The following is a 47,010-nucleotide window of genomic DNA, read 5'->3' as shown; positions in this document are numbered from 1 at the left end:
CGCCGGTGCGGTGCACCTGGTCTTTCCAGCGGTCGAAGCCGGGGGACCCGGCCACCCGGAGGACATCCTCGAGGGTGGCCGGGTCCAGGCCCGCCGCGGTGGCGGTGTGGGTCACGCGCGCTCCTCGTCGAGGTCCGGCAGGGTGTCGAGTTCGCGGGCGGCCTGGTCGGCGGCGGCGGAGATGGCGCGCAGGATGTCGGCGGTGCCGGCGGGGGCGATGAGCGCGACGTCGACGGTCCCGCCGCCGATGCGGAGGCTGACGAAGTCGTGGTCCGCGAAGACGACGACGCGCGTGCGGGTGTCGGTGGTCAGATGCGCGGTGACGGTGATGTCGTTCATGCTCGGCCTCCGACCAGCTGGGCGGTGCGGACGGGGCGGGTGCCGGTGCCGTGGCAGGCCGGGCAGTGGACGGTGATGGTGCGCAGGTTGCCGTGCCGGTCGCGGCCGCCGAGGGTGACGCGGACGGTGGGGAAGCCGTCGCAGTTCGAGCAGACCCGCACGGTGGTGGTGGGCTGGGCCATGATGGGTGTTCCTTCCTGTCCTTCGGGATGGGTTGGGATGCGGCTCCGGGGCGGCGGTGACTTGGCCGTTGACGACCGCCCCGGGGCCGGTCAGAAGCGCTTGCGCGGGTTGTTGAGCAGTGAGCGGACGACGAGCGCGCAGACCGCGACCGAAGCCGCGGTGACGGCGACCGCCAGGAGCATCGAGACCAGGACCGCGCCGACGACGAGCACGACTCCGGCACCACCGGCGACCAGGGCGAGGAGGGTGCCCGGAGTCATCTGGACGGCGGGCCGAGCCGGGGCGGGCGCAGGCACGTGAGCAGCGGGCGGGGTGTGCCGGCAGGTGCAGGCCGGAGCGGAATGCTGCTGCTCGATGCGGGTCGGCTGGACGGCGAGCGGTGTGAGGATGCCGGTCGGGGTCGGCATGGTGGGGATGCGCGGGCGGAGCATGACGGTCTCCCTTCGCTTACTTCTGGGTTTCGTTGACGACGTCGACGCCCGTGCGGGTGCCGGACTCGATGGCGGGTGCCAGGAAGGTGTCGGCGAGGAGGAAGCCGCCGAGGAGGAGCACGACGATCAGCCAGGTCGGCGGGCGGAAGAGCCGGATGCCGAAGTAGCCGAAGACGGCGATGACGAGGATCAGCGGGAGTTCGACGTTCATCGGTTGGTCTCCTGTCAGGCGATGCGGCAGCGGTGGGTGCGCGCGGCGAGAGTGGCGGCCGAGCGGCTGGTGTAGTCCGAGGACCAGCCGCAGCGGTCGGCAGTGCAGACGGCGGCGTGCTTGGTACGGCCGCGCCGGTCGCGGTGGGTGCCGACCTGAACCGGGCCGATCCGCATCACGGAGTGGAAGAAGTCGCGGGCAGACATGGCGGGTTGTCCCTTCTGATCAGGCGAGTTGGGCGGCGATGGCGTCGGCCATCGGGGCCGGGACGCCGAGGCGGGTGCGCAAGGTCTCGGTGTCGATCGGTGTGCCGGTACGGGCGTGGTGGTCGTCGGCGACCTTGCGGGCGTGGTCGACCAGCGCGGCCGGGACCGGCGGAGCCGGAGCGGCAGCAGGCTCAGCGGCGGTCAGGGCCGGAGCAGGCTCCGAAGGTTCGACCGGTTCGGGCTCAGAGGTGGGGGCGGGTTCGGCCGGCCCAACCTCGACCGGCTCGGGCGCGGGCTCCGATTCGGGGTCGTTGTTGGTCGCGGCGGGTGAGTGGGCGAGGAGGGTGCCGCCGAGGAAGGCGAGGGCGGGCCATCCGGCGATGCCGAAGCGCAGCCAGGCGGGCGGGTGCTGGAGGTCGAGGAATCCGGCGGTGGCGACGTTCGCGCCGAGCGAGGCGACCAGGGCGATGAGGAACCAGCACCAGGCGAGCCGGGATGGGCCGTCGTTGCGCAGCCGTCGCCAGGCGGCGACCAGGAGCAGGTCGACGGAGACCGGGTAGGCCCATGCCTTCCATCCGGTCTGTCCGGCGGCGGCGGCGAGGTCGTGCAGGTGGGCGAAGGACAGGGCCCCGGCGATCACGGCTTGCACCAGGACGGCATCGATGCGCAGTGAGCGGGTCATGTCTTCACCTCCTTTGCAGGGCGTTTTGGGCATGGCGGGGGTAGGGAGCTGGCGCGAGACGGTCGCGCCGACCGGCGTACGGGGCGAGTCAGACGGAGGCGGGCGCCTCGGTCGGGGCCGGGATCTTCACCAGCGAGACCGTGGGGGGCAGCGGCCGGAACGGAGTCAGCTCCGGCAGGTCCGGCGTGCGGTGGGCGTTGGCGTTGCAGACGTTCACGGCCTGGCGCAGCGAGGTGAATGGGGTGCGGATGCGGACCCAGCCGCCGGTCGAGTCACCGGCGACGGCGGTGCCGGGGCGGTTCGCGGGAATCTGGGTGGCGGCAACCACGGCGTCCGGGGAGATGTCACCGAACGCCATCTTGGCGGAGGCTTCATCGTTGACCCGGTGTGCCGTACGGCCGGTGAGCTGGGCGCGGAGCATGGTGATTCCGTCGCCGAGTTCGGAGCCGAAGCGCTGCCCGCAGATTTCGACGTAGATGCCGGCAGCCCGGCCGAGCTGGACGAGCCGGACCAGTGCGGTGACGATCCGTTCGCGCCGCTTCTTCTCTGCCGCGTTGGCGAACAGCGACAGTTCGGCCACCTCGTCGACCAGGAGCACGATCGGAGTCGGGCGCAGGTGATCCGGCAGGCCCCAGATGTCGGCGGTGATCTCTGCGTCCGGGACGTCCGAGCTGATGCGCTGCTCGCGACGGACGATCCGGTACGTCGTGGCCATTCTGTCCACGAGAACGTCAAGCAGGTCGGCAGCGTCGTCGGCGTTGTCGGCGAGCGCGGAGAAGCGTCGGGCGAGCGGGTAGAGCTCTACTCCTTCCTTGCAGTCGATGCCGACCAGGGCGACGTCGAGTGCGGCGAGTTCCTTGACCAACTGCCGCTGATAGACGGACTTTCCTGACTCGGTGGCACCGAGGTTGAGGGCGTGTGGGACCTGGCGGTAGTCGCGGTAGTGGACCTCCCCGTCCTCCCGCAGGGCGACGGGGATGCGTAGGCCTTCACGGATGACCCTCGCGGGCATCTGCACCCGCTTGAGCACGTCGTATCCGGTCATCCGCAGCTCGACGACACCCGACTTGATCTCGCGGGAGGTGACGCCCTGCATGGTGAACGAGTGTCGCAGCCGGTCGGTGGAGGCGGCGAAGTCGAAGGCGTCCTGACCGGGCCGGAGTCCCAGCCGCAGCACCAGTCCGGTGCGGGTCGGGCGCAGGCTCAGGATGCGCGGCGGCCGGGGGGCAGGGATGGGCCGGTGGGCGATGCGGGCCCAGGCCAACCGCAGCCGGGACGGCGGGACCGTGAGCCCGCAGGCGTCCATGACCAAGGAGTACCGGATCAGGACCCGAACGGCAGCGAGGGCGATGCCGAAGGCGAGCCAGTACCAGGCGGGGCGGCGCCACTTGAGCAGCAGCGCCAGCCCGACGACGACCAGCAGGCCGATCGCTGTCCCGGTCACGATCAGGCCGCCTTCGGCTTGCCGGCGTCCGCGGCCAGGGAGGTGACGGCGATCGCGCGGAAGCTGATGCCGTGGCGCTTCTGGCCGTTGAACTCGTTCTCCCATGGCCGGGCCACCACGCCAGTGAGGCCGACCGGGGTGCCGGTGATGAGTTCGCCGGTGAACCCGGTCTCCGGAACGGTCAGGCTCAGGATCTCGGCGTTGCCGTTCATGACGAACATGACGTCGACCGTCATCAGCGGTGCACCGGTGTCCCGGTCAGTGGCGACCTCTCCGGTCTGACGGTTGGCAATCTTCGGCTGCGGGGGCTGGGCCACCATCACGACGGCGCCGGTGGTGTCGACGGGAATCTGACGCATCGTCTTGTCTCCTGTAGTTGAGGGTGATTCGGGCCGCCGTATCGGGCGGTGAAATCAGGAGACCGCAGCAAGTGATGGACACATCACGGCCCGTATGGACGTTTGGGGACGTCTGAGCTATCGTCAAAACGTCCCTAGCGTCCCCCAGGTGAGGGCGATACCGAGATGGCGAACGAGCGTCTGCGCGCGACGATTTCGGCGAAGGGCGAGACCGTTCAGTCGGTCGCGCAGCACGTCGGAGTGGACCCCAAGAGCGTCGAGCGTTGGATCACGACGGACCGCACGCCACACCGAGGTCACCGGTGGAAGGCGTCCAGCTTCCTCGGCGTGGACGAGGTATACCTTTGGCCCGCGGTGACGAAGCAGGCGGAGACGGCCAGCACTTCGGAACTGGTGACGTACTACCCGCATCGCGGGGCAGTGCCGGCCGCCCTCTGGTCGTCGCTGATCGAGCAGGCGTCCAGCCAGGTCGAGATCCTCGTGTACGCGGGCCTGTTCCTCTTCGACAGCCACCCCGATCTGCCGGACCAGCTCGCCGACAAGGCCAAGGCAGGGGCCCAGGTCCGGGTACTCCTCGGTGACCCCGAATCGGACATGGTTCGGCAGCGTGGCGAGGAAGAGGGCATCGGGAGCGACCTTGCCGCCCGAGCACGGATCACCCGCCGCTACCTCGAACCAGCAACCAGGACACCGGGCGTCGAGGTCCGGCTCCACGACACGATCCTCTACAACTCCATCTACCGGTTCGACGACGACGTCCTGGTGAACCCACACGTTCTCGGTGCACCGGCCGGACAGAACCCGGTCCTGCACTTCCGGTACATCCCCGGGGCCCGGACGTTCCGCCACTACATGAAGAGCTTCGACTACGCCTGGGAGCAGGGCACCCCGTCGTAACCGCAGTCGGTGACGGGCATGCGACGCTGGAGTCATGGCCCGCATCGACTACTTCAACGATCCGAACGCTCCGAAGGCGAACAGCATCGTCCCGTCCGTCACCGCCGTTGCCCTCAATGAGGCCGGCGAAGTGCTACTGATCCACAAGACCGACAACGATCTGTGGGCCCTGCCCGGCGGCGGCGTCGATGTTGGCGAGTCTGCCGCAGACGCCGCGGTACGTGAGACGAAGGAAGAGACCGGGTTCGAGGTCGAGGTGACCGGTCTGGTCGGCCTGTACACCAACCCGGCGCACGTCATGGCGTACGACGACGGCGAGGTACGGCAACAGTTCTCGATCTGCTTCACCGCGAAGATCATCGGCGGAGAATTGCGCACCAGCAGCGAGAGCAAGGAAGTCGCCTTCGTCCGGCCGGACCGGCTCGACGAGCTGAACATCCATCCGTCGATGCGGATGCGGATCGATCGCGGACTCTCCGGCGAAACGACGCCCTACATCGGCTGAGCGCCGAGCCGTGCGAGAGTCCGCTCGACAGCGGCCCCGAGGTACGGCCGGGCTTTGCTGATCGCGTTGTGCACTTCGCTGCCGGGCTCGTAGCGAACCAGGATCTCGTCAATGCGCCTATCGAAGTCGAAGCGCTGCCCGGCGGGACCAGTGGTCATGTCGGCGAAGATCAGCGCGTCCAGGACCGGGGAGTCTTCCCGCTCGTACACGGCCAGCTCAGCCGAGAGCCCGCGTTGCTCTGCTTCGTACACCGCGCCGGAGTGATGGGCGACGAGCCGCACCAGACGATCAGGCGCATCGAGCGAGGCCAGATGCCGGGCACCGTCGAGCGGGTGGAATCCGGTGTCACGCAGCTTGGGTGCATACCCGATGTCATGGAGCCAGGCCGCGGCGACGAGGAGGTCCCGTTCGTTCTCGGGCAGAGCCTCCGAGGCTTCGACAGCCCGAGCTGCGACCGCCTGAGTATGCAGCCAACGGTTCCCGAGCGGTGGCAACAACGACTCGGCCAGCTCGGCCGCTCCCTGGGGCGTATCCAGCGCAGAAGGCATGACCAGCACCGTAACGCAGCAGACGGACAGGCCGACAGACCGACGGCAGGCCATGGGAGCAGCGCGGTAAGAGTTTCTCTACTCGATCAAGGCGGCTCGCTCCGCTCGCCGCGCGCGGCCCCGGCTCCAGCGCCGGGCCCCGACGCTCCTGTCTCCGCCCCGCTCCGGGCCCCGGCTCCGCCGGCCGCGCGGCTAGAGCGAGACGTCTTGCCCGAGGTGAGAACGAGGCCGGGACGGGGCTGGGGCGGTCGGCTCCACGGCTTTAGGCAGCCACCATGGGGCGAGCCTCGAAGATCGGGGCCCACATCGGGCTTTAGCGGGCAGGTCCATAGACTGCCCGAGTCGCGGCAAGCTTACGGGCCCCGATCTCTCACCCCATGGCAGCTCCCGCCCAAAGCCGCTCCACCGACCTATGACTTCGTCATAGGTGTGGCGGACAACCCGTGCAAGATGGCAAGTTCGCGAATCTTCTGCTGCATGGCCAGTGACCATTTGCTATCGAACTTCATCGTAGCTGCAACATGCTTGACCAACGATGCGGCTAGGTGCTTCGAGTCAATTTTATTGGGGGAGTTTGCGAGCACTTGAGACGAGAGGATGTGGGCGTACCACTTTCCCTTGAAAACACGATCCCAATGTCCCGACAAGTATTCCGCATCGACGAAGGCGCGAGTCTCGTTCCATTGCCTTTCCGAGATTCCGGCCTGCAGGGCGTCGGACTTCAACTTAGCCGAAAATGCTGCCACTTGCGCAGAGTCTGCCGAGAGGTGAGGCGTCGGATTCACCGCAGAGTACCTCCCGTAATTCGCTGCACCAGTTATCTTGAGTGACTTGGCTGCGAAACACAGCCGCACCCACTCCAACCACAATTGAGCCGCAGCCTGCTGCCAAGAGCCACGACCTGAGAACTCCCGTCGGCACCAGTTGGGAGCTAGGCTGCAACTCGAACTAACCGCCTCTGCAACATCCCCCTCGTGGAATACATGATTTTCTACATCGTAGAACCAAGTATATAGAACGTGTGGCGAGTTTATGAGCAGTCCTACTTGATCGTCGATATCCTTGTCCATAAAGAAAAGGACAATGGTGACCTTGCCTTTGAAATTCGTGGCAAGGGAACCGTTCTCCGCGAGATGCGAGTAGTAGGACCTCAGTCGGGTTTTTCCACCACCGGTACCCGGCAGCTCATCGGCCGGCGAGAGCTTGTAGTCGACGTCTAGAGGGGTCAGGGCCCGGTCGCAGTTAGTTCCATGGACGTATCCGTCAACGTTCATCCCCTCCACAAAGGCAAAGAACGGTATCTTTGACATTTGCATTTGCCTGAGCTTCCCGCCCAGCGAGTGCTGAAGTCTCAAAGTCGAAAGATCTTTTCGTCAGCGATGTCGGCCATGATCTCAGGGGAGTGCGTTGCGGTGATGACCTGCGCGTTCTCATCGATTGTTTGGACTGACTCGATAAGGACTTGCTGCCAATCAATATGCATGGAGAGTTCCGGCTCATCGATGATGAGGGGGCGGCCGCCCGCAGAGAGTGCCTCTACGAGGATTCGGATCAGCTGACGCTCTCCAGATGAAAGCTTCTCCAGGGAGATCTCCTTCTTGTCCGACGCGACGGCCCGGATTTGTGTGTCGAGGAAGTCGATCTGCTTAGGCCCAGAGATTAGGCGGGAAACGAGCTTTTGAAGCTTCGTGCGCGGTTCTAGTGCATTTTCGATTCGCTCTTCGACTTCGTTGATGTCTAGAACTACTCGCTTAAATGCCAGGTCTGTATCGAACCGGTTAAGAAACCCTTGTCTGTCGAGCACCTGGTGATGAGCTCCACGCCTCTTCAGAAAGTTCGTTACGCGAGCGAAAGCCTTGTCGTAATCCAATTCCCATTCGTCGACTGTAGATTGTTCGGCGGAGATGACTCCCGTCAGGATTCGCCCCAAACCGTCCTCTTGGGCTTGGCGCACCGCTGCCAGAACCTCGGTGGAGTAACTGGACCACAGTCGCTGAATTGAGTCGGCGAAATAGTCGTCCAGATTCCTGTCCCCCATTTCGTTTGAAATGTCTCGCGCGTCAAAGATGCGAGAGGTCGGCAGGTAGCGGTGCGGAAAATCACCCAGCAAGGCAAAATTCTCGGTGTCGCTTGGCTCACTTCCCATGTACACGAGGCTGGTGTCCCATGAGAACATCTCTTGCACGTATCGCTCGACACGGGGATTCAGGCGGGCCGCAGGACGGTTGCGCATGCTCGGAGGAAGAGCTCTTTTTACAGCATTCTCGATATCTATGTCACCTGGCATTACGAAACTGCGGACGGCGATCATTTCGCGCTCAGGTAGCGCTATCTCCACCGTGGCGCTACGAAAAGGTGCGCCAATCAAAGGAACCACTTCCTCGTTCAGCGCGCAGTGAATGATGCGCAGTAGCGTGGTCTTCCCGCTACCGTTCAGGCCGAAGAAGATGTTAACGTCAGTGTTTAGCTCCTGCTCGTACGTCTCTTTTCGCCCGGCTAGGCCCTCTACGCGAACACTCTTCACGTACCAGGGTGGCGATGAATCGGCCACAGGGACGCCCCTTCATGGATGGTGCAGTCATGATGACAGGCTCACCTGGAGCGCAGGGCCTCTTTCCGTAAGCAAGCGCACGGTTTGCAGCCTTAAGGCCCCCACCGCTCGGAGCCCAACGACACCCACTCTGGGCCGCCTGACCACGTTACATATGCAGCAGCGTGCCATCGCGGCTGGTGGGAGGCGCATTGCCCAAAGGGGACTCACCCGCCTGATCGCGTCGGGATTTAGCGGTCATACGCGACAATGTATGTCTGTTCTCCACATGGCGGATGCTTATGGCGATGACGGTGCTTGGCCGTACGCTTCTGACATGCGTAGAGGCGCGATCACACGTGAGTCCGTGCTCAAGGCAGTTGCGGAGCATGATGAGTTGGGGCGCGATGCCTTTCTAGCGAACTACGGCTTCGGGGAGGCACGGTCGTACGTTCTGGTGCACGAAGGGAAGGAGTACGACTCCAAGGCGGTCGCCGGGGTGGCGCACAAGTGGGCCCAGGGGCGGGCCCTCGCGCCGGACGAGTTCAGCGGGGGCAAGGACCACGCCGCGGCATGGCTCAAGCGAGCGGGCTTCCAAGTCAAGGCCATCAAGAACCCGGATTGGGCGCGCGACGAGATCATCCTCGCCTGCCAGCTGGTGATGGAGAACGGCTGGAAGGGGTTGGACGCCCAGGACAGTCGAGTGGTGGAGCTGTCTGCCCTGCTCCAGCTGCTTCCGATCCATGCTGAAGCGGAGCGCAACGAGAAGTTCCGCAACCCCAACGGTGTCGCTCGCAAGACGTTCGACATCGCTACCCGGCATCCGGAGTACCAGGGGAAGCCCACCAACGGCGGCGCGCTTGATGTCGCGGTGCTGCACGAGTTCCTTGCCCGGCCGGAGGAGATGACCGAGGCCGCGCGACTCATCCGCCAGGGCATCGCGACGGGCGAACTGCAGTCCCTCGCGCCGACTGAGGACGAGGAGTTCGACGACTACAGCGCGCCCGAAGGGCGGTTGCTCATGCGCCGGCACAGGGCGCGTGAACGGAACAAGGGCCTGCGCAAAAAGAAGATCACTTCTGTTCTTCAGCGCGGCGGACGGCTCGCTTGCGAGGCGTGCGGTTTCGACTTCGAGGCGGTCTACGGGGACCGTGGCGCCGGGTACATCGAGTGCCATCACGTCCTTCCGCTCCATGTAGCGGGGGAGGGGCGGACCATGCTCAGCGATCTCGCCCTCATATGTGCCAACTGCCATCGAATGATCCACCGGCGTGCACCATGGCCGACCCCTGCGGAGCTGCGGGCCTCCATCGAGCGAAAGCATGCGGCTGACAGGCGTGCCGCGGAAGCCATCGCACGACCACGCAGGGCGGCTGACGAGCAGATGCCGGACCCGTGATCTGACATCCATTGCTGACATCAACGTCGGCGCACAGAGGCAGTCTCGGAGGGCTATAGGCGGCAGCCGTCGCCGAGGCCGCCAGGGTGCTCAGCCGCCTTCAGGCGAACTTACAAAGCAGATGTCGGCGGTTCGAAACCGTCCGCGCCCACCAGCAGGAAGCACGACGAAGGCCCAGGTCACCGGTACTGAACCGGAAGCCTGGGCCTTGTTCGTTTCTCAGCCGTGGAGGCGGGGGAGAGGCGTCGTACCAGTTACGTGCCAGATGCCTCGTCGGACTCTGCCGGCCGGACCTTCCTGATCTGCTCGTCGACGTGTGCGGCGATGGCGTGGTCACGGCCGTTCACCAGGTGCTGATAGATCAGCGCGGCCCGCACAGAGGAGTGGCCCATCCGCTGCATCAGCTCACGCGTCGTGGCGCCGCTGGTCGCGGCGAGGGTGTTCCCGGTGTGGCGCAGATCGTGGAAGTGCACGTCTCCGAGGCCGGTCGTCTCCAGGGCCCGCAGCCACAGTCGGCGGAAGTTGTTCCGACGAAGCCGCCCGCCCCGCGCCCCTGTGAACACCAGCCCGGTGCGGCCCGGCTCGGCGTACAGGTCGAGATGAGCCGCCAGGTCCTCCGTCAGCGAAGCCGGGAAGGCAACGGTGCGCAGACCGGCCGCGCTCTTGGGCGTCTTCAACAGGATGCCGTCCGTCCGCGTCTCTGCCAGGACACGCCGCACGGCGACGGTTCGCCGTTCGAGGTTGATGTCATGATGCTGGAGCGCGGCCAGTTCCCCGAAGCAGAGCCCGGTGAAGGCGGCGAGGAGGATGAACACCCGGAAGCGGGACGGCACGGCGTCGGCGAGCTGGAAGACCTCGGAGACGTCGAGGAACGGCCGTTCCGCAGTCCTTGCCGCACCCGCGCCCTTGATCCGGCAGGGGTTGCGCTGGATCAACTCGTCATCGACCGCGGTGTTCATGACGGCCCGGAGGATGCCTTGGCGACCGTCGGCTCCCCGACACCGGACTCCAGAAGGCCGGCACGCCAGCGGCGGATCTGGGGCGTCGTGATCTCACTCAGGACTACGTTCGCCGAGGTCGGCAGGATGTGGAGGCGCAGCGCACTGCCGTTGCGTTCGCGGGTGGTCGCCGCGTAGTCGCGCTCCTTGAACCAGGCGTCGGCGTATACCCCGAAGAGGACCTTGTCGCCCGTCGTCGCTTCGCTCCTCCGGGCGGGCGCGGGCGTCCGTCGGCGCCCGCGCTCATGTCTCCGCCCCGCTCGGCACCGCCGGCCGCCCGCTCCCGCCCAAGAGGCAGGCACACAGAGCATGAGGTCAGAACACGTCGTGGCTGGGGCGGTCGGCTCCACGACTTTGGTCAGCCACTTTGGCGCGAGCCTCGAAGATCATGGCCCCAAGGTCGTGCTTTAACGGGCAGGTCCACAGACTGCCCGACGCGCCGGAAGCTTACGGGGGGCCAGGATCACTCGCGCCAAAGCAGCTCAAGACCAAAGTCGCTACCCCGACCGCTCGTGCGCCTGTCACGCAGCGTCAAACCAGGGCTTGTTGGCGGCCCAGTGCTTAACCCACCCAGCGAATCCCGGCTCAGCCGTGGTGTACCCGAACTCGGCTCCGAACGGAGTGGCACCTTCCCCGGTGATCACCCAGACGTGTCCACGATGCGGGCCGGTGACGATGAGGTGCCAGTACATGCCGCATCCGTCCGTTCCGAGGACGATTGACCCGTGATCGGATACTCGGTTCAGGATCAGATCGGTTTCCTCCGACGGCTCTGAGTCGTCCTCTTCCCACAGCCACTGCGAGGTGAGGGGGAAGGGCTGGCTCAGGTCACGTTCCGGCCGGTCGACCCCCCAGTCATTGGGCAGCTCTGCCAGGCCCACCAACCCGTAGTCCGGCGGACCGGAGTACGACCCGTCGGTGATCTCCGCAACGCAGGTCCGATATGGCTCCGGTAGAACTATGCCGTGCTCTGCTTCGAAGGCGCGCACTGCTTCCCAGCTCAGCGCGGACTGACCGCCGTCGTCGACAGTGAAGGCCGCACGGAGCGCCGCGAGGTCATTAGGATCTGCCTGCTCAGGATTCATGCGGCCCATTGATACCAGTCAGTGGTGACAGCGGTTGAGCCCACCGACGTAGTCAGCAGACGCAATCGCTCCGGAGCTGTGCCCGCTGCGTGCCCGGTCCTGCGGGACTCAGAGGGGACTCACGGGGAACGACGGCGCCGAGCGCGCTCCAGCGCCAGGTCAAGAACTTCGCAGGTCAACAGCCATCCGCATCCGGCGTCTTCCGAACTCGTGCTCCAGAGCAGGCCGGCCGCGCTTGACTCGACCATTGAGACTCCACCGACCGCGTGCCCGTGCACCGGCTCTAGATCATCCGCGTAGCCGACGGTACCTTTGTCACCATGACTTACAACCGAAGGGGCAACGCCGCGTAGGCGCCCATCCGCCGTGCGGAAGGACCTCCCCGTCCGCCTTCGCAGGCACTACCTCCGCCATCCGTATCCGCCGATCAACAGGCTCTCCGGGGCGTGTCAAGCTCACATCCGCAAGCTCGAACGCACTCGCTCCTGGCCAGGCGACACGGCTGAAGCCTTCTGGCACTGGGCAGCTTTGGCTCACGGCCCACTGAAGAGGATCACCGACCCCCTCGCTCCGGCCGGGTGATGGGATCCCTGGGTGCTGTGACCATCCGAGCTACTTTCGCGATCACCTCGAAAAGATCATGCATGCCCTCCCCAAGAAGTCGGCAAGAGAGCTGCGCGAGCTTGTGCGGTCTCTCGATTCCAAGATTCTCCGACGAGCCAAGGTCATCCGCTCTGATTCTCTCGACGACCCATGGTGGCGAGATCAGTTCTAGAAGCACCTCGGGCCGTCTCGGGGCCGTCGAAGGGTGCTCAACGACGACCAACGCTGACAACCACCGACAGCTAAGTCGTAGGTTGCAGCGTTGATCGAAACTACACGGCCGCAGGTCAGGGACCCGGCCCTTCACTTCTTCGGCTTCTGGCGTGAACTCCGGTCCTCATAGCTTTCCCCAGACGCGCACTACTCGGTGTCCGTCGAGCACTTGGGCGAAGTCAGCCAGAAACTGAGGGGCGAACTCGGGCCAGTTCCAGAACTCGAAGCCAAGGTAGGCGAACGCGAAGTAGTCGTCAGCCCACGTCCAGGCGCGGAGGTCAGAGGCCGACCCGCAGTGCTGGCACGTGACGGTCGCCTCTCCGGTCTTGCGCCAGGCGTTGAAGGCACCATCGAACGCTTCGCTGGCCCCCTCTATGCTGTCCCAGGTTTCGGTGTAGAAGTAGGTCCGGCTGGCGCACCGCGGGCAGGTCGCGTACTGCGCATCGCCCTGTCCACCATGGAAAACCGCGCGTCCAGTCTCAATCTTGAGGCCGTCCGTCGGCTCCCAGTCCGGCTCGCTGACTGCCTTCGCCCAGTGCTCGCCGGGTGGGTTTCCCAACCGTGCTCCAAGCACGCAGTCAGTCCGTTTGGCGAGCACGATCCCCTCTCGAACGAGCCAATCGAGGGCGCGGACTGCGAGCGCCGAAGCCTCGGCAGGCGTGGCATCGAGGTCAACGATGGTCTGGAAGTGATCACCCATGGCGCCGACGATAGGGCTTGCCAGTGACAGGCCATCTTGCACGGAACCTCTGACGGCAGTGGATCGACTGGCCAGAGAGCGGCCGACGGTGTCCACCGTCCCGACTGGCGACCCAGGCATAAGGCGTACAGCAGCGAAGTACAGCAACCGTGCCGCTCCCGGATGATCCTGGTCGACCGCACTAGGCTGCGTAACCACACCGGAAAGACCTCAGCGGCCGAACTGCCGATAGTTCGCATCGAGGCGGTCAGCGGCAACGCCCCATCGGTGGCCGATCCTCACGAGTAGAAACCGACCCCGTACTCGTCACGACTGCACACGAAGTCATCAGGACGCTCGACGCGCAGCACCTCGTATCGGGCAGCAAAGACGTCCAGCGCCTCATGGAGCGAACAGTCGCGAACCGGCCGTTCGAGCAGGGTCAGCGCCTACGACGAGCCCTCGATGTCCGCAGCTTCCCAAGCTCAGAGCGCGGCGCCGGCCTTGACGCCCTCGCTTCGGCCTGATCGCCTGGATCGGGCGGTGACGTCCCCACCGCAGGTTCACCACGGGCGCCGCGATGCCTACGAGGACCATGACGACGCCGGCGACCCAGTACCTCTGCCCATGCCCCAGCGTCAGCACCGAAACCACGCCCACCGCGGTTCCGAAGCTCAGACTCAGCGACGGCCACCACTCCTTGCGGCGCAGCAGTCCAGGAACGGAGTACATCGTCACGATCCCACCAGCCACGCACGCGAGCTCGTACCACCCTCCTCCCTCGGGAAGGCTCCAAGAGTCCGTCCGCCGCCCATTGAGGTGGCGCACGAAACCCAGATGTACGGCCCCAGCCACCCCCCAGCACAACGCACTGGCAGCCGCCACGCCTATCAGCACTCTCCAACTCAGGCTGTTCACGCCCGAGAGCGTAGTGCCGTGCCACACAGTCACGGCAGGCCAGCGCCACGCGGATCCGGCAGGATCTGGAAGAAACGGCTGGGTGATCTGTCGCGGGATGCCTCGCCGGAGCGGCAAGAACACCGGGGCACCGCAGGTGTACAGCAGCGCCGTACAGCTACGACGAGGCCCGTTGCTTCCCAATACCGGTTGCAAGTCCGATCATGACGTTCATGGTGTCAAGCATCGTCGTTCAGTACACCGACCTCCTGCGGACCAGCGACTACGACCTGTGGAGCCGGTTGCGGGAGCTTCTGAAAGGCCAGGGGCTGGATCCAGACCGGACGATTGTCGTCGACCTCTTGCAGGAGGGCCCCGATCACGAGGATGGCCAAGTCATCTCCGATGACGGCAAGGTCTACAGGTTCAGCCTCTTCTACGATCAAGCAGCCGAGCACGGCGCGCGCAGCGCCTACCTCCACGGCTGGACCGAGATCACTGACTCTTGGCGGACCGGATCGCTGGCTACCCGAACAGCGGACGCCTTCGCTTGGAAAGCCCAGCCCCCCAAGCGGAGTTGACCGTCAAGGCCAGGGCGGTGAACGGTTGCCCTCGCTGAGCTTCCAACTGCGTGACAACGCCGATGCACACCCGCGAACAAGCGTGGACGGCTGCGGACCACCCCCCCCACGTGAGAGGCACACCATCCCAAGGCAGAGCCCTCATCCGAGTTGCTTCGGGACGAACCGGTCTCCATCAGGGTGCGCCGCTTGACCAACGACGCCCCGGCCTGCCCGAGTGCAATCAGCCCATGAAGGCCGGTGGCTTCGTGCTCGCACGAACGGCCCCCTGCTCCCCGAAGGGAGAGCAGGGTTGAGCAGTGCAGGACCTCTGCCGACCTGTCCTGCTAGCTGTCGGCCATGTCCCGCGTCTGGGCGTAGACGGTGCTGTCCGTGGTGACAGCGTTGTGGCCCAGGCATGCGGTCCTGGTGTTGGTCGCTCCGGACAGGGACACACTGCTGTCAGGGTTGATGACCGTGTCGCACGGGGACCACCAGGTGGCGTAGCGGGCTGTGCCGGGCGTCTCGTCCGCCGAGTTGAGGTCGGCCAGGAAAGTGGAACCGATGCGCATCTCGTAACAGGACGCGTCGTTGCACGAGTTGGCCCAGTCGGTGCCGTGGTTGGGGCCCGCGAGGGACACCCAGGCGTCGATCTTCGAGCTGCCGCCGAGGTTCTTGGCGTAGTAGCGGGAGGAAAGCCCACCCATGGAGTGCGTGATGACGTCCACCTGGGATGCGCCGGTGGCGGCGAGAAGGCTGTCGATCTCGGCGGCGAGCTGGTGCGCCGTGGTGGCGTTGGACTGCCGCCAGTCGTAGCTCCACTGCTTCAGGTGACTGGCGGGCCACCCGTCGTTCCGGAATCGGCCGGCCATGGTGTTCCAGATGGAGCCGCTGGAGTTGTAGCCGTGGACGAAGATGATCGGATTGCTCGTCGGGCGGTAGCCGGCCGGAGCGGCCGCGTCGGCCGGCGCCTGGCCGAGCACCAGGAGCAGAGCGGCGGCCGGCACGGCGACGCACAGGTTCTTGTTCATGGGACCTCACGGCGGGTGGGGACGAACGAATGGGGGTGTCTGCCGCAGGGGACGGCATGACTGAAAAGGGAGAGAGGTCCGTCGACGAACGGGAATCGGACTCCCGGATCACGGGAGCGACTGTGCAGCGTACGAGCGTGTGCCGCTGGCTGAAGGGCACCGGTGCCCTGTGGGTGACCGCATGTTACTGGCGGGTTTTGGTCAGCCGTCAAGAGGTCTGCATGGCCGGATCTGAGCGGTCGTCCCGACACTGGACGCCCCGGCGGTTCCGGGCGAGGCCCAGCCGTGCCGATCGAAGGTTTGCCGCGTTCGTCGGCCGACAGCCGGAAGAGGTGACACGGAGTGAACGAGGAAGGGGTACGGAGATCCGGGCGCCCCGTACGGCCGCGGAGCTGACCGTCGGCAATCACAGGGCGCCCCGATCGGTCGAGGCAGTCGGCAACCGTCCGGCCTGCCGGTTCACTTGAGTCATGAGATTCCACCAACCTGGATCTTCCCCTGGATGACAAGAAGGGCCTGTACAGGGACCTCTTGATCACTCTGTACGGCTGGCACGACTCTCTTGCCTTCGTCTTGAAGGGCGAGGATGACGGCAAGCTGTTCGACAATCGGTCGGCCGCCTACAAGTGGATCGTCGAGGCGTCCCTGATAGCCGGCGACGAGGTTCGCTCCGCTGTGAGTGATGTGCACCGTGCCCTCCTGAGTGTTCAGCCCGTGATCTTCGAGGGCACCTCAGCGACGGACGAATGGCCGCTCAAGGGAGTGGAGGACGGCCTTTCGGTGCTGGAGGACGCGCTGCGGGCCGAACTGGCCATGCCGGGGCGCGTGGGTGCGCGCCCCAGGCTGGGTCGCGGTTGACGAACGAGGCCGTGCCACGACCGCGCCCGCCCGGGCGGGTGAGCGTTGCACAGCCGCGCCGGGCGCCGTGCGGATGACGCGCAGACCGGCCGAGTCGGCGACACGGGTGAATGAGCGGCAGAGCTTCCGCGGCTCGACCGGCCGACCGCTGCCCGTCGCGTGTTCCTTGCGCACACTGGTGGGCCTCTGAAGCAGGCGGGAGAGACCGGTGGACGACGTCAGCCCCCAGGGAGCTCGGAAAACCGTCGGTAAGGGCGGCAACAGTGCACCCCCACAGCCGGGGGTCATCGGCATCGCGTTCGCCGCCGTTCTGACGGCCGCACTCGCACAGGGTTCCTGGCAGTGGTTCGCCACGTACATCGGAGTGACGCTTCTTGCGTTGATCTTCTGCTTCTATCGTCTTCCGGCGCTGATGCCAGGCTTCCGCTCCGCCTACCTTCTGAACCTGCTGGCATATTCGGTGGTTGTGGGCCTGTGCATCGCGATCACGCTGGCTCCGATGCTGCAGCGCTGGGCGTGGTTGTTTCCGATGCCAGGCACCCGCAGCGAGTGTCGCGAGCTGGGCAAGTACGAGAGCGTACGTGTGGAGGCCGCGCTGGCAGATCTGGCCGGTCGCGACCGTACCGCCTTGGCATACGCCCAGGAACTCCAGAGCCACGACGCCGTTTCCGAATGCCTGGCTGCCACCACGACCATGTGGCTGCCTGTGTATGGATTCGGGGCGGCCGTGCTGGTCGGTCTCGGCACGTGGCTCGTCAACCGGGCTCGGGTGCGGAGGGAAGCCGGGCCCGACTGAACAAAGCAGTGCGCCGCTGACCCCGTCCCCACTCTCCGCCGGCTGCGACACCCGAGCTGCCACGTGGTCGAGGCGCCGGCTGAGACGCGGATGATCGCGGCCCGGTAATTTGCGGCGATGGTTGACGACTGGCGGGCGGACCGGATAGGCAGCGCTCGCAGGGGTGAGAACCCGACCGTACTGCGCCGTTTGGACGCCGGGTTCGCGGTGATCGGTGACGTGCAGTTCCTTCCGGGCTATTCCGTGCTGCTGGTGGATGATCCGGACGTGGAGAGGCTGTCGGACCTCCCGAGGACCAAGCGGCTGGCGTTCCTGTCCGACATGGAGCAACTCGCGGAGGCGGTAGAGCGTGCCTGCCGAAAGCGGGACGCGGCCTTCCGGCGGGTCAATCTCGAGATCCTCGGCAATGCCGACGGCTTCCTGCATGCGCATGTATGGCCGCGATACGCATGGGAGCCCGCCGACCTTGTGCGCGTGCCGGTGTGGCTCTATCCGCGCGACAGATGGAGCGACAAGCAGTTCGTCCTCGGTCCGCGGCACGACCCGCTGCGCGAGGCGATCAGCGGCGAGCTGGATCAGTTGCGCGCTGTGAACTGAGGGCATTCGCCGTCGCGGTCTCGGCCGCCGCCTGCAGGAGTGCCCCGCACCGGATCGCGCAGCGGCTCTCGCCGCTGACCAGCGCCGTGGTGCTGCCCCGTGCGACGCGGTTGACGCGACTGCTGCGCCTGCCTCGGTGGGCCGGGGGTGGGCAGCCCGGAGGCAGCGATCAGTCGACGGACGGTTCTCCGGAGTCTTCACGGTCCTGCCGGTCACGCGCGGCTCCGGGGTCTTGGGTGATGTGACATGCGCCATGCCGCCTGCCGCTACAACGATGCCTGTTAGCAGCAGGCCCCGAGGGCGTATCGGCACAAAGAGGTCATAACGGACATGCCTTGTGTGTGGCCGACGCGGCATTCGGCCCGCTCGGCGTTTCCGCCGCCCCGCAAGCGACGAGGATGCTCCGGCGGTGACACGGGTTCCTTCCGGGAACTTCTGGGGCCGGACAGCATGCCTGCGAGCCCGGAGCAAGGTCCCTTTCCTCTACGAAGTCACCTAGTAGCGATCTTTTGTTGCCCTGTGCGCGCAGCCCTCCTAAGAATGACGGGGCCGCGGGGCGACCGGGGGTGACTCAGGCACAGTCCGGTCCCGGAAGCCTGGTCGGCAATGCGGCAACGCACGGCAATGCGGCAATGCACGGCAATGCGGCAATGCGGTAAATCGGCAAGTCGGTGAGGAAGGGCGAGGATGAAGCGAAAACTGGCGACCATATTGGCGATGGCGGCGGTTACCCTGTCGCTCATGGCCGTGCCGTCCGAGGGTGTCGTCACCTCGTCCCGCCTGGGTGTCTATGTCGGCCCCGGGAAAACCGCTGAGCTGAACAACTTCCAGACCTGGCTCAGCCGGTCGCCGGTTCACGCGACCGACTATGCCGACCCGTCCGAGAACACCAAATGGAATCAGTACGCGTTCAAGTACTGGGGTGACTGGAAGAAGGCCGCGGCCGATCGGCAGTTCGTGCTCGGTCTGCACATGTTGCCCAAGGGCGGCAACTTCGCGGACGGGCTCGCCGGTAAGTACGACAGCCAGTTCCAAGGCCTCGCCGACCTGATGGTCAAGAACGGCTTGGGCAACTCGGTCGTACGCCTTGGGTACGAGGGCAATAACAAGATCATCGGACCGTGGCAGGGTACTGACGACCCGGCGGCCTACCGGGCGATGTTCCGACGCGTGGTCACTCTCATGCGTGCTCGTACCGGAGCGGCTTTCCAGTTCGACTACAACATGGCCGTCGGTCCCTCGGGCAAGGTCACGTCATTCGAGACGCTGTACCCCGGCGACTCCTACGTCGACATCGTTGGATTGAACATCTACGACGTGTGGTGGCAGCACCCGGGCGCTACGCCGGCTCAGCGGTGGAACCACACTCTCACCACCACCATGGGGGTGAACGAGTTCAAGGCATTTGCCGCCGCCCACAACAAGCCCAAGTCCTACCCGGAATGGGGCCTGTACCTGAAGGGTGACGACTATGCGGGGGGCGGCGACTCGCCCTACTTCATCGACCGGATGGCCGAGCTGGTCCAGGACTCGAAGTATCAGGCGTATTTCAACCACGACTGGGGCGGCGGGACGATGGACGACTTCCCGAAGGGCAAGGCGCAGTACAAGCTCCGCTTCGGAGGCTAGCCCCGATCGCTCATGAGGGCCCGTCAGTTTGCTGACGGGCCCTTCGTGGTCGCAGGTGGCGGAAGTTGTCGGCGTCCGGGCAGGCCGGTGGCCCGGCTGTCGCGTCGAGTGGGCGGCGGGTTCCACGGCTCCGGCAGGCCGCGTTGCAGGGCCGCGGCAGCGCTGTCGCCCGCCTTCTTCTGCATGTTTCCGGCTGCCTGTGTCCGGCCCGGGCGCCCCGCCCCGCCTGGTCGGCGGGACGGGACGCCCGGATCACCCGGTGGTGCGGCGTTCGGTCGCACCGTGCCGATCAGAGCAGGTCGGGGTACTGATTCCAGCCGCCGGTGCCGATCTGTACCCGCGCCTTGAACGGCGCCGATGCCTTGCCGGTGCCGGCGTAGAAGAACAGCTGGCCCGCCGAGTTGGACGTCAGCAGGTCGGCGATGCCGTCACCGTTGATGTCGCCCGGCGCCGCGAGGTTGGTGTACTGGCTCCAGCCCGCGCCCCCTACCTGGATCCGTGCACCGAACGGGCTGCCCGCCTTTCCGGTGCCGGGGTAGAAGAAGAGGCCGGCGGAGCTGCGGGCGATCAGGTCGGCTCGCCCGTCGAGGTTGTAGTCACCGGCGCCCACCAGTTTGTTGTACTGGCTCCAGCCGCTGCCCCCGACCTGGAGGCGGCCCCTCATGGAGAGCCCGTCGCCGTTGCCCGCGTAGAAGTACAGCGCGGTCGAGCTGCGGGCGATCAGGTCGCCCTTGCCGTCGCCGTTCAGGTCGCCGGGTCCGACGATCAGGTTGTACAGCTTCGAGCCACCAGCGAGGAAATCGTCGGACGAGGCATAGTTCGCGGTGTTGTACAGGCGACCGTCGTACGTGCTGTGTGCGATCAGATCCGACAGACCGTCGGCCCGGAGCGACGCCGCGTGGGTGAGCCGGACCTCGGAGCGGGTCCAACCGGTGCCGATCAGGTACTTCGCCGTCAGCCGGCCGGTGCCGGTGCCGTCGTAGTAGTACAGGGTGCCGTCGCTCGTGCGGGCGAAGACGCCCTGCTTGCCGAAGGCGGGCCGGTTGCCCGCGCCTGCCATCTGGGTCACCACGCCCCAGCCCGTGCCGACGGCTGCCCGGTCCTGGAAGGTGCCGGTGCCCTTGCCGTCGTAGAAGTACAGCGTGCCGTCGTAAGAGCGGGCAGCGAGGTCCGCCGTGCCGTTGCCGTTGTAGTCGGTGCCGCCGACGAGGTGGTTGTACTGCAGCCAGCCCGCGCCGCCGATCTGGATCCGCTCCTTGAACGGATAGCCGGTGCTGCTTCCGTTCCCGGGGTAGACGTACAGACCGGAGGAGTTGCGGGTCACCAGATCGGCGAGGCCGTCTCCGGTGAGATCGTCCGCGCCGACCAGCTGGTCGAACTGGCTCCAGCCCGCCCCGCCGATCTTGAGGCCCTGGCCGAAGCCGGTGCCGGTGCCGGGGAAGAGGAAGAGACCCGTGGTGCTGCGCGCGAGCAGGTCGGGCTTGCCGTCACCGGACAGGTCCCCGGGAACGACGAGCTTGTCGTAGGCCTGCCAGCCGCTGCTGAGCGTGGTGTACCCGGTGAGGCCGCCCTCGTATGTGGCGAATTCACCGTTGTGCAGCCGGAGCGAGCCGGTGGCCGTCAGAGTCAGCAGATCGGCCCTGCCGTCCCCGGTGAGGTCGCCCGGCAGCATCAGGTCCTTGACCTGGGAGTCGGCCCTCGCGATGGCGGCCGCTCCGTCGGGTCCCCAGTTGGTCCACACCTCGCCGGAGATCATGCGGTACGCGAGATCGCCCACTCCGTCGTTGTCGAAGTCGGCCCGCTGAGCGGGCGTTACGGCGGCGGCCAGGGCCGGGCCCCGGTCCTCCTTGTTCGCGCTCGTCGAGCGGCCGGGTATGGAGAAGACAGGCTGCTCCACGGTGGTCGCACGGGGCGCGATCGTCCCCGGAGTGCCGCCGTCTGTCCCGGCGGCGTGTGCGGTGATCGTCATCGAGCTGCTGACCAGCAGCCCGGCGCATCCGAGCACCGCCGATACGGCAATCCGTCGGCGCCACCGGGGCTCGGGTCTCGCAGGGTTGGGCATGCTGCCTCCACTAGGAAGAAAAGAGAGACCTCGAGGAGAGCGGTGCATGCCGCGCGGAACCACGGACATGTGGCGTCGGCGACGTGCATGCGGCGATATGCCCGCAGGGCGCGGCACGACTGAACCGGAAACCCCCAGATGGTGGCGCCCCTCCCCAGGGTCGTGAAGTAGATCTATCTCCAGGAGGGCGCCCTCGGCAAGTACCTTTGGCCCGGTTCCCGTTGGGACGCGGCCGGCAGCGCGGTGAGCGACCACGGTTGTGACCTCGGGGCTGTTCACGGGACTGTGCACGACCGGGCCGTCCGAGGCCGGTGGGGCGCCGTCGCGCTTCGAGCGGCGGTCGTCCGCGGCTGCCCCGCGTCCCAGGGCCCGGAGACGAAACCACGGGTCCGCGGACCCTTGCCCGTCGTGCGCGAGAATGCTGCCGTGGAGCAAACCGACCGTGTCATCGTGGCGTTGGACTTCGACAGCCGGCGAGCCGCCGAGGAACTGGTCGAACGGCTCGGCGACGAATGTCGCTTCTACAAGGTCGGGCTGGAGCTGCTCACCGCCGCAGGGCCCGCTCTCGTCGAGAAGCTCGTCGGCGACGGCAAGGATGTGTTCCTGGACCTGAAGCTGTTCGAGATCCCCAACTCCGTTGCGGCAGCGGTCCGTGCCGCGGGCCGGCTCGGAGTGTCCATGGTGACCGTGCACGGCATGGGCGGTACGGACATCATGGCGGCCGCCGTCCAGGCGGCTGCCCGGGACTTCCCACGGCTGCGGGTCCTGGCTCTGACCGTGGTCACCAGCATGACCGGCTCCGACCTCGCCGACATCGGCATCGGCGCGGCGCCCGAGGAGCAGGTGCTGCGGTTGGCGCGGCTCGCGGAGCGGGCCGGCTGTCACGGGGTGATCGCGTCCCCGCAGGAGGCCGCGCCGCTGCGGCGACTGCTGGGGCCCGGCAGCCTCGTCGTCACGCCGGGCGTCACGCTGCCCGGCGAATCACCGGTCGAGCACGCCCGGCCCGGTACGCCGCAGGCCGCCCTCGCCGCAGGCGCGTCGCATGTCGTCGTCGGCGTCCCCGGACCTCCGCGGCGCGGGCGCACGAGGTCAACGAGGCGGAGATCCGCGCCACGCTCGCCATGATGGGATCGCTGGGAACCGACGCATGGTCGCGGCCGACGGCTTGTACGGGCTGGACCGTGAGGGACATGGTCGCCCACGAGGTCGGGCAGTACGAGGAATTGCCCAAGCCGTGGCTCATGATCAGCCGGATCCGCCATGCGCGGCAGACGCATCCGGGCCTCGGGGCGCTCGACGGGCACAACGAGAGCCAGATCGAGGACCGGAGTGATGTGCCCGGGCCCGAACTGGTCCGTGAGTTCGCCCGGCTGGCTCCGCGGGGCACCCGGTCCCTGCGGCGGATACCCGCGCCGGTGCGGCGGCGGATGAGGCTCAGCATGATCTTCCCCGAGGGGAAGGAGCTGCCCGAGGACACCATGGAGTACTTGAACAGCGTCCTCGTCACCCGCGACACCTGGATGCACCGGGTGGACATCAGCGACGCGACCGGGGTACCGCTGGTGCTCGACGAGCACGACCGGGAGATCGTGAACCAGGTCGTGCTCGACCTGGCGCTCGACTGGACCGGTCCGCCCTGTCTGCTGGAGCTGTCGGGTCCGGCGGGCGGGAGTCACCGGCTGGGGACCGGCCCACCGGTCGCCACGCTGAGGGCGGACGCGGTGGTCTTCGCCCGGCACGTGTCCGGGCGGCAGCCGCGCGGCGAACTGCATTACGAGGGCGACGAGGACGGGGTGGCGGCGCTCGTCACGTCCCGGGTCATGTTCTGAGCCTCGCCGTGGCGCGAGGCGGGTGCCGGCGGCGGTCTCAGTGGACGAAGCTGTAGCTGAGCCAGGGGCCCCCGTCCGGGCCCGGAACGTCGGACGTCATCGACGGCACGTAGATCGACTCGTTGCCTGAGCAGTCGTCCGTCGGATAGACCACGGCGTCGGCTCCGGTGTTGTTCTCGACCGCGACCGCGCCCGGGGGCTCGAAGTGGTGGCAGCCCGTGATCCGGGGGCTCGTCACCGTCGTGTGGTGCTCGTGCCCGCTCTCGTAGACCAAGGTCCCCACGGCGGTCCGGTCGAGGCCCGAGCAGCCCGCAGCGGTGAGGGCGAGGAGGACGGTCCCCGCAGCGACGGCGGCATGCCGGTAGGGGGTCACGGACATGGGCACTCCTCGTCCGGTCGGGAAGGTCCTGGCCAAGGCCACCTTGCCGCTTCGCCCGGGTGGGGGCATCCGGTGCGCGGCCGGCCGGGGTAACGCAGCAACAGGGCGCCGCGAGGCGGCTCGGGGAGTGGAATCCGGCCCCGTGACGGAACTGTCGGCATGCACCTGCCGCGATGCGCCGCCCTGCCCGGGACCAGCCCTGCGCACCGGCCTGTCGCCGGCTGCATCGGTCGGGTGCAGTTCCGGGACTGCATGCGAGTGCCGCAAACGGAGCCACGGGCTCGAATACCCGGCTATACAGTGTGAAAATCTTGCAACTTCAACCGGTGGGGGGCTCTCATGGCACTTTTCGGAAACGCGCACACGGTCGATCCCGGCCAGGCTCAGGGGGAGTACGCGCGGCTCCTGGGCCAGGGTGAGCAGGTGCAGGCCGCGTACATGCTCATACGCGACACGATCCTGTTCACCGACCGGCGGCTCATCCTCGTGGACAAGCAGGGCATCACCGGCCGGAAGGTGGAGTACCACTCGGTCCCCTACCGCAGCATCACGCACTTCGCCGTCGAGACCGCCGGTACGTTCGACCTCGACGCGGAGCTGAAGATCTGGATCTCCGGCAGTCCCGCGCCGATCCAGAAGACGTTCACGAAGGGCGTCGACATCTACGAGGTGCAGGCCATCCTGACGCAGTTCGTGGCGCGGTAGCCGCCCGCGGCCACCGGGACGCCCGCGGGAGGCGGACGTCCCGGTCCTCGCCGGCCGTCAGCCGGAAGCCGGCGTGTCGCGGCGGAACAAGGCCGTCCAGAGGAACGGCTCCCCGAAGTACTCGGACTCGGGCGCCTCGTCGCGCATGCGGCGCAATTCCACCTCCGTCAGATCGGAGAAGATCCAGCGCAGGGACTCCGGCGTGTAGGCGAGCCCGCCGTGGAGGCCGGACCCACGGTAGAGGTCCGCGTCGGGGAGCTCGCTGCCCATCTCGCCCGCAGCGAAGCAGGTGAGCGCGAAGTGGCCGCCGGGTGCGAGGGCCCGGTCGAGCAGCGCGAGATAGCTGACCCGGCGGTGGGGCGGCAGGTGGTGGAAGCAGCCCGAGTCGTGGATCAGGTCGTAGGGGCCGCCGAGTTCGTCCGCCCCGGCCGGGAGGTCGAAGGCGTCGCCGCAGTGGAACCGGACCTCGGCTCCGGCCTCACGGGCGCGCTCGCCGGCCCAGTCGAGGGCCGTCGGTGAGAGATCGACCGCGTCCACGTCGAAACCGGCTGCCGCCAGGTGCAGGGCGTTTCGCCCAGGACCGCACCCCAGGTCGAGAGCTCGGCCGGGGCTGATGAGCCCTCGATCGAGGTATGCGGCCAGGCTCTCGTCCGCCTTGTCCACGAAGAACGGCACGGGCTTCGTGCGATCGGTGTAGAAGTCGTTCCACCAGGTGGATCCCTCGGTCGTCCAGCGATCCGCCTCCGGTGCGAACAGCTCGTCCATGAGCTTCAGTACGTCGTCGACCGTGCGTATGTTCCGGTGCATCCGGCCCCCTTCCGCGTAGCTGAAACGGTACGGCCCGAAGGGGTTAAAGCCCAGCTCAGATGGGGTGCGGCAAGGGTGCGGGCGACCGCCTGCGAAGCTTCGGCGGCAGAGCGGAGGCATCACCCGGAGGTGGGTGCGCACCGGCACGCACCGCACCGCAGAAGGCCGTCACGAGGGCTTTCCGGGCGGTGCGCGGACCGGTTTCTTTTCGGGATCGCCGACCCGCCGTGGTGGTGTCCGCACCCTCTCAGCCGAGCGACGCGAGGAGATCGTTGCACGCCTGCTCGCAGCTCCGGCAGGCCTCGGCGCACAGGCGGCAGTGCTCGTGCATGTCCGCGTGGCTCTCGCACTCGTCCGCGCACGCCTTGCAGGCGGTGGCGCACGCCCGCACGATCGCGCGGGTGATGTTCGCGTCGTAACCGGTGTGGCGTGACAGCACCGCGGCGGTGGCGCCGCAGATGTCGGCGCAGTCCATGTCGCTGCGGATGCACTTCGTCAGATCGCCCACCATGCCCTCCGACAGACAGGCGTCCGCGCAGGCGGTGCACGCCTGGGCGCAGGCGACGCACTCCTCGATGCACCGGGTGAGGGCTTCCCGGTCGACGCCGCCGAGGTCGGCGGGATAGGTGTTCAGCATGTCCTTCACGGACGGGGTCGTGGCCATGGTGATCTACTCGTCGTCTTTTCGTCGCCGGCTGCCCGGGGCAACGGCGCCCCGGTTCACGCCGTGGCGCCGGCCCGGATCAGGTCGTTCGTCTCCTCCGCGGACAGCTCGGCCCCGTACAGCCGGGAACCCGGCTGATGGCTGCGGCCGCCGTGGCCGATGTCGCCGGCGTCCACCGGGTCGAAGCCGATGTCCCGGATCAGCCCCGCGACCACGGCCTTGGCCTCCGTGTCGGTCCCGGAGACGGGGATGGCCAGCCGGCCTGCCTCGCCCTTGTTCCGGCCCCGGTCGCGAAGGTTCTGCCAGTGGATCGCGTTGAACGCCTTCACGAGGTTGGCATCCGTGTGGGCCCTGATCTTCTCGCTGGACGTTGTGCTGTCGTCGTCCAGCTCGGGGTCGTGCCCGTCGCGCGCGGGGTAGTAGTTGCAGGTGTCGATCACGACCTTGTCCTTCAGGGCGTCCGTCGGCAGCTCCTTGTGACGCCCGTACGGAATGGCCACCACGACGACCTGCCCGTACTCGGCCGCCTCCCGCACGGTGACCGCCCGGAGCCCGCCACCGATCTCCTCCACGAGCCCGGCCAGCGTGTCCGGCCCGCGGGAGTTGCTGATGACCACCTCATGGCCGATGCGCACGAAGTGACGGGCCAGGGTGGAGCCGATGTGGCCGGCGCCGATGATGCCGATCTTCATGAGGGTCTCCCGGTTCTCCTTGTCGCAACGCTCGTCCGCCCGGCCGGGGCTGGGGTGCGAGACGGGTGCCCTGGGCGCAGACGAAGAAACGACGGCGCGGTCGTGACCGAACGCTGCGGTCGAAAGCGCAGCGTGCCGGGCAAAGGGGCCGAGTTGCGGAGGCTGCCGGCGGGCGGATCGTGGAGATGGTGCCGGTGGTTCGGGGCCGGTGCGGGGAGCCGAAGGAGTCGGGCATGGGTGGCCGCCGCGGGGATGTACGGGTCGGGGGCGTGGTCGCCGTGATCGTTCTGCTGGTCCTGGCGTTGACGGGCGCGCAGGGCGGGGCCGACGCGAGCGTGCGGCAGCCGACGCCGTCCGCTGAGCCGATCACGCTGAGCGGTACGGGGCAGGAGGTGACCGAGCCGTTCGCACTGACCGGCGGGCTGGCCGTGGTGCGCTCGGAGTGCCCCTCGTGCACGGACGACTTCATCGTCGAACTGCTCGACGACCGCCGCCAGGTGCAGGACCTCGTCGTCAACCGGATCGGCTCGTACGAGGGCACCAAGGGCGTGGCGGCGAGCGCGGGGGACCATGTGCTCCAGGTGAACGCGGACGCGCCCTGGACCGTCGAGATCACCCAACCCGGCGACCAGCCGGCGGCCGCGCTGCCGCAGACCTGGGCGGGCAGCGGCGACCGCATGCAAGGGCCCTTCGAGGCGGACCGGGTGGTCACCGTGGCGGCGGCCAACACGGGGGACGGCAACTTCGTCGTCACGGTCGTCGATGCCGACGGCAGGTCCCAGGACCTGGTCTTCAACGAGAGCGGGAACTTCGCGGGCTCGGCCGTCGCCAGGATGACGAGCGAAGGCCCGTACTACGTCAACGTGACCTCGGAAGGCGAGTGGACCCTGGCCCTCAGCGCGCCGTAGGGCCTCTCGTCCGGATCATGCCGAGCTCGCGAGCCCGGCATGATCCGAAGAAGGACCCCGGGACCGTTGCGACGGCGATGTGGCATGATCTGCTGACTTCGGCCCGCAGCGGGCCGGCCGGCAGCGAGGGCAGGGCGGATGAACATGTACGTGGGAGTCGCGGTGGGCGCGCTCGCCGTGTTCGTGGCCGTGCTCGGGACCGCCGCCGTACGCACCGGGTGGTTGCTGCCGGCGCAACGGAAGCACATCGTGCGGCCCCGGCTCTTCGGTTACGCGCAGCTCCTCGTCGCCGCCGGGCTGGCGATGCAGGTGATCGCCGCGGTCCTGGTCGCGCAGGAGCAGGCCCAGGGGTATGTACGGTTCGCCGGCCTCGCCGTCATGCTGGTGGCGCCCGGCCTGATCTTCGCCGCGCAGCGGCCGGCCCGCGCCGCCGCCGCACGCTGACGCGGGCGGCGGCGCTCCGGGCTACGCCTCGTCGTCCTCCAGGTCGCCCTCGGTCTCCAGGAAGACCTGCCGCAGCTGCTCCAGCACCGCCGGGTCCGGCTTCGCCCACATGCCGCGGGACTCCGCCTCCAGCAGCCGTTCCGCGATGCCGTGCAGCGCCCACGGGTTGGCCTGCTGGAGGAAGGCGCGGTTCTCGGGGTCCAGGACATACGTCTCGGTGAGCTTGTCGTACATCCAGTCCGCGACGACGCCCGTCGTCGCGTCGTACCCGAAGAGGTAGTCGACGGTGGCCGCCAGCTCGAATGCGCCCTTGTAGCCGTGGCGGCGCATCGCCTCGATCCAGCGCGGGTTGATCACGCGGGCGCGGAACACCCGGGAGGTCTCCTCGACGAGGGTGCGGGTGCGGACCGTCTCCGGGCGGGTGGAGTCGCCGATGTACGCCTCCGGCGCCGTGCCGCGCAGCGCCCGGACGGTGGCGACCATGCCGCCGTGGTACTGGAAGTAGTCGTCCGAGTCGGCGATGTCGTGCTCGCGGGTGTCCGTGTTCTTCGCGGCGACGGCGATGCGCTTGTACGCGGTCTCCATCTCGGCCCGCGCCGGCCTGCCCTCCAGCCCGCGGCCGTAGGCATAGCCGCCCCACACCGTGTAGACCTCGGCCAGGTCCGCGTCCGTCCGCCAGTCGCGGCTGTCGATCAGCTGGAGCAGGCCGGCGCCGTAGGTCCCCGGCCGGGAGCCGAAGATACGGGTCGTGGCCCGGCGCTCGTCACCGTGCTCGGCGAGGTCGGCCTGGGCGTGGGCGCGGACGTGGTTCTCGGCGGCCGGCTCGTCGAGGGAGGCCGCGAGACGGACGGCGTCGTCCAGGAGACCGATCGTGTGCGGGAACGCGTCACGGAAGAAGCCCGAGATGCGCAGCGTGACGTCGATCCGGGGGCGGCCCAGCTCAGCGAGCGGCACGGGCTCCAGGCCGGTCACCCGGCGGGAGGCGTCGTCCCACACGGGGCGGACACCGAGCAGCGCCAGCGCCTCCGCCACGTCGTCGCCCGCCGTGCGCATGGCGCTGGTGCCCCACAGGGACAGGCCCACGGAGGTGGGCCATTCGCCGTTGTCGGCGCGGTAACGCTCGAGGAGCGAGTCCGCGAGGGCCTGGCCGGTCTCCCACGCGAGACGCGAAGGGACGGCCTTGGGGTCGACGGAGTAGAAGTTGCGGCCGGTCGGCAGGACGTTGACCAGGCCGCGCAGTGGCGAGCCCGACGGCCCGGCGGGGACGAAACCGCCGTTCAGGGCGTGCACCGCGTGGTCGATCTCGTCGGTGGTACGAGCGAGACGCGGCACGACCTCCAGGGCGGCGAAACGCAGGATCGCCGTGACCTGCTCGCCGTGCGAGGTGGGTACCGCGGCCGGGTCCCACCCGGCCGCCTCCATCGCCTCGACCAGCTCCCGGGCCGTGGCCTCCGCCTCGTCGGCGGTCGTACGCGTCGCCGCGGACTCGTCCAGGCCGAGCGCCTCCCGCAGCCCGAGCAAGGCCTGCGAGCCGCCCCAGATCTGGCGGGCGCGCAGGATGGACAGCACCAGGTTGACCCGCTCGGGCCCGGTCGGGGCGCCGCCCAGCACATGCAGCCCGTCACGGATCTGCGCGTCCTTGACCTCGCACAGCCAGCCGTCGACGTGCAGCAGGAAGTCGTCGAAGCCGTCGTCGTCCGGGCGGTCCTCCAGCCCCAGGTCGTGGTCGAGCTTTGCGGCCTGGATCAGGGTCCAGATCTGGGCGCGGATCGCCGGCAGCTTGGACGGGTCCATGGACGAGATCTGCGCGTATTCGTCCAGCAGCTGCTCCAGGCGCGCGATGTCGCCGTACGACTCGGCACGCGCCATCGGCGGCACCAGATGGTCGACGAGCGTTGCGTGCGCACGGCGCTTGGCCTGGGTGCCCTCGCCCGGGTCGTTCACGAGGAACGGGTAGATCAGCGGCAGGTCGCCGAGGGCGGCGTCGGGACCACAGGCGGCGGACAGGCCCGCGTTCTTGCCCGGCAGCCACTCCAGGTTGCCGTGCTTGCCCAGGTGGATCATCGCGTCCGCGCCGAAACCTCCGTCGGCCGCGGCGGCCGCGATCCAGCGGTAGGCGGCCAGGTAGTGGTGCGAGGGCGGCAGATCGGGGTCGTGGTAGATCGCGATCGGGTTCTCGCCGAAGCCGCGCGGCGGCTGGATCAGGATCAGCAGGTTCCCGCGGCGCAGCGCGGCGAGCACGATGTCGCCCTCGGGATTGCGGGAACGGTCGAGGAACATCTCGCCCGGCGCGGGCCCCCAGTGCTCCTCGACGGACTCGCGCAGCTCGGCGGGCAGCGTCCGGTACCAGCGCTTGTAGTCCGCGGCCGGGATGCGCACCGGGTTGCGGGCCAGCTGCTCTTCCGTCAGCCACTCCTGGTCGTGGCCGCCGGCCTCGATGAGCGCGTAGATGAGTTCGTCGCCGTCACCGGACTCGAGGCCGGGGACCGCCTCGTCCCCGAAGTCGTAGCCCTCCTCACGCAGCCGGCGCAGCAGCGACACGGCGGAGGCGGGGGTGTCGAGGCCGACCGCGTTGCCGATGCGGGAGTGCTTGGTCGGGTACGCGGAAAGCACCAGCGCGAGGCGCTTCTCGGCGTTCGGGATGTGGCGCAGCCGGGCGTGGCGGACCGCGATCCCGGCGACGCGGGCGGCGCGCTCGGCATCGGCGACGTACGCCGGGAGACCGTCCTCGTCGATCTCCTTGAAGGAGAACGGGACGGTGATGAGCCTGCCGTCGAACTCGGGCACGGCGACCTGGCTCGCCGCGTCCAGCGGCGACAGGCCCTCGTCGTTCTCCTCCCACGCGGAGCGCGAACCGGTCAGGCACAGTGCCTGCAGGATCGGTACGTCGAGGGCGGCGAGGGCGCCGGCGTCCCACGACTCGTCGTCGCCGCCGGCTCCCGCGTCGGCCGGGCGGGTGCCGCCCGCGGCGAGAACGGTCGTCACCAGGGCGTCCGCCTCGCGCAGTTGCTCCAGCAGCTCCGGCTCGGGGGCCCGCAGGGACGCCACGTACAGCGGCAGGGCGCGGCCGCCCGCGTCCTCGATCGCCCCGCACAGGGCGTCCACGAAGGCGGTGTTGCCGCTCATGTGGTGGGCCCGGTAGTAGAGCACCGCGATCAGTGGGCCGTCGCTCCGCACGCGGGATGTTCGGGCAAGACGGCCCCAGGTGGGGGCGGCGGCCGGCGGCTCGAAGCCGTGACCGGTGAGCAGGACCGTGTCCGACAGGAAGCGGGCCAGCTGCTCCAGGTTCGCCGGGCCGCCGTGCGCGAGGTAGGCGTGGGCCTCCGCCGCGATACCGATCGGGACCGTGGAGGCCTCCATCAGCTGGGCGTCGGGCGCCTGTTCGCCGGTGAGCACGACCACGGGGCGGTCCTGGGCGAGCAGCAGGTCGATGCCGTCCTGCCAGGCACGCAGCCCGCCGAGGAGGCGTACGACGACGAGGTCCGTGCCCTCCAGCAGGCCGGGCAGCTCTTCGAGCGCGAGGCGGGTGGGGTTCGCGAAGCGGTACGGGACCGGGCCGGTCGCGGCGCGTGCGCTCAGCAGGTCGGTGTCGGACGTCGACAGGAGCAGGACGCTGGGTGTGGGGCGTCCCTCGGACGAGTGCGGCATGCGGCGTCTGGCCTTCCTCGGGGTTTCCGCGCCCCGGGCTGGTGAAGGACGGCGGGAGTTCCTGACTCACCCGACAGGTGCCGGGCTCACAGTGGCGGGACCGCGCCGGAATTTCACCGGGCTTCCTCCCCTGACGCCGTCTTCGGCGGTGGCGGGCCGTTCGGCCCGCCGAGCAGCATAGTAGGGCCGCTCCCCTGCCGGGTAGGGCGCCCGGAGTCGGCCGGGTGCAGCGCGGGGGGCTTGTGTGATGGTCGGTATGCTCGCCGCCATGCCTCCGGCCCCCTCGAACCGCCCGGACAGGGACGAACCTCCCCTGACTTCCGTCCGGGACCGCGGTGATGCCTGCCCCGGCGCACTGCGACTGCACACCGCGGACGACGGTGCGCTGGCGCGCGTCCGCGTCCCGGCGGGCGTCCTGAGCGCGGCTCAGGCGTACGCACTCGCCGACGCGGCCGAGCAGCTCGGCGACGGCGCGCTGGACATCACCTCCCGCGGCAACCTCCAGCTGCGTGGCCTCGAGGCGGGCTGCGGAGGGGAGTTGGCGCAGCTGCTCGACGCGGCCGGCCTGCTGCCCGCGCCCCGCCACGAACGCGTCCGCAACGTGGTCGCCTCCCCGCTGTCCGGACTCGACGGCCGGGGGTACGCGGATGTGCAGCCACTGGTCCGGGAGCTGGACGCCCTGCTGTGCGCGAGCGAGCGTGCGCCGGAGCTCTCCGGGCGCTTCCTGTTCGCGCTGGACGACGGCCGCGGGGACATGGCGGAGCTCGCCGCGGATGTGATGTTGCTCGCAGAGCCGGGCGGCGGGTCGGTGCGCGTCACCGTCGGGGACGCGGCCGTACGCGTCAAGGCCGAGGACGGCCCCCGCGCCATGATGCTCGCGGCCGAGGCCTTCCTCGACGCGTCGGCCACGCGAGCCTGGCGGGTCCGTGAACTCCCGGCGGCGCATGCGGTGTCCGCCGCGGACCTGGCGGCCCGGGCCGCTGCCGCCGGCCTCGACGCGGTCGCCGCCGTCCCGCCGTCGTGCCCCGACCGGGCCGCAGGCGGAGAGGGACCGCCGGTGCCCGGGGCGGGGGACGGCGCGGCCTACGTCGTCGCACCCCTCGGGCGGGTCACCGCCTCCGCGTGGCGGCTGATCGCCGGTGTCGCAGAGCGGTACGGGCCCGGGGAGTTGCGCGTCACACCCTGGCGGGGCGTCGTCGTGGTCGGCGCGGGCGAGGAGCAGCTCGGCGTGCTCGCCGGCGCCGGGCTGGTCACCGACCCGGCCTCGCCGTGGCTCGGGGTCGGCGCCTGCACCGGGCGGCCCGGCTGCGCCAAGTCCCTCGCGGACGTACGCGCCGACGCCACCGCCCTGCTCCCCGCGGGCGCGGGCGGCCTGCCCGTGCACTGGTCCGGCTGCGAACGCCGCTGCGGCCATCCCCGCGGCGCCTGGGTCGACGTCGTCGCGACCGCGGACGGCCACTACGAGGTGTCCGCGCCCGGCGGGCCGCCCCGTACCGTCCCCCTTACCGAACTCGCCGGCGCCCTCGCGGCGGCGCGCACCATCACCACCCCGACGAAGTGAGCGAGAGCACCGTGTTCGAGTACGAGAAGGACGGCGCGGCCATCTACCGCCAGTCCTTTGCCACGATCCGCGCGGAGGCGGACCTCGCCGGACTGCCGGCCGACGTCTCGCAGGTGGCGGTCCGCATGATCCACGCCTGCGGGATGGTCGATCTCGTCACCGACCTCGTCCACAGCCCGGACGTCGTCGTCCGCGCCCGCGCCGCGCTGCGCGCCGGCGCGCCGATCCTGTGCGACGCGCAGATGGTCGCCAGCGGCGTCACCCGTAAGCGGCTGCCCGCCGACAACGACGTGATCTGCACGCTCTCCGACCCGTCCGTGCCCGACCTGGCCGCCGAGATGGGCACCACCCGGTCCGCCGCCGCGCTCGAACTGTGGCGCGACCGGCTCGAAGGCTCCGTGGTCGCCGTCGGCAACGCGCCCACCGCGCTCTTCCGGCTGCTGGAGATGATCGAGGAGGGCGCGCCGCGCCCGGCCGCAGTCATCGGCGTGCCCGTCGGCTTCATCGGCGCCGCCGAGTCGAAGGACGCGCTCGCCGCGCACCCGCTGGGCCTCGAGCACCTCGTGGTGCGCGGGCGCCGGGGCGGCAGTGCGATGGCCGCAGCCGCAGTCAACGCGATCGCGAGCGAGGCGGAGTAGTGGGCGACAACCAGAACACCGGCCGGCTGTACGGCGTCGGACTCGGCCCCGGCGACCCGGAGCTGATGACCCTGCGCGCCGCGCGCGTCATCGCGGAGGCCGACGTGATCGCGTACCACTGCGCCCGCCACGGCCGGTCCATCGCACGGTCGATCGCCGCACCGCATCTGCGCCCCGAGCACATCGAGGAGCGCCTGATGTACCCGATCACCGTCGAGACCACCGACCACCCCGGCGGCTACCGCGGCGCGCTCGACGACTTCTACGAACAGGCCGCGGCCCGGCTCGCCGCGCACCTCGACGCCGGGCGCACGGTCGCCGTCCTCGCGGAGGGCGACCCGTTCTTCTACGGCTCGTACCAGCACATGCACAAGCGGCTCGCGCATCGCTACCCGACCGAGGTCATCCCCGGCGTCACGTCCGTCAGCGCCGCCGCGGCCCGCCTCGGAACACCGCTGTGCGAGGCCGAGGAGGTACTGACGATCATCCCCGGCACGCTGCCGGAGGAGGAGCTGACCGCACGCCTCGCCGCGACCGACTCCGCCGTCGTGATGAAGCTCGGCCGCACCTTCCCCGCCGTGCGCGGGGCGATGGAGACCTCCGGGCGGCTGGACGAGGCCCGTTACGTCGAGCGCGCCACGATGAGCGGCGAACGCACCGGGCAGCTGGCCGACATCGACCCCGAGTCGGTGCCGTACTTCTCCGTCGCGGTCGTGCCGAGCCGTATCGCGAACCCGCGACCGGCGCACGGGACCGGCGAGGTCGTGGTCGTCGGCACCGGGCCGGCCGGGCCGCTGTGGCTCACGCCCCAGACGAAGCGGGCACTTGCCGACGCGGACGAACTCGTCGGGTACACGACCTACTTGGACCGGGTGCCGCAGCGTCCCGGACAGATCCGGCACGGCTCCGACAACAAGGTCGAGTCCGAGCGCGCCGAGTTCGCACTCGACCTCGCCCGGCGCGGGCGGCGCGTCGCGGTCGTCTCCGGCGGCGACCCGGGCGTCTTCGCCATGGCCACGGCCGTACTGGAGGTGGCGTCCCAGGACGCGTACAAGGACGTGCCCGTACGGGTGCTCCCGGGAGTCACCGCCGCGAACGCCGCCGCCGCGAAGGCCGGTGCGCCGCTCGGCCACGACTACGCCGTGATCTCGCTCTCCGACCGGCTCAAGCCCTGGGAGGTCATCGCGGAGCGACTCGCCGCCGCGGCCGCCGCCGACCTGGTGCTCGCGCTCTACAACCCGGGTTCGCGCAGCCGCACCTGGCAGGTCGGAAAGGCCCGGGAACTGCTCCTCGGACACCGGGTGCCCGACACGCCCGTCGTGCTCGGCCGGGACATCGGCGGGCCGGAGGAGAGCGTACGGATCGTACGGCTCGCAGAACTCGACCCCGCGCAGGTCGACATGCGCACGATCCTGCTGATCGGGTCGTCGCAGACGGAGGTCGTGCGCAGGGGTGACGGCGAGGAGATCGTCTGGACCCCTCGGCGCTACCCGGAGTAGGCCGCCAGCCAGGCAGCGGCCTCCTCGGGGCCGGCCGCGACCGGAACCCCGTCCGGGACCGGCGGGCGGCGCACGATCACCACGGGCACGCCCGCCTCCCGCGCGGCCGTCAGCTTCGGCGCGGTCGCCGCGCCGCCGCTGTCCTTGGTGACGAGCACGTCGATGCGGTGACGGCGCAGCAGTTCACGCTCGCCGTCGAGGGTGAACGGTCCCCGGTCCAGCAGCACGTCCGTCCGGGGCGGGCGGGGGCCGTCGGGAGCATCGACGGACCTCACCAGGAACCAGACGTCCTCGATGTGTGCGAAGGAGGCGAGCCCCATGCGGCCGGTGGTCAGGAACACCCTGCTGCCGAGCGCGCGGGCCGCCTCCGCGGCCTCCTCCAGGGAGCCGACCGGATGCCAGTCGTCGCCTTCGGCGGGAGCCCAGCCGGGGCGGCGCAGCGCCAGCAGGGGAACATGGGCGTCCGCGGCGGCCCGGGCCGCGTTGAAACTGATCGTTCCGGCGAAAGGATGGGTGGCGTCGATGACCGCGCCGACCTCGTGCTCGCACAGCCATCGCGCCAGGCCCTCGGCTCCGCCGAACCCGCCGACACGGACCTCGCCAGGAGGCATCCTGGGAGTGGCGACCCGGCCGGCGAGGCTGCTCGTGACGCGTACGCCACGGGTGGCGTGCAGTCTCTCCGCGAGACGCCGGGCCTCGGTCGTACCGCCGAGTACCAGTACGTGCATCGGATCCATCCATGACTGAGTCGAGCGCTGAGGTCAGCGGAGGGCGTGACGCCCAACTCAAGCACACCGGTCTCAGGCCCGGCTGGACGACCGGCGCCTGCGCGACGGCGGCGACGACCGCGGCGTACACGGCGCTGCTGACCGGGGAGTTTCCCGACCCGGTGACGATCACGCTGCCCAGGGGGCAGACGCCGTCCTTCGCCCTGGCCGCCGAGGCCCTGACCGTCGCCGGCCGGCCGTCCGCGATGGCCGGGATCGTCAAGGACGCGGGCGACGACCCGGACGTCACCCACGGTGCGCTGGTCCGCGCGACGGTGCGTCCGCTGCCGGCCGGGTCCGGCGTCGTCTTCCGGGCGGGCCCGGGCGTCGGCACGGTCACCCGGCCAGGACTGCCGCTCGACGTCGGCGAGCCCGCGATCAACCCCGTGCCGCGGCAGATGATGCGCGACCACGTGGCCGTCGTCGCCGCGCGGCACGGCGGCAGCGGGGACGTCGAGATCACCGTCTCCGTCGACCGCGGCGAGGACATCGCCCGCTCCACCTGGAACCCGCGGCTCGGGATCCTGGGCGGACTGTCCATCCTCGGTACGACGGGGATCGTCGTCCCCTACTCGTGCTCGGCGTGGATCGACTCGATCCGGCGCGGTGTGGACGTGGCGCGCGCTGCGGGCCGTACCCATGTCGCCGGCTGCACGGGCTCCACGTCGGAGAAGACCGTCGTCTCCCTGTACGGGCTGCCGGAGGACGCACTGCTCGACATGGGCGACTTCGCCGGGGCCGTACTGAAGTACGTACGCCGTCACCCCGTGGACCGCCTCACCATCTGCGGCGGTTTCGCCAAGCTCTCCAAGCTGGCCGCCGGCCATCTGGACCTGCACTCCGGCCGCTCCCAGGTCGACAAGTCGTTCCTCGCGGACCTGGCGAGACGCGGCGGCGCGGACGAAACCCTGGCGGCACAGGTCGCGGCAGCCAACACGGGCCTCGCAGCGCTCCAGATGTGCGCGGCCCAGGGTGTCCCTCTCGGCGATCTGGTCGCTGCCGAGGCCCGCGACCAGGCCCTCGCGGTGCTGCGGGGGGCACCGGTGGCGGTGGACGTGGTGTGCATCGACCGCGCGGGCACGGTCGTGGGCCGCGCGTAGCCCGATGGGGGCACCTCCCATGCCCGAAGAGCCATGGGGGAGGGCGGCGCACCGGGTTCACGCTTCGAGGGCGTGGCCCTTGGGCGGGCGGCGGTCGGGCCCCGCCGGGACCGTGCGCGTGACGTCCCGTGGGCGCGGGCGCGTTTCGGGGCGCGGCCCGGTTCGTGTCCTGCGGCGCGGCGCGCGGCCCTGTCCTGTGTGCTCGGCCGGCTCAGCAGACGTGGCGGTCGCGCTCCGGCGAGTACAGATGGCTGTCGCGGAATCCGGTCGCCGCCAGAACGCGGCCGACCAGGATGACTGCCGTGCGCGTCACGCCCGCCGCCTTCACCTGGGACGCGATGTCCTCCAGCGTTCCGCGCAGCACGAGTTCTTCCGGGCGGCTGGCCATCGCCACCACCGCGGCCGGGCAGTCGGCGCCGTAGTGGGGGAGGAGCTCGGACACGATCCGGTCGGCGTAGCGCGCGCCGAGGTGGAGTACGAGGAGTGCGCCGCTGCGGCCGAGGGTGGCCAGGTCCTCGCCGTCCGGCATGGGCGTCGCCTGCTGGGCGATGCGCGTGAGGATCACCGTCTGGCCGACGGTCGGGACCGTGAGCTCGCGCTTCAGCGCCGCGGCCGCCGCCGCGAACGCGGGGACGCCCGGGACGATCTCGTACGGCACGCCTGCCGAGTCCAGGCGCCGCATCTGCTCGGCGACGGCGCTGAAGACCGACGGGTCGCCCGAGTGCAGCCGGGCCACGTCGTGGCCCTCCTCGTGGGCGCGGACGACCTCCGCGGTGATGGCGTCCAGGTCGAGCCGTGCGGTGTCGATCAGGCGGGCGTCCGGCGGGCACTCCGCGAGGAGTTCGCGCGGGACGAGGGACCCGGCGTAGAGGCAGACGCCGCACGACGCGAGCGTACGCGCGCCGCGGACGGTGATCAGGTCGGCGGCGCCGGGGCCCGCACCGATGAAGTACACGGTCATGTCGGATCTCCTGCTCTGGTGACGGACCATTGGGTGACGGGCATGGCCTGGCGCCAGCCGGTGAAGCCGCCGACGGGGACGGCGTGCGAGACGGCCAGCCGGACGAGTTCGCCGCCGTGGCGTGCGTGGCGCCCGGCCAGCACTGCCTCCGACTCGAGGGTCACGGTGTTGGCGACGAGGCGCCCGCCGGGCGGCAGTGCGGCCCAGCAGGCGTCCAGGAGCCCGGGAGCGGTGAGCCCGCCGCCGATGAACACCGCGTCGGGTACCGGCAGTCCGGTCAGCGAGTTCGGAGCCGCCCCGGTGACGACACGCAGCGCGGGCACGCCCAGCGTGTCGGCGTTACGGGCGATGCGCGCGGCCCGCACCGGGTCGCGTTCGACGGTGACGGCGCGACAGGAGGGGTGCGTGCGCATCCACTCGATCGCGATGGAGCCTGAGCCGCCGCCGATGTCCCACAGCAGTTCGCCGGGCGCGGGCGCGAGCGCGGCGAGCGTCGCCGCGCGGATGTGGCGTTTGGTGAGCTGCCCGTCGTGCTCGTACGCCTCGTCGGGCAGGCCGGGTACGGCTGAGAGCCGCAACGCGCCCTCGTCGCGGCGGCATTCGAGCGCGACGACGTTGAGCGGGTCGCCGGGCGCCGTGCTCCAGTCCGCTGCGTGGCCGTCCACGACACGCTCGGCGGTCGCGCCGAGTTGTTCGAGGACCCGCATCCGGGTCCGGCCGAAGCCCCGGTCCCGCAGCAGCGCCGCCACGTCGGCGGGTGTGTCCGCTCCGGCGCTGAGCACCAGCAGCCGGCGCCCGTCGTGGAGTGCGGCGGCCAGCTGCCCGAGGGGACGGCCGACGAGCGTGACGGCCTGGGTGTCCTCGACGGGCCAGCCGAGCCGGGCGCAGGCGTACGAGACGGAGGAGGGATGCGGGAGGACGTGCAGGGCGTCCGGGCCGAGCTCCTCGGCCAGCGCGCGGCCGATGCCGTAGAACATCGGGTCGCCACTGGCCAGCACCGCGAGCCTGCGGCCCTCGTACGCGGCGAGCAGCCCGGCGACGGCGGGCCGCAGCGGGCTCGGCCAGGTCACGCGCTCCGCGGGGCACTCCGCGGGCAGCAGCTCCAACTGCCGTGCCCCGCCGATGACGACCTCCGCGTCGCGCAGCGCCTCCTGCGCGGCCTGAGACAGTCCGGGCCGGCCGTCCGCGCCGATCCCGATGACCAATACTGCCGGTGAGCGTGGTGCGGGGATCACGGAGCGGTACCTCGTCGACGGACGGCAGGGGACGGATCCGCACTCTACTGGCCATCGGGGAGGGCCCTCGCGGGCCCCCTGGTTACCCGCGGTGTCACAGGGCCCTCGCGGCCGCTTCCCGCCGCCTGTCAGTGGCGCGCGGCACACTGGAGGCATGTGCCGCAGCATCAAGACTCTCCGTCCGCCCGTCCTCCTCGAAGAGGCCACCGAGGAGGACATCCGGGCCGCCGCCCTGCAGTACGTGCGCAAGGTCTCGGGCTTCCGGGCCCCCGCCGCGCACAACCGCGAGGTCTTCGAGCAGGCCGTCGAGGAGATGGCGGCGGCGACCCGCAGACTCCTCGACGGCCTCGAGGTACGCGGCTCGGGCGGGCGCGCCGGTCAGGCCGCCCGTACGGCCGACGCGAAGCGCGGGGCGAGGGGCGCTAGGCAACCGGCTCAGGGGCCGGCGCCGCAGCCGGACGCCGCATGACGTAGGCCGCGAGGGACCCTGCGCCGAACAGCGCGAGTACGGACACGGCCGCGCCGATCCAGCTCGCGCCGAGCCACTGGCCGCCGAACCAGCCGAGCCCGACGGCGTATCCGGCCCAGGCCACACCGGCCAGGGCGGACCACGGCAGGAACTCCTTCACCTTGCGGTGCGCGGCCCCCGCACCCAAAGAGACGACCGAGCGGCCGGCCGGCGCGAACCTCGCGATGACGACGAGCGCGCCGCCGCCACGGCTGAGCGCGGTGCCGAGACGTTCCTGTGCTCTGGTCAGCCGGCGCGAGCGGGCGATGGCCCGGTCGAGCCGGTCCCCGCCGCGCCAGGCGAGGCGGTAGGCGACCAGGTCGCCGAGCACGGAGGCGGTCGCCGCGCACAGCACGAGGACCAGCAGCGAGGGCACCTCGCGCGGAACTTGGCCGGCCGCGACCGCGGCGGTGCCGGCCGCGCCTGCGGTGGATCCCGCGGCGGCCGCCGTGGCGGCCGTGATCACCAGCACTCCGCTGGGCAGTACAGGCAGGAACACGTCGAGAAGTACGGACACCGCCACGACGGCGTAGATCCATGGGCTGCCCGTCAGCGACCCAATGCTCTCGAGCACCTTGACTCTCCCCGTTCGTCGCAAGGCCACGGCTCTCGCGGGAGGGAGAGGCAGGGCGGCCGGACAGCTGTACAGCGTACGCCCGGGCGCTCTCGGAGATCGACAGGGGGCGTTCCCCGGTCCGTCACCGGGCGGAAACCGCCCGTACGGACGGGAGCGTGACGAGACACGAGGGCGCCCGGCCCCTCGTCTCCATGACGAAGGGGCCGGGCGCCAGGGACTGTCGGAGGGTCAGGCGGCCGCCGTCGCCCGCTCCTCCGGCTGCTCCGCCGGGCGGGCGGTACCGCGCGGCGCGAACAGCCGGTCCAGCGCCAGGGCGCCGGGGCCGGTGAAGACCAGCAGCAGGAACGCCCAGCAGAACATCGCCGAGGCCTCGCCGCCGTTCTGAAGCGGGAACAGCGATTCGGGCTGGTGCACCTTGAAGTACGCGTACGCCATCGAACCGGAGGCGACGAACGCCGCACTGCGGGTGCCGAGGCCGAGCATCACCAGGGCGCCGCCGACCAGCTGGATCACCGCGGCGTACCAGCCGGGCCAGGTGCCGGCCGGGATGGTGCCACCGCCCATGGCGCCGCCGAGGACGCCGAACAGCGACGCGGCTCCATGGCAGAGGAACAGCAGGCCCACGACGGCGCGGAAGAGACCGAGCGCATACGGCTGGGCCTGGTTCAGGCGGGCGGGAAGTGCGGGGGTGGCCACGTTGTGGCTCCTTCGGTTTCGGGGACAGAACCGATGAGGGGTCACAGGTTAGGCAGACCTAATCAGTACTTGCAAGTTCAACATTCGGCGGGCGGCTGGTTTTGGCCGAGGGTTCCACTTTTCGACGTCCGGTGTCCGCCTGCGCGAAAGCGCGGAACCGGGCGCCGGTACATCCCCCGACGTGGAGTGTTGCGGCGTCCACCCGGTTTCGTGACACGGCACACGGAATAGCGGGCGCCCGGCCCGGGGTGGTCCTGCCGGCCAGGCGCACCGCGGTTTGGCCGGAAATCGGTGCTCGATCCCGTCGGGGCCGCCCGGGCCGGTCGCGTACGGGATGCAGGAGGCCCGGGAGCTGTCCCGTCAGCCTCCGCCCGGCCCGCCGTCCTCCGTCAGCCGGCGCTCGAAGACGGCCGTGAGCCGCCCGCGGCCGCCCCCGCGTTCCGCCCGCGCCTGCTCCAGCCGCAGCGACGCCGAGCGCCCGCACAGGGTCAGGGTCATCAGCTGATTGCCGAACCACGGCCCGCCCGTCCGGTGCCAGCGGACGGGCGGCATGCCGGTGCGCCCGTGCCGGGCGAAGGCGCGGCCCAGGCGCCGCCCCGCGCTGCTCCAGCCGAACCGGAAGCCGATCCTTATCGGGCGCGGGATCGAGTTGTGCACGGGCGAACAGGTCAGCTGAAGCACCCGCGCCTCCGGCCGCGCCACGGCCTCGGCGCCTTCCCGCCCCCTCGACCGGTCCGGCTCGGCCACGTACGCGTGATGGACGTCACCCGAGAGCACGCACACCGTCGCCGGTGCGTCCGGCCCGCTGCCCGCCTTCGTGATCAGCCGCGTCAGCTCCTCGAACGAGGACGGGAAGGCCGACCAGTGCTCCAGATCCGCATGGCGGCGGAGCTTCTCCCCGAACCGCGACCATCGCTCGCCGCGCTCGCCCCGGCACAGCGCCGCGTTCCAGCTCTCCGCGTGGTGGATCAGGGGCGGCAGCAGCCAGGGCAGCGAGGTGCCGATGAGGAGGTGGTCGAACGAGCCCGGGCCGTCCGTGGCCTGTTCGCGCAGCCACTGGGCCTCGCCCGGGTCGAGGATCGACCGGCTCTGCTCTTCCAGGACCCGGGCGGCACGGGTGTCGACCATCAGCAGCCGGGTGCGGCCGAAGTCGCGGCGGTAGCTCCAGCGCACGGAGGACGGGTCGCTGTCGGCCTTCTCCGCGAAGGCCCGCAGCGTGGCGGTGCCGTCGGGCACCGATCGCACCGCTTCGTAGAGCGGGTCGGCGGCGAGCTCGGCCGGGGAGAGGTTGCCCAGGTGCTGGTACACCCAGTACGACATCAGGGCGCTGACGATCCGCTCGTGCCACCACGGTGTCGCCCGCATGTCGGCGAGCCACGCGGTGCTGGTGTTCCAGTCGTCGATGACGTCGTGGTCGTCGAAGATCATGCAAGTGGGCACGGTCGAGAGCAGCCAGCGGACGTCGGGGTCGCGCCAGGACTCGTCGTACAGCCAGGTGTACTCCTCGTAGTCAGCCACGCCGCTGCCGGGCGGCACGCCCGGGTCGCGCCGGGCAGCCAGCCGGTCGCCGGTCGCTTCGGAGGTCTCGTCCGCGTACACCTGGTCACCGAGCAGCAGCAGCACGTCCGGGCGGTCCCGGTCCGGTGCGGACGCGAGGCGCGCGGCGAGCGTGTAGAGGGCGTCCGGGCCCACCGGGTCGTGACCGTGGGCGGGCCGTGCCGCCCAGCGGCAGGAGCCGAAGGTGACCCGTACGGCGTCGGAGCCCGCGGAAGGGGTGTGGATCGTGCTCGGCGGGAGCGTGGAGTCCTCGGGGGGCCAGACACGCTCGCCGTCCAGCAGCACCTCGTACGCGGTCGAGGAGCCCGGGGTCAGGCCGGTCACCGGAACCAGGGCGTAATGGTGCCCGGCGATCACGAACGTACGCGCGGACCCGGATCCGCCCTGGTCGCAGCGGACCTCTGCGGTGCACGCGCGGTCCGTCTCGACCCAGACGGTCGCGGCGGTGCCGCTCTCCCAGTCGACGTGCCGCAGCAGCGGTCCGAGGCGCAGCCCGGTCATGTGTGCCCCTTCCAGTGGCCTGTCGCCCCCGTACGGTACGGAACGAGGGAGGGGGCCGGAGGGGTTCCGCCGATCTGCGTGTCCTTGCGGTGGGCGCGGTGCGCCTTCCCTGCTCCTCCCCCTCGAAGGGCGGCGGGGCTGATGTGTCGGCCCCGCCGGCGTCCGGGGAGGAGCCCGGTTCGCGAAGGGCCCCTCGTGGGGGAGGTGTCAGCAGCCGTTCAGGACCGACTGCAGCGCGCTCTTCTCCGCGGGGTCGACCTTCAGGTTCCAGTAGTACTTCGTGTGCACCCACATCCGCGCGTAGTAGCAGTGGTACGAGCTCCGCGGCGGCATCCACTCCGCCGGATCCTGGTCGCCCTTGGACTGGTTGACGTTGTCCGTGACGGCGATCAGCTGCGGGCGGGTCAGGTCGTTGGCGAACTGCTGGCGCGTGGAGGTGGTCCAACTGCTCGCGCCGGAGCGCCACGCCTCCGCGAGCGGGACGATGTGGTCTATGTCGACGTCGGAGGCCGCGTACCAGGTGGCGCCGTCGTAGGGGGAGTACCAACTTCCGCTGACCGCCGCGCAGCTGGAGTCCTGCTGGACGTTCGAGCCGTCGCGGCTCAGGACGACCTCGCGGGTGTTGCAGGTGCCCGACTGGGTGATCCAGTGCGGGAAGAGGTCGCGGCTGTAGCCGGAGGAGGAGCCCTCCGCGGAGACCGTCAGCTGGCTGAGGTAGCTGCGGGCGGTGGAGGCGCTGACGGGGGTGGGCGGTGCGGCCTGCGCGGTGGGGGCGGTGGCCAGCAGTCCGGTCGTGGCGAGCGCCGAGGCGGCGGCGAGCACGGCTGTTCGGCGGGCAGCGGCGCCGGCACCGCGGCTTCGACGCGCGTAGACACCTGACATGTGAACTCCTCTGAAGTGGGGGGAGCTTGGCCTTCCTGACGTGGCCATGCTGGTGGCGCCAAGTTGACTGGGGATGGGCGCCAGGTAACAGAGTGGCGACATGGGCACGTCACATCAAGGGTTCTGACGCACCGGCACGATCCCTGAGGCGTCGTAGGGTTGGCGCGTGCTCCTGCCGGTCAACCTCACCCTCGGGGCCGTACTGGCCGTCCTCCTGGTTGCCGCGGCGAGTGTCGCGGCCCTTGCCCACCTGGGGCGTTCGCGCGAGATCGCCGTCGCGGGCGTACGCGCCGCCGTCCAACTCGCCGCCGTGTCCGCCGCGATCGGCTGGGTCGTCCGCTCCGTTCCGCTGCTGCTCGCCTTCCTCGTCCTCATGTACGCGGTCGCCGTCCGCACCGCGGGCCGGCGCATCACCGCCAACGGCACCTGGTGGTGGGCCGGTCTGCCGATCGCCGCGGGGGTGCTGCCCGCCGTGACGGCGCTGCTGCTCACCGGACTGGTCCCGGTGAAGGGCATCACCCTCATCCCCGTGACCGGCATCCTCATCGGCGGTGCCCTGACCGTGACGGCGGTCGGCGGCCGGCGGGCGCTGGACGAGCTGGAGCAGCGCCGCGGCGAGGTGGAGGCCGGCCTGGCCCTCGGTCTTGGCGACCGTGACGCCCGCCTCGAGGTGGCCAGGACCCCGGCCTCCGACGCGCTGCTCCCGGGCCTCGACCAGACCAGGACCGTGGGCCTCGTCACCCTTCCGGGCGCGTTCGTCGGCATGCTGCTGGGCGGCGCGTCACCGGTGGAGGCGGGGGCGGTCCAGCTGTTCGTGCTGGTGGCGCTGATGGCGGTGCAGGCGGTCGCGGTGTCGCTGGTGCTGGAACTGGTGGCGAGGGGACGGCTGCACCGCACGCTCCCGGACCAAGGGCCCTGACGGCCGTCAGGGCGCATCGCGTACGCTGGGCCGCGCAGAAGGGGAGTAGCTCTTCGCCGGACCGTCGACATACTGCTGGGCCTCGTGCCCGGCCGGCGCCCGGAGGCGGCCTCGTCACAGAGGTCCTCGTCCACCGAGGTCCTCGTCAGGAAGGACAGAGGCCCGTCGGCGAGACCTTCGGCAGCAGTGCCCATGCATGTGTTCATGGCGCTGTCGTGCCGAAGCGACCCCTGAAACGCTCAGGACTCTCGGCAGGGCCGCGCCCGACCGATTGAGGTTTCACCCGTGATCAGCTTCACCGTCATGGCGATCACCTTCGGCGTCGTCTTCCTCGCCGAACTGCCCGACAAGACCGCGCTCGCCGGTCTGATGCTGGGAACCCGTTACCGCGCCTCCTACGTCCTCGCCGGCGTCGCGGCCGCCTTCGCCGTCCATGTCGCGCTCGCCATCGCGGCGGGCAGCGTGCTGACCCTGCTGCCGCACCGCCTCGTGCAGGCCGTGGTGGGCGTCCTGTTCCTCGCAGGCGCCCTGATGCTGCTGCTGAAGAAGGGCGACGACGAGGAGGAGATCGTCAAGGCCCCGGCCGACCAGTCCTTCTGGAAGGTCTCCGGGGCGGGCTTCATGCTCATCCTCGTCGCCGAGTTCGGCGACCTGACCCAGATCATGACCGCCAACCTTGCTGCCCGGTACGACAACCCCGTCTCGGTCGGCGTCGGCGCGGTGCTGGCGCTCTGGACGGTCGCGGGCATCGGGATCCTGGGCGGGCGGACACTGATGAAGTACGTGCCGCTCAAGCTGATCACCAAGGTCGCGGCGTGCCTGATGCTGGCACTGGCCGGCTTCAGCCTCTTCGAAGCGATCACCGGCTGATCTCGATGGACGGGCCCGAACCGGCCCGGGTCACGGCGGTCGACAGTCAGGGCTGCTGACCGGGCGGCACGTCTCAGGCGGTGACGCTCAGCCCGATCGTGCCGTCCGCATGTGCCGTCACGGCGAGGTGGGTGAGGTCCGGTACGTGAAGGTCCGGCGCCATCGCCAGGGCGCGGCGTCCCACGCCGACCACGCGCATGCCGGCCGCGCGGGCGGCCGTGATGCCGGCCTCCGAGTCCTCGAACGCCACGCAGTCCTCAGGGGCGAAGCCCAGCTCGGCCGCGCCCTTGAGGAAGCCCTCGGGGTCCGGCTTGCTCGCACCGACGCACTCGGCCGTCACCCGGACCCCCGGCATCGGCAGCCCGGCCGCGTTCATGCGCGCGGTGGCCAGTGCGAGGTCGGCCGAGGTCACCAGGGCGTGCGGCAACCTGGCGACGGCGGCCATGAAGGCGGGGGCGCCGGCGACGGGGACCACCCCGTCGGTGTCGGCCGTCTCCTGGGCGAGCAGTACGCGGTTGTCGGCGTGGTTCTGCTCCATGGGGCGGTCCGGGAGCAGCGCCGCCATAGTGGCGTGACCCTGCCGGCCGTGGACGACCTTGAGGGCCTCGTCGGCGTCCAGCCCGTGCTCGGTCGCCCAGGTCCGCCAGACACGCTCCACCACGGCGTCGGAGTTGACGATGGTGCCGTCCATGTCCAGCAGGAGGGCGCGAGCGGTCAGGGCGGTCGTCATACGGGCTCCGAAACTCGGGAAGGGGAAACAAGCGGCTCCGCCCGCCGGTCAGGGATTTACGGGCGGAACCACTTTGTTCCTACACGATACAAAAACGGGCGCCGTACGCCAACCCCGTCTCACGGCTAGTGTCCTGCGCCAGTAGTTGATCGTTAGTTTTTGTGTGACTTCTGCTGCTGGTGCGTCAGTTC

Annotated in this window: 50 protein-coding genes and 1 riboswitch; of the genes, 20 read left to right on the top strand and 30 right to left on the bottom strand. The window is 69.7% G+C overall.

What is annotated here, in order from left to right; translation table 11 throughout:
* Positions 1-111: 111 nt before the first annotated feature.
* From IE198_RS33300 to IE198_RS33265, 8 genes are all read right to left on the bottom strand, one after another.
* Positions 112-339, bottom strand: coding sequence for a hypothetical protein (locus tag IE198_RS33300; protein WP_189893489.1), 228 nt, complete (start codon positions 337-339; stop codon positions 112-114).
* Positions 336-521: a hypothetical protein gene (locus IE198_RS33295; RefSeq protein WP_189893487.1), complete on the bottom strand. Its 186-nt coding sequence runs from the start codon at positions 519-521 to the stop codon at positions 336-338. Before IE198_RS33295 ends, IE198_RS33300 begins: the two co-directional genes overlap by 4 nt.
* Before the next feature lie 90 nt (positions 522-611).
* Entirely contained in the window at positions 612-953 is a 342-nt protein-coding gene (locus IE198_RS33290; protein ID WP_189893485.1) for a SpdD-like protein, read from the bottom strand.
* Between the two features lie 16 nt (positions 954-969).
* Positions 970-1,164 (bottom strand): hypothetical protein, encoded by a 195-nt coding sequence (locus tag IE198_RS33285; RefSeq protein ID WP_159692395.1) that lies wholly within the window; start codon positions 1,162-1,164, stop codon positions 970-972.
* A 14-nt stretch (positions 1,165-1,178) separates the two neighbouring features.
* Entirely contained in the window at positions 1,179-1,370 is a 192-nt protein-coding gene (locus tag IE198_RS33280; RefSeq protein ID WP_189893483.1) for a mobile element transfer protein, read from the bottom strand.
* A gap of 19 nt (positions 1,371-1,389) precedes the next feature.
* Positions 1,390-2,052, bottom strand: a complete 663-nt coding sequence (locus IE198_RS33275) for a DUF2637 domain-containing protein (protein WP_189893481.1) — start codon at positions 2,050-2,052, stop codon at positions 1,390-1,392.
* A gap of 88 nt (positions 2,053-2,140) precedes the next feature.
* A complete protein-coding gene (locus IE198_RS33270; RefSeq protein ID WP_189893479.1) occupies positions 2,141-3,496 on the bottom strand; it encodes an FtsK/SpoIIIE domain-containing protein in 1,356 nt (451 codons plus the stop codon).
* A gap of 2 nt (positions 3,497-3,498) precedes the next feature.
* Positions 3,499-3,855, bottom strand: a complete 357-nt coding sequence (locus IE198_RS33265) for an SCO3933 family regulatory protein (RefSeq protein ID WP_189893477.1) — start codon at positions 3,853-3,855, stop codon at positions 3,499-3,501.
* Between the two features lie 165 nt (positions 3,856-4,020).
* On the opposite strand from IE198_RS33265, the gene IE198_RS33260 reads away from it, so the two are divergent.
* Both IE198_RS33260 and IE198_RS33255 read left to right on the top strand, forming a co-directional pair.
* Complete coding sequence (locus IE198_RS33260) at positions 4,021-4,752, top strand: XRE family transcriptional regulator (RefSeq protein WP_189893475.1); 732 nt, start codon at positions 4,021-4,023, stop codon at positions 4,750-4,752.
* Positions 4,753-4,786: 34 nt separating this feature from the next.
* Positions 4,787-5,257, top strand: a complete 471-nt coding sequence (locus IE198_RS33255) for an NUDIX hydrolase (protein WP_189893473.1) — start codon at positions 4,787-4,789, stop codon at positions 5,255-5,257.
* Here the strand turns inward: IE198_RS33255 and IE198_RS33250 are convergent.
* The 3 genes from IE198_RS33250 to IE198_RS33240 form a co-directional block, all read right to left on the bottom strand.
* Complete coding sequence (locus IE198_RS33250; RefSeq protein ID WP_189893471.1) at positions 5,245-5,805, bottom strand: HD domain-containing protein; 561 nt, start codon at positions 5,803-5,805, stop codon at positions 5,245-5,247. The two genes, IE198_RS33255 and IE198_RS33250, sit on opposite strands and share 13 nt — an antisense overlap.
* A 410-nt stretch (positions 5,806-6,215) precedes the next feature.
* Positions 6,216-7,115 carry a hypothetical protein gene (locus IE198_RS33245; protein ID WP_189893469.1) on the bottom strand — a complete coding sequence of 300 codons (900 nt, stop codon included), beginning with the start codon at positions 7,113-7,115 and terminating at the stop codon, positions 6,216-6,218.
* A gap of 41 nt (positions 7,116-7,156) precedes the next feature.
* Positions 7,157-8,356 (bottom strand): AAA family ATPase, encoded by a 1,200-nt coding sequence (locus IE198_RS33240; RefSeq protein ID WP_189893467.1) that lies wholly within the window; start codon positions 8,354-8,356, stop codon positions 7,157-7,159.
* A gap of 316 nt (positions 8,357-8,672) precedes the next feature.
* Here IE198_RS33240 and IE198_RS33235 point away from each other — a divergent pair, with 316 nt between their 5' ends.
* The gene (locus IE198_RS33235; RefSeq protein ID WP_189893503.1) at positions 8,673-9,734 is read left to right on the top strand and encodes an HNH endonuclease; all 1,062 of its coding nucleotides are present in this window, start codon (positions 8,673-8,675) and stop codon (positions 9,732-9,734) included.
* A 254-nt stretch (positions 9,735-9,988) separates the two neighbouring features.
* Here the strand turns inward: IE198_RS33235 and IE198_RS33230 are convergent, their stop codons facing one another.
* From IE198_RS33230 to IE198_RS33220, 4 genes are all read right to left on the bottom strand, one after another.
* The gene (locus IE198_RS33230; RefSeq protein ID WP_229834775.1) at positions 9,989-10,693 is read right to left on the bottom strand and encodes a site-specific integrase; all 705 of its coding nucleotides are present in this window, start codon (positions 10,691-10,693) and stop codon (positions 9,989-9,991) included.
* On the bottom strand, positions 10,690-11,043 hold the full coding sequence (locus IE198_RS35945) for a tyrosine-type recombinase/integrase (protein ID WP_229834774.1): 354 nt from the start codon (positions 11,041-11,043) through the stop codon (positions 10,690-10,692). Before IE198_RS35945 ends, IE198_RS33230 begins: the two co-directional genes overlap by 4 nt.
* 210 nt (positions 11,044-11,253) lie before the next feature.
* A complete protein-coding gene (locus tag IE198_RS33225) occupies positions 11,254-11,817 on the bottom strand; it encodes an SMI1/KNR4 family protein (RefSeq protein ID WP_189893465.1) in 564 nt (187 codons plus the stop codon).
* Between the two features lie 940 nt (positions 11,818-12,757).
* Entirely contained in the window at positions 12,758-13,333 is a 576-nt protein-coding gene (locus tag IE198_RS33220; RefSeq protein WP_189893463.1) for a hypothetical protein, read from the bottom strand.
* A gap of 1,100 nt (positions 13,334-14,433) precedes the next feature.
* Here IE198_RS33220 and IE198_RS33215 point away from each other — a divergent pair.
* Positions 14,434-14,790, top strand: coding sequence for a hypothetical protein (locus IE198_RS33215; protein WP_189893461.1), 357 nt, complete (start codon positions 14,434-14,436; stop codon positions 14,788-14,790).
* Positions 14,791-15,116: 326 nt separating this feature from the next.
* On the opposite strand, the gene IE198_RS33210 is transcribed toward IE198_RS33215, so the two are convergent.
* Complete coding sequence (locus IE198_RS33210) at positions 15,117-15,800, bottom strand: esterase/lipase family protein (protein WP_189893459.1); 684 nt, start codon at positions 15,798-15,800, stop codon at positions 15,117-15,119.
* Between the two features lie 531 nt (positions 15,801-16,331).
* Between IE198_RS33210 and IE198_RS33205 the strand changes: the two genes are divergently transcribed.
* The 4 genes from IE198_RS33205 to IE198_RS33190 all read left to right on the top strand — a co-directional run bounded on the left by IE198_RS33205 (position 16,332) and on the right by IE198_RS33190 (position 19,680).
* The gene (locus tag IE198_RS33205; RefSeq protein WP_189893457.1) at positions 16,332-16,658 is read left to right on the top strand and encodes a hypothetical protein; all 327 of its coding nucleotides are present in this window, start codon (positions 16,332-16,334) and stop codon (positions 16,656-16,658) included.
* Positions 16,659-16,866: 208 nt separating this feature from the next.
* Positions 16,867-17,454, top strand: coding sequence for a hypothetical protein (locus IE198_RS33200; protein WP_229834770.1), 588 nt, complete (start codon positions 16,867-16,869; stop codon positions 17,452-17,454).
* A gap of 117 nt (positions 17,455-17,571) precedes the next feature.
* Positions 17,572-18,051 carry an HIT family protein gene (locus IE198_RS33195; protein ID WP_189893455.1) on the top strand — a complete coding sequence of 160 codons (480 nt, stop codon included), beginning with the start codon at positions 17,572-17,574 and terminating at the stop codon, positions 18,049-18,051.
* 687 nt (positions 18,052-18,738) lie between these two features.
* On the top strand, positions 18,739-19,680 hold the full coding sequence (locus tag IE198_RS33190) for a glycosyl hydrolase (RefSeq protein WP_189893453.1): 942 nt from the start codon (positions 18,739-18,741) through the stop codon (positions 19,678-19,680).
* 289 nt (positions 19,681-19,969) lie between these two features.
* Here IE198_RS33190 and IE198_RS33185 read toward each other — a convergent pair whose 3' ends face one another.
* Entirely contained in the window at positions 19,970-21,742 is a 1,773-nt protein-coding gene (locus IE198_RS33185) for an FG-GAP repeat domain-containing protein (protein ID WP_189893451.1), read from the bottom strand.
* A gap of 426 nt (positions 21,743-22,168) precedes the next feature.
* On the opposite strand from IE198_RS33185, the gene pyrF reads away from it, so the two are divergent.
* Complete coding sequence (gene pyrF, locus IE198_RS33180) at positions 22,169-22,867, top strand: orotidine-5'-phosphate decarboxylase (protein WP_189893449.1); 699 nt, start codon at positions 22,169-22,171, stop codon at positions 22,865-22,867.
* A complete protein-coding gene (locus tag IE198_RS33175; RefSeq protein WP_189893447.1) occupies positions 22,864-23,571 on the top strand; it encodes a maleylpyruvate isomerase family mycothiol-dependent enzyme in 708 nt (235 codons plus the stop codon). The genes pyrF and IE198_RS33175 overlap by 4 nt, the downstream gene beginning before the upstream one ends.
* A 37-nt stretch (positions 23,572-23,608) precedes the next feature.
* Here IE198_RS33175 and IE198_RS33170 read toward each other — a convergent pair whose 3' ends face one another.
* Complete coding sequence (locus tag IE198_RS33170; RefSeq protein WP_189893445.1) at positions 23,609-23,950, bottom strand: hypothetical protein; 342 nt, start codon at positions 23,948-23,950, stop codon at positions 23,609-23,611.
* 339 nt (positions 23,951-24,289) lie between these two features.
* Between IE198_RS33170 and IE198_RS33165 the strand changes: the two genes are divergently transcribed.
* Positions 24,290-24,655, top strand: a complete 366-nt coding sequence (locus IE198_RS33165) for a PH domain-containing protein (protein ID WP_189893442.1) — start codon at positions 24,290-24,292, stop codon at positions 24,653-24,655.
* 57 nt (positions 24,656-24,712) lie between these two features.
* On the opposite strand, the gene IE198_RS33160 is transcribed toward IE198_RS33165, so the two are convergent.
* The 3 genes from IE198_RS33160 to IE198_RS33150 form a co-directional block, all read right to left on the bottom strand.
* Positions 24,713-25,462 (bottom strand): class I SAM-dependent methyltransferase, encoded by a 750-nt coding sequence (locus tag IE198_RS33160; protein ID WP_189893440.1) that lies wholly within the window; start codon positions 25,460-25,462, stop codon positions 24,713-24,715.
* A 247-nt stretch (positions 25,463-25,709) separates the two neighbouring features.
* Complete coding sequence (locus IE198_RS33155) at positions 25,710-26,126, bottom strand: four-helix bundle copper-binding protein (protein WP_189893438.1); 417 nt, start codon at positions 26,124-26,126, stop codon at positions 25,710-25,712.
* A gap of 56 nt (positions 26,127-26,182) precedes the next feature.
* A complete protein-coding gene (locus IE198_RS33150) occupies positions 26,183-26,818 on the bottom strand; it encodes an NADPH-dependent F420 reductase (protein WP_189893436.1) in 636 nt (211 codons plus the stop codon).
* A gap of 233 nt (positions 26,819-27,051) precedes the next feature.
* On the opposite strand from IE198_RS33150, the gene IE198_RS33145 reads away from it, so the two are divergent.
* The gene (locus tag IE198_RS33145; RefSeq protein ID WP_189893434.1) at positions 27,052-27,726 is read left to right on the top strand and encodes a hypothetical protein; all 675 of its coding nucleotides are present in this window, start codon (positions 27,052-27,054) and stop codon (positions 27,724-27,726) included.
* A 138-nt stretch (positions 27,727-27,864) separates the two neighbouring features.
* Entirely contained in the window at positions 27,865-28,170 is a 306-nt protein-coding gene (locus tag IE198_RS33140; RefSeq protein ID WP_189893432.1) for a hypothetical protein, read from the top strand.
* 21 nt (positions 28,171-28,191) lie between these two features.
* Here IE198_RS33140 and cobN read toward each other — a convergent pair whose 3' ends face one another.
* Positions 28,192-31,818: a cobaltochelatase subunit CobN gene (gene cobN, locus IE198_RS33135; RefSeq protein WP_189893430.1), complete on the bottom strand. Its 3,627-nt coding sequence runs from the start codon at positions 31,816-31,818 to the stop codon at positions 28,192-28,194.
* Positions 31,819-31,854: 36 nt separating this feature from the next.
* A riboswitch (cobalamin riboswitch) is annotated at positions 31,855-32,003 on the bottom strand.
* Between the two features lie 71 nt (positions 32,004-32,074).
* Between cobN and cobG the strand changes: the two genes are divergently transcribed.
* From cobG to IE198_RS33120, 3 genes are read left to right on the top strand one after another with little or no spacing between them, the layout of a single operon-like run.
* On the top strand, positions 32,075-33,379 hold the full coding sequence (gene cobG / locus IE198_RS33130) for a precorrin-3B synthase (protein WP_189893428.1): 1,305 nt from the start codon (positions 32,075-32,077) through the stop codon (positions 33,377-33,379).
* An 11-nt stretch (positions 33,380-33,390) separates the two neighbouring features.
* A complete protein-coding gene (locus tag IE198_RS33125) occupies positions 33,391-34,017 on the top strand; it encodes a precorrin-8X methylmutase (RefSeq protein WP_189893493.1) in 627 nt (208 codons plus the stop codon).
* The gene (locus tag IE198_RS33120; RefSeq protein WP_189893426.1) at positions 34,017-35,516 is read left to right on the top strand and encodes a precorrin-2 C(20)-methyltransferase; all 1,500 of its coding nucleotides are present in this window, start codon (positions 34,017-34,019) and stop codon (positions 35,514-35,516) included. The genes IE198_RS33125 and IE198_RS33120 overlap by 1 nt, the downstream gene beginning before the upstream one ends.
* Here IE198_RS33120 and IE198_RS33115 read toward each other — a convergent pair.
* Complete coding sequence (locus IE198_RS33115) at positions 35,504-36,244, bottom strand: cobalt-precorrin-6A reductase (RefSeq protein WP_189893424.1); 741 nt, start codon at positions 36,242-36,244, stop codon at positions 35,504-35,506. The genes IE198_RS33120 and IE198_RS33115 overlap by 13 nt on opposite strands.
* A gap of 11 nt (positions 36,245-36,255) precedes the next feature.
* On the opposite strand from IE198_RS33115, the gene IE198_RS33110 reads away from it, so the two are divergent.
* Positions 36,256-37,383 (top strand): cobalt-precorrin-5B (C(1))-methyltransferase, encoded by a 1,128-nt coding sequence (locus tag IE198_RS33110; RefSeq protein WP_189893421.1) that lies wholly within the window; start codon positions 36,256-36,258, stop codon positions 37,381-37,383.
* Positions 37,384-37,594: 211 nt separating this feature from the next.
* Here IE198_RS33110 and cobM read toward each other — a convergent pair whose 3' ends face one another.
* Together cobM and cbiE are read right to left on the bottom strand one after the other, a co-directional pair.
* Positions 37,595-38,344 (bottom strand): precorrin-4 C(11)-methyltransferase, encoded by a 750-nt coding sequence (gene cobM, locus IE198_RS33105; protein ID WP_189893419.1) that lies wholly within the window; start codon positions 38,342-38,344, stop codon positions 37,595-37,597.
* Positions 38,341-39,579, bottom strand: coding sequence for a precorrin-6y C5,15-methyltransferase (decarboxylating) subunit CbiE (gene cbiE, locus IE198_RS33100; RefSeq protein WP_229834762.1), 1,239 nt, complete (start codon positions 39,577-39,579; stop codon positions 38,341-38,343). The genes cobM and cbiE overlap by 4 nt, the downstream gene beginning before the upstream one ends.
* Positions 39,580-39,733: 154 nt before the next feature.
* Between cbiE and IE198_RS33095 the strand changes: the two genes are divergently transcribed.
* Entirely contained in the window at positions 39,734-40,048 is a 315-nt protein-coding gene (locus IE198_RS33095) for a DUF2277 domain-containing protein (RefSeq protein ID WP_189893417.1), read from the top strand.
* Here the strand turns inward: IE198_RS33095 and IE198_RS33090 are convergent.
* The 4 genes from IE198_RS33090 to IE198_RS33075 form a co-directional block, all read right to left on the bottom strand.
* Positions 40,002-40,661 carry a DedA family protein gene (locus tag IE198_RS33090; RefSeq protein WP_189893415.1) on the bottom strand — a complete coding sequence of 220 codons (660 nt, stop codon included), beginning with the start codon at positions 40,659-40,661 and terminating at the stop codon, positions 40,002-40,004. The genes IE198_RS33095 and IE198_RS33090 overlap by 47 nt on opposite strands.
* Before the next feature lie 231 nt (positions 40,662-40,892).
* Entirely contained in the window at positions 40,893-41,360 is a 468-nt protein-coding gene (locus IE198_RS33085) for a DoxX family protein (RefSeq protein ID WP_189893413.1), read from the bottom strand.
* Positions 41,361-41,720: 360 nt separating this feature from the next.
* Positions 41,721-43,418 carry an alkaline phosphatase D family protein gene (locus IE198_RS33080; protein WP_189893411.1) on the bottom strand — a complete coding sequence of 566 codons (1,698 nt, stop codon included), beginning with the start codon at positions 43,416-43,418 and terminating at the stop codon, positions 41,721-41,723.
* 207 nt (positions 43,419-43,625) lie between these two features.
* A complete protein-coding gene (locus tag IE198_RS33075) occupies positions 43,626-44,300 on the bottom strand; it encodes an HNH endonuclease family protein (protein WP_189893409.1) in 675 nt (224 codons plus the stop codon).
* Between the two features lie 166 nt (positions 44,301-44,466).
* On the opposite strand from IE198_RS33075, the gene IE198_RS33070 reads away from it, so the two are divergent.
* Complete coding sequence (locus tag IE198_RS33070) at positions 44,467-45,219, top strand: ABC transporter permease (protein WP_189893407.1); 753 nt, start codon at positions 44,467-44,469, stop codon at positions 45,217-45,219.
* 285 nt (positions 45,220-45,504) lie between these two features.
* Positions 45,505-46,089 (top strand): TMEM165/GDT1 family protein, encoded by a 585-nt coding sequence (locus tag IE198_RS33065; RefSeq protein WP_189893405.1) that lies wholly within the window; start codon positions 45,505-45,507, stop codon positions 46,087-46,089.
* A 73-nt stretch (positions 46,090-46,162) separates the two neighbouring features.
* Here the strand turns inward: IE198_RS33065 and IE198_RS33060 are convergent, their stop codons facing one another.
* A complete protein-coding gene (locus tag IE198_RS33060; protein ID WP_189893402.1) occupies positions 46,163-46,819 on the bottom strand; it encodes an HAD-IA family hydrolase in 657 nt (218 codons plus the stop codon).
* Positions 46,820-47,010: the final 191 nt, after the last annotated feature.

It is taken from the genome of Streptomyces xantholiticus (assembly GCF_014651015.1).
GTDB lineage: Bacteria > Actinomycetota > Actinomycetes > Streptomycetales > Streptomycetaceae > Streptomyces > Streptomyces xantholiticus.
The sequence above is the reverse complement of the archived record's forward strand: the minus strand, read 5'-3'. Positions and strand labels throughout refer to the sequence as shown.

What these genes read in the sequence shown, in the direction of transcription:
- IE198_RS33185 (WP_189893451.1), bottom strand. Translation starts at nt 21,742, where the DNA reads ATGCCCAACCCTGCGAGACCCGAGCCCCGGTGGCGCCGACGGATTGCC.
- IE198_RS33230 (WP_229834775.1), bottom strand. Translation starts at nt 10,693, where the DNA reads ATGAACACCGCGGTCGATGACGAGTTGATCCAGCGCAACCCCTGCCGG.
- IE198_RS33290 (WP_189893485.1), bottom strand. Translation starts at nt 953, where the DNA reads ATGCTCCGCCCGCGCATCCCCACCATGCCGACCCCGACCGGCATCCTC.
- IE198_RS33300 (WP_189893489.1), bottom strand. Translation starts at nt 339, where the DNA reads ATGAACGACATCACCGTCACCGCGCATCTGACCACCGACACCCGCACG.
- IE198_RS33215 (WP_189893461.1), top strand. Translation starts at nt 14,434, where the DNA reads ATGACGTTCATGGTGTCAAGCATCGTCGTTCAGTACACCGACCTCCTG.
- IE198_RS33145 (WP_189893434.1), top strand. Translation starts at nt 27,052, where the DNA reads ATGGGTGGCCGCCGCGGGGATGTACGGGTCGGGGGCGTGGTCGCCGTG.
- IE198_RS33190 (WP_189893453.1), top strand. Translation starts at nt 18,739, where the DNA reads ATGAAGCGAAAACTGGCGACCATATTGGCGATGGCGGCGGTTACCCTG.
- IE198_RS33160 (WP_189893440.1), bottom strand. Translation starts at nt 25,462, where the DNA reads ATGCACCGGAACATACGCACGGTCGACGACGTACTGAAGCTCATGGAC.
- IE198_RS33140 (WP_189893432.1), top strand. Translation starts at nt 27,865, where the DNA reads ATGAACATGTACGTGGGAGTCGCGGTGGGCGCGCTCGCCGTGTTCGTG.
- IE198_RS33285 (WP_159692395.1), bottom strand. Translation starts at nt 1,164, where the DNA reads ATGAACGTCGAACTCCCGCTGATCCTCGTCATCGCCGTCTTCGGCTAC.
- IE198_RS33235 (WP_189893503.1), top strand. Translation starts at nt 8,673, where the DNA reads ATGCGTAGAGGCGCGATCACACGTGAGTCCGTGCTCAAGGCAGTTGCG.
- IE198_RS33245 (WP_189893469.1), bottom strand. Translation starts at nt 7,115, where the DNA reads ATGTCAAAGATACCGTTCTTTGCCTTTGTGGAGGGGATGAACGTTGAC.
- IE198_RS33080 (WP_189893411.1), bottom strand. Translation starts at nt 43,418, where the DNA reads ATGACCGGGCTGCGCCTCGGACCGCTGCTGCGGCACGTCGACTGGGAG.
- IE198_RS33195 (WP_189893455.1), top strand. Translation starts at nt 17,572, where the DNA reads ATGGTTGACGACTGGCGGGCGGACCGGATAGGCAGCGCTCGCAGGGGT.
- IE198_RS33170 (WP_189893445.1), bottom strand. Translation starts at nt 23,950, where the DNA reads ATGTCCGTGACCCCCTACCGGCATGCCGCCGTCGCTGCGGGGACCGTC.
- IE198_RS33260 (WP_189893475.1), top strand. Translation starts at nt 4,021, where the DNA reads ATGGCGAACGAGCGTCTGCGCGCGACGATTTCGGCGAAGGGCGAGACC.
- IE198_RS33165 (WP_189893442.1), top strand. Translation starts at nt 24,290, where the DNA reads ATGGCACTTTTCGGAAACGCGCACACGGTCGATCCCGGCCAGGCTCAG.
- IE198_RS33275 (WP_189893481.1), bottom strand. Translation starts at nt 2,052, where the DNA reads ATGACCCGCTCACTGCGCATCGATGCCGTCCTGGTGCAAGCCGTGATC.
- IE198_RS33150 (WP_189893436.1), bottom strand. Translation starts at nt 26,818, where the DNA reads ATGAAGATCGGCATCATCGGCGCCGGCCACATCGGCTCCACCCTGGCC.
- IE198_RS33265 (WP_189893477.1), bottom strand. Translation starts at nt 3,855, where the DNA reads ATGCGTCAGATTCCCGTCGACACCACCGGCGCCGTCGTGATGGTGGCC.
- cobM (WP_189893419.1), bottom strand. Translation starts at nt 38,344, where the DNA reads ATGACCGTGTACTTCATCGGTGCGGGCCCCGGCGCCGCCGACCTGATC.
- IE198_RS33250 (WP_189893471.1), bottom strand. Translation starts at nt 5,805, where the DNA reads ATGCCTTCTGCGCTGGATACGCCCCAGGGAGCGGCCGAGCTGGCCGAG.
- IE198_RS33175 (WP_189893447.1), top strand. Translation starts at nt 22,864, where the DNA reads ATGATGGGATCGCTGGGAACCGACGCATGGTCGCGGCCGACGGCTTGT.
- IE198_RS33155 (WP_189893438.1), bottom strand. Translation starts at nt 26,126, where the DNA reads ATGGCCACGACCCCGTCCGTGAAGGACATGCTGAACACCTATCCCGCC.
- IE198_RS33075 (WP_189893409.1), bottom strand. Translation starts at nt 44,300, where the DNA reads ATGTCAGGTGTCTACGCGCGTCGAAGCCGCGGTGCCGGCGCCGCTGCC.
- cobN (WP_189893430.1), bottom strand. Translation starts at nt 31,818, where the DNA reads ATGCCGCACTCGTCCGAGGGACGCCCCACACCCAGCGTCCTGCTCCTG.
- IE198_RS33295 (WP_189893487.1), bottom strand. Translation starts at nt 521, where the DNA reads ATGGCCCAGCCCACCACCACCGTGCGGGTCTGCTCGAACTGCGACGGC.
- IE198_RS33210 (WP_189893459.1), bottom strand. Translation starts at nt 15,800, where the DNA reads ATGAACAAGAACCTGTGCGTCGCCGTGCCGGCCGCCGCTCTGCTCCTG.
- IE198_RS33115 (WP_189893424.1), bottom strand. Translation starts at nt 36,244, where the DNA reads ATGCACGTACTGGTACTCGGCGGTACGACCGAGGCCCGGCGTCTCGCG.
- IE198_RS33110 (WP_189893421.1), top strand. Translation starts at nt 36,256, where the DNA reads ATGACTGAGTCGAGCGCTGAGGTCAGCGGAGGGCGTGACGCCCAACTC.
- IE198_RS33060 (WP_189893402.1), bottom strand. Translation starts at nt 46,819, where the DNA reads ATGACGACCGCCCTGACCGCTCGCGCCCTCCTGCTGGACATGGACGGC.
- IE198_RS33280 (WP_189893483.1), bottom strand. Translation starts at nt 1,370, where the DNA reads ATGTCTGCCCGCGACTTCTTCCACTCCGTGATGCGGATCGGCCCGGTT.
- IE198_RS33225 (WP_189893465.1), bottom strand. Translation starts at nt 11,817, where the DNA reads ATGAATCCTGAGCAGGCAGATCCTAATGACCTCGCGGCGCTCCGTGCG.
- cobG (WP_189893428.1), top strand. Translation starts at nt 32,075, where the DNA reads ATGCTCGCCGCCATGCCTCCGGCCCCCTCGAACCGCCCGGACAGGGAC.
- IE198_RS33255 (WP_189893473.1), top strand. Translation starts at nt 4,787, where the DNA reads ATGGCCCGCATCGACTACTTCAACGATCCGAACGCTCCGAAGGCGAAC.
- IE198_RS33220 (WP_189893463.1), bottom strand. Translation starts at nt 13,333, where the DNA reads ATGGGTGATCACTTCCAGACCATCGTTGACCTCGATGCCACGCCTGCC.
- IE198_RS33095 (WP_189893417.1), top strand. Translation starts at nt 39,734, where the DNA reads ATGTGCCGCAGCATCAAGACTCTCCGTCCGCCCGTCCTCCTCGAAGAG.
- IE198_RS35945 (WP_229834774.1), bottom strand. Translation starts at nt 11,043, where the DNA reads ATGCTCTGTGTGCCTGCCTCTTGGGCGGGAGCGGGCGGCCGGCGGTGC.